A 57,113-nucleotide genomic window follows, 5' to 3' on the forward strand; every position below is an offset into this window, starting at 1 on the left:
GGCGGCGGCGGGGGGGGGTCGCACCCCCCCGGCCGCGGCCGGGGGCGCTCGGTCCTCTGGTGTGGCCCCCCCCACGCCTCCGCCTAGCGGCTCCGGCGGCTCGACCAGCGGTCAGCGGTTGAGCGTGGGCATGGGCACGTCGGCGTACCTCGTTCCGACGGGCGTGCTCTGGGTGTCGAGCTGGACACCGGGGCGGCCGTTCTCGACGACGTAGGTCGCGCGGGTGGAGATCGGTGCGCCCGGGCGCTGGACGTACGGCACCACCCGGAAGTCGCTGGAGAGCTCCTCGGGCGTGACCTTGACGCGTACGTAGCCGCGCTGGCTGTTGAAGAACTTCAAGTGGTCGTTGGCGCGCAGCAGGGTCTCGCCGCCGGTGGTCATGTCGGCGCCGTCGCCGCCGCTGGCGATGGAGGTGCCGACGAACTCGCTGCCGACGACGGCCGACTCGGGGTCGTCGTAGTCTGCCAGCAGGTTGCTGGCGTAGTTGTGGTGGCGGTCGCCGGTGATGACGACAAGGTTCTCGATTCCGCTGGTGCGAGCGCCCTCGAGGAGCCGGTTGCGGTTGGCGATGTAGCCGTCCCACGGGTCCATGTAGAGAGTCTTCTTCTCGGTCTCGTCCAGGTCGGTCTCGGCCATCGGTGCCTGGTTGGCGAGCACCTGCCAACGAGCTCGGGACTGCCGCCAGCTGCGCTGGAGCCACTTCTCCTGCTCGAGACCCATCATCGAGCGCGACGGGTCGTAGATGTCCGGCGTCAGCTCCGGGCTCGCGGGGTCGCTGCCGTCGGCGTACGCCTGGTCGTCGCGGTACTGGCGGGTGTCGAGCACATGTGCGTCGACCAGGTCGCCGTAGCGCAGGCTCCGGTAGATCTGCATGTCCGGACCCTCCGGCAGCGAGCTGGCGCGGAACGGCAGGTGCTCGTAGTAGGCCTGGAAGGCAGCCGTGCGCCGAGGCATCCACAGCTCGCCCTGGGACTGGCTCCGCTCCTCGGGGGTCTCGTCGGCCCAGTTGTTCTCGACCTCGTGGTCGTCGGGTGCGACCACGAACGCGTGGGACTGATGGGCCGCCATCAGGTCCGGGTCGGACTTGTAGAGGCCGTACTGCAGGCGGTAGCGCGCCAGGTCGAGCGTCTCCCCGCCGACGGCGGGGGAGACCGGGGTGTTGCGCCAGTTGTTCTCGGGAGTCACGCCGGACTCGTACAGGTAGTCGCCCAGATGGAAGACGACGTCGACGTCCTCGTCGGCCAGGTGCCGGTAGGCGGTGTAGAAGCCGTGGCTGTAGAGCGCGCAGGAGGCGAAGGCGAAGCTCATCCGCGAGAGCGAGGAGCCGTACGCCGGGGCGGTCCGGGTGTGCCCGGTCTGGCTGACCTCGCCGGCGGCCAGGAAGCGGTACCAGTAGTCGCGGCCGGGACGCAGGCCCCAGACCTCGGGGTGGACCGAGTGGCCGAAGTTCGGGGTGGCGGTGACGGTGCCGGACTTCACGACCTTGCGGAAGAGGGGGTCCTCGGCGACCTGCCAGCGGACCTTGACCGGCTCCTGCGGCATACCGCCGAGACCGTCGGCGGCGAGCGGCTCGGGGGCGAGGCGGGTCCAGAGGACGACGGAGTTTGGGAGCGGGTCGCCGGAGGCGACGCCCATGGTGAATGGGTAGCCGGAGAGCGACGTGGCGCCCTTGACGGATACCGCGTCGGCGGGGATCGAGCCGGTGCCGAGCAGCATGGCTGCGGATGCGGCGAAGCCGGTCGTGGCGGTGCTGGAGAGGAGGGAGCGTCGGCTCAGCGAGTCGGGCAGGAGCATCGGGGGGCCTCCGAGAAGGGTGGAAGTGCTTGCCTCCACTCACTTCATCGGGGGCGCGTGAACTGCGCCCGACCCGCTGCCGACTCTGTCGGGTCGGGTCGCCGACGTAACACGGACCGGCCGATGGCCGATCCGTGAACGGGTTCACACCAGTCGGTTCACTCCGACTTGCCGCCGCCGAACATGATCTCGTCCCAGCTCGGGACCGAGGCGCGCTTGCGGCGCGCGGACGACTTCTTGGCCGGCTTCTGCTGGGACTCGTCGGACTGCTCGGGATCGGCCGGAGCCTCGGCGGCGGGCTCGACGATCGCCGGCTCGAGCTCGGGCTCGGGCTCGGCCGGGATCGGCGCCTGCTTGCCGGTCGGGGACTCGTCGCCCAGGAAGGCCTCGAGCGGGGTGTCGACATCGCCCCGAGCCGTCTTGGCCGGCTTGGCCTCCTTGACCGGCTGGGGAGCCGGGGGAGGAGTGACCGGGGCAGGTGCCGGGGCGGGCGCGGCCGGCGCTGCCGGAGCCTGCGCTGCCGGGGCCGACGGGGTCGAGCTCTGTGCGCGGCGACGCCGCGCGGCGAGCATGTCGTCGGTGATCGGCTCCGGCTCGGGCGCGGCGGCCTCGAGCTTCTCGCCGGTCAGCCAACGGGCGTCGTCGTTGTCGAGCTCGACGAAGTTGCCGGGGGCGTCGTAGGTCAGCTCGGCGATGCCCGAGCGCTCGGGGGTCTCGTACTCACCCGTGAGCTTCCAACGCCCGTCGGGTCGCCGGTAGGAGTCCCAGTTGACCGACTCGGGGTCGACGTACATCGTCTGGAAGTGGGCGCTGACCGCCTCGCCCAGGGTGCGGGCGGTGCTGGCGGCCTCACCGGGCCGCCGGCGAACGGATGCCTGCTGGGCGCGCTGTGCCATGTGCTCGCGCTCGGCGAGGACGGGACCGGCGAAGGCCAAGATCTTCTCGACCGTGGTGCCGGCGACAGCGGCGACCTCCTCGGCACTCTCGCCCGAACGAATACGGGTCTGAATGTCACGGGGCCGCAGGCTGCTGCTCGGGGTCTTGTTCACGGTTTGCTCCGATCGGCGGGTCGACACAGCCTCGAGTGCTGCACGGAGACGGTCGTCGATGTCGGCGGTGTATTCACGGTCCTCGTCATCGACGAGAAGCATGCGTAAACCATCGTCACTGACCGAGATGAGCCGCAGAAGGACGGGACCAGCCTCATCCGGTGCCTGCTCTTCGAGCTGGCCCGGAGTCAGGGGCAATCCTTCGGCTGACATCCTCTTCTCAATTCTAGATACGGTTGTGACGACCCTACGCCACAGACCTGCATCGTATTGGGTGGCCGTGCGGCGTGGCCGTGGCATTTGGGGTTTTTGCGACGAACGAGGCGACCATTCGGTGGTGGAACAGACGCTGACCCTCCTCGTGCTCGACCTGGTCGGGTGCTTCGTCTTCGCGATCTCCGGCGGCCTGATGGCGGTCCGCAAGGAGCTCGACATCTTCGGCGTGATCGTTCTCGCCTGCGTCACCGGTCTCGGCGGCGGCTTCCTGCGTGACATGGCCATCGGCGCGACGCCGGTCGCCGCGCTCTCCGACTGGCGCTACCTCGTGGTGCCGATGGCGGCCGGTCTGCTGACCTTCTACTTCCATCCGGCGCTGGGCCGGCTCGGGCCGATGATCAACGTCTTCGACGCCCTCGGCTTGGGGCTGTTCGTCATCGCCGGGGCGGTCAAGGCACTCGACTTCGGGCTCTCCCCGCTCGCGGCCGCGATCATGGGACTGGCCACCGGTGTGGGCGGCGGGGTGATCCGCGACGTGCTCGCCGGTCAGGTGCCGACCATTCTGCGCCGCAGCGTCTTCTACGCCATCCCCGCCTTCGCCGGCGCCGCGGTCGTGGCCTTCGGCCTGTTCCTCGCGCTGCCGCAGCCGCTGGTGATGGCCACCGCCTTCGTCGTCTGCGCCGGCTGGCGGCTGTTGGCGATGTGGCGCCACTGGGAGGCGCCGCTGCCGCGAGGCTCCGCCTCGGTCTGACCCTCAGTGGTCCGAGCAGCAGGGGATCTGGTGGCGCATCTCGAACGGCACCAGACCGGTGGCGGAGCGCTGGACCAGGAGTACGCAGAGCCCCTCACGCCACACCGGCCGTGCGAACCCGGTGAGATCGAGGGCGTCCCCGGGTTCCAGCGAGATCCCGGCCAGACCCTCGACGGCGTCGACGACGCTGTCCGCCTCGACGGCGGCCACCGTCGTGACGGTCTCGATCGCGGTGCGTCCCGGGTAGCGGGCCAGTCGCCCGGCGGTGCGCGCGGCGGCCTCGTCGATAGCGGGGGAGTCGGGGGTGACGTACGCCTGGGGGAGCTGGTCGGCGAGGATCGCGGTCAGCTCCTCGACCGCCGGGCCACCGGGCCAGTTCAGGACGGCGACGAAGCGGCCGGTCGGCTCGCGCACGACATGGGTGCTGATGACGTATGCGTCCTCGGACTGCCCCGCGCCCAGGGGCCGTTTCGGAATGCGGAAGCGCCGGCCAGACGCCGCCCATCGCCCGCCCTGGCGGCGTTGCCGCCTCTCGACAGACGCCCGGTATGCCTTCGCGGCGGCGCCTTGCCAGGACGAGCGCTGGACGACGTCTGGCTCGGCGCCGCATTCCGAAACGGCCCCTAGCACCTCGTCCAGGCGGTGGACGAGGTGCTCGGCGGCGGCGAGGTCCCGGGCGTCGGCATCGACGGCCAGGGGTCGGGTGGTCATCGAGTCGGGACGACCCAGACCGGGTTGGTGTAGAACCACAGGTCGACCCACGGGTCGGCATCGCCGACGACGTCGATGGCGGGACCGGCCGGGTCGATGCTGGCGCCGAGGTAGCCCGGCTGGGACCGGTTGGCGTCGGTGCCGCGGACACGCACGTAGAACGCCTCCTCGACACGGCCGAGGTCGTAGCGAAGCTGGAAGGTGCCGGTGCGGCCCGAGGTGTCGGTCTGCTCGATCACCTTCGTGTCGGGCGCCTTCCAGATGTCGCGGTCGGAGACGTACGTCGGGTCGACCGCGCCCCGGATCACGTCGACCCGGTTGAGGATCGGCAGGAACTGCGACCAGTTCGGGACGTCCTGGGCGGCGATGGTGACGACCAGCGAGATCCGGCTGCCCCTCTTCGCCGCCAAGGTGCCGCCGAGGCTCTCCGAGCCACCGTCGGAGGAGACGACGCGTACGTCGACCGACTTCACCAGCGCGCCGTGGTCGACCCAGACACGGCCGTTGCGCAGACCCTTCATGACCGCGCCGTAGCTGCGCTCGGAGGTGCCGACGTGGGTGCGGCTGTAGTAGCCCGGCCAGAAGTCACCGGCGGTGGTGTTGAGGGAGCCGGCGTAGACCGGGTCGCCGTAGCGGCCGTTGGCGTTGAAGGAGGCCGAGTCCGACCCGTCGGGGCGGCGCGAGGTGGTGCCCCAGTTGACGTGAGAGTCGGAGTTGGCGCTGATCGACCACGGCTTGCCCTCGGCGAGCAGCGAGTCCCACAGGCCGCCGACGGTCGAGGTGAACCAGTCGAAGCCGCCCCAGGAGCGGTAGGACTCGGCGGGATAGCCGGGGAAGGAGTTCGGGCCGGCGGAGTTGCCGTAGTAGCCACGGGCGCTGCCGGGGCCGTAGCCGGCGGGCAGCCCTGCCGCCTGGTGGCCGGGCGCGCCCTCCCAGCCGATCGCGATCCGCGGGTCGGCGTCGCGCCAGGCACGCACCTCGTGGGGGCTGTCGATGCCGTTGCGGGCGGGGTGGTTGGCCAGGAAGAGCGCGTCCGCGACGCGGCGCTTGTCGACCTGCTTGCCGAGCCACTGGATGCCGGCGACGGCGAGCGCCTCGTTCTGCGGGGAGTTGCCGCTGGCGCCCTTGACGGAGCCGTCGTAGTCGTTCTCGAACTGCTTGAGCACCGCGACCTCGTTGCGCCCAGGGGCGACGAAGACGGTGCCGTGCTCGGCGGCCGGGATGTTCCACTCCAGGCCCTGGAAGATCAAGGTGTCCTTGAGCACCTTGCGCGCGGCCACGATGTCGGGATTGACCAGGTCGACGCCGAGCTTGGCGTGGGTCGCGCCACCGTGGTCGGTGATGACCAGCCAGTCCAGGCCGTACGCGGCGCCGTGCTGCGCCTGGTCGATGACCCGGTACATCGCGTCCGAGCTGTGCTGGGTATGGATGTGGTGGTCGCCGGCGAGCCAGTGCCGGATCGTGGCCCGGTTGCCGCTCCTCGCGGTGGCGGTCGTGGCGGTCTCGGCCATCGCCGGGGTCACGCCGGTCATGCCGGCCATCCCGGCCGTCACGGCGCCGGCGATGCCGGCGGCGCGGAGCAGGTTGCGCCGGGTGACCTCGGCGGGCCGCAGGTCGCTGTCGGACGCGTCCGAGGAGGCGGCGAGGGTGATCTCGTCGACCTCGTGGGAGTGAGTGTGGTCGTGGCCGTGCGCGTGGGCGTGCTGGTGCCCGTCCGGCCCGTGCGAGTGGGGGTGGTGCTCGTGTGACACGTTGAATCCTCCGCTTGGATAGGGCGTCTTCCGCGTGCCCGAGCAGCGGCGCTCAGAGCAAAGCGGCGCCGGATGGCCGCTGTACGTCCGCCGGTCGCCCTCCCGGTGAAATTTTGCCGAGGCGTCACCCCCGTCGCCCGAGGCGTCACCCCCGTCGCCCGAGAAGTCACTCAGGGGGACCGAGACGTCACGCGCCCTTGCAAGTAAGGCTAGCCTTACTCCCGTGACGACCACCGACCGCCGCAACGAAGACGCCGAGACGCTCGCCGACCTCCTCGGAGGCGCGCGGGGTGCGATCGACGCCACCGTCCCGCCGGTCGCGTTCGCGGCCGGCTGGCTGGTCAGCGGAGAGCTGTGGATCGCGACCGTGGTGGCGCTCACGGTGGCCGCGACCGTGGCGATCTGGCAGTGGCGCAAGGGTCGCAAGCCGCGCGCGGTGCTGCTGGGCGTGGCAGGGGTCGCGGTCGCGGCGATGATCGCGCTGCGTACGGGCCGGGCAGAGGATTTCTTCGTGGTCCAGCTCGCCGCCAACGCGGCCAGCGCCCTGGTGTGGGTGGTCAGCATCGCGTTCCGCTGGCCGCTGCTCGGCGTGGTCGTCGGTCTGGTCCTGCGTCAGCGCGGCGCCTGGCGTCGCGACCCCGTCCTGCTACGGGGCTATGCGCTGGCGAGCTGGGTCTGGGTCTGTCAGTACGTCATCCGGGTCGCCGTCTTCGGCCCGCTGTGGTGGTCGGGCGACGTGGTCGCCCTGGCGATCGCCCGGGTCGCGCTCAGCTGGCCCCTGGTCGCGCTGTGCCTGCTGGTGAGCTGGTTCGTCCTGCGGCGCTCGCTGCCCGAGGATCATCCCGGGCTGCGCCATCCTCAGGTGAGCGCTGCCTGAAGCAGGTCGTAGAGCCGCCGCGTGGCGCGCTGCTGGTCACCGTCACGGACCACGAGAGCGAGCCCGGCGCGCACCTCCGCGTCAATGATCGGCGTCGCAACCAGATCGGTCCCGGCTGCCATCGACTCGGCCAGCACGCAGACGCCCAGTCCGCGGGCGGTCAGCCCGAGCAGCGTCTCCGGGTTGGACCCGGACAGGTCGACCTTCGGCTCCACGCCCGCCCGCGCGCACGACTGCTCCAGCGCCGTGCGTACACCCGTGCCCGGCGGGATGCAGAGCACCGTCTCCTCGTGGAGGTCGGCGAGCCTCGGCCGGGCGCCGGCGAGGCGGTGGCCGGGCTGCGTGATCACCGCGAGCCGCTCGTCGCTGACGGACTCCGTGGCCAGGCCGTCGATGACGGGTCCCGCGTGGGAGATCAGGCCGAGGTCGAGCTCGCCGGCCAGTGTACGTCGCTGGAGGCGGTCGGAGGTGTCCTCGACGAGCTCGACGCTGACCCCGGGATGCTCCCGGTGGAAGGCGGCGACGGCGTCGAGGAAGCCGGGGATCGTGCAGCCGGCGATCATCCCGAGGCGCACCTGGCCGTGGATCAGGTCGCTCAGCTCGTCGGCGCTCTGCCGCACACCTTCGATCGCCCGGATCGCCTCACGAGCGCGGGGGAGGAGCGTCTCGCCGGCGTGGGTGAGACGTACGTTGCGGGGACCCCGGACGAGCAGATCATGACCGAGCTCGCGCTCGAGCTTGGCCAGCTGGGCGCTGATGCCCGACTGGCTGACGTGGAGGCGCTGGGCCGCGGCCGTGAACGAGCCGTGGTCGACGACGGCGACGAAGTAGCGGAGCTGTCCGATTTCCATCACCGTTGATGCTAGCAAGTAGCAGAACTATCTGTTTGAGTGTTCGCTGGCGTCGGGTCAGGCTGGGAGATGAAAGCCGAACCGACCTGAGGAGATCCGATGACCGCATCCGCTGCCGAGCTCGCCGAGGCGTACTTCACCGCGTGGCAGGAGCGCGACTTCACCCGCCTGCGCGCGCTGCTGGCCGACAACGTGAGCTTCGCCGGCCCGCTCGCCACGATCGAGGGCGCCGACGAGTGCGTCGCCGGACTCGAGGGCATGGCCCAGGTGCTCGACAAGATCGAGGTGAAGGAGCGGCTCGCCGAGGGGCCGAGCGTGATCACCTGGTTCGACCTGCACACCACTGTCGCCGAGCCCGCCCCCACCGCCAACTGGATGCGCGTCGAGGACGGGCTGATCACCGAGATCCGGGTCGCCTTCGACCCGCGCGGGATCCTCGCCGCTCGCGGCTAGATGAGCTAAGCGACCTGCTCGTCGCGTGGCTGGGTCCGGGCGGTCTCGCGGATGACCTCGGCCACCAGGTCGGGGTCATCGTTCATCGGTACGTGGCCGCAGCCCGCCAGCCACCGGTGCCTTGCGTGTGGAAGCCGCCGCGCGGCCACCTTCGCCTGGTAGGGGAGCAGGGTGAGGTCGCGCGACGCCCAGGCGATCGTGGTGGGGACATCGGTCTGCGTCGGCCCCGGGTGGCTGTAGCGGTAGGCCCCGCCGAAGAACGTCCTGATCCCCGCGCGCGAGGCGACCATGTTGGCCGTGTCGGCGGCCGCGACGGCGGGGTCGAGGCGCTCCGGGTGGGCGAAGAAGCAGCCCATCGTGACCGTACGCGCCACCCTCGACTGCAACAGCGACCCCGCCACCGGCGCCAGCGGCCGCGCGACCGCCTGGATTCCGGCGAACAGGCCCCTGACGTAGAGGTAGTCGACGCCGTTCATCCAGAACCCGGCGGGGGAGAGGGCCGTCACCGACCGCGCGTGCCCGGCATCGGCCATCTCCAGCGCGAGCAGCCCGCCGAGGCTGTTGCCGGCGACGTGCGGCCGCTCGATCCCGAGCTCCTCTCGGAGATCGTTCAGCTCGTAGGCCACCGCCTCCCGCACCGTACGCCCCGCCAGATCGAACGCCGGCGACTCACCGTGCCCCGGCAGGTCGATCGTGATCACCTCGAACTCGTCGGCCAGCCGCTCCACCACCCCGCCCCACGCCTGCCTGCGGTGCGCGATGCCATGGATCAGGAGCAGCGGCTCCCCGCTGCCGGTCCGTTCGTACGCGAGCATCCTCGCTCCTTCGGTTGCGCCTTTGTGTGTCCTGCCGATCGCCAGGAGCGTACGTCCCGGCCTGGCCCGAATGTGGGTCCGGCAAGCGGATGCGCTAATGTTTCACCCGCAACGCGTGATTGGCGCAGTGGTAGCGCACCTCGTTCACACCGAGGGGGTCACTGGTTCGAACCCAGTATCACGCACCACCTCGAAAAGGCCGTCTGACCTGCTGAGAAGCAGATCCGGCGGCCTTTCTGATTCGGTTACGCGCGCGAAGCATCGGGAGTTGCCGCGCGGTCGATCTCGGCTCGACCGCGCTCGTCGATGCGCTGGCGCGTCCTCGCGCGCCCTCTCCATCGCTTCCCTGGCCCGTGGGCGGCCGAGCGCTATCACGTGCTCTCGCCGACCCGCGGCATGACGGCGATCGAGTGGGTCTAGTGACACTCGTTTGACGATGGTATATTGGTAAGGCCATTAGTCATTCGAATAGAGGAGTTGAAGTGCCCAAGGTTGTCTACGTCGACGAATCCGGTGTCGAGCGCACTGTGGATGCTGCGCTCGGGGCCAATGTCATGGCCTCGGCTGTCCGTAACGGGGTCCCCGGGATCGTCGGGGAGTGCGGCGGCAACAACTCGTGCGCGACCTGTCATGTCTGGGTGCGCGAGGAGTTCCTTGATGTGGTCGGCGCTCCCGGCGACCTCGAGGACGACCTCCTCGACCTCGGTGTCGAGGACCGACGGCCTGGGAGCCGCCTGGGTTGCCAGATCGAGATGACGGCCGAGCTGGATGGGCTCGTGGTCGATGTTCCTCCCTCGCAGTACTAGGCCTTGCTTAATGGATTAATGGTCTGATAATTATCTTGATGTGGCAACGGCCACAAACGAAAGGACGATGTAGTGCTCAGGAAAGAGATCAACGATCTGCTGACGCAGACCGGCCCGGGGACGAAGATGGGCGACCTGTTCCGTCGCTACTGGCAGCCGGCGCTCCTTGCCGAGGAGCTGCCCGACAACGACTGTCCGCCGGTCCGGGTCAAGATCCTCTCCGAGCGGCTGATCGCCATCCGTGACAGCGAGGGCAACTACGGCCTGATGGACGAGTTCTGCGCCCACCGCGGTGTGAGCCTGTGGTTCGGGCGCAACGAGGAAGGTGGCCTGCGGTGCCCCTACCACGGCTGGAAGTACGACTACACCGGCCAGGCGATCGAGGTGCCCAGCGAGCCCGCGACCAGCAACTTCTGTGAGAACGTCAAGCTCAAGAGCTACCCGCTGGTCAAGATCGGTGACGTGCTGTGGACCTACATGGGTGACCCCGCCCACCAGCCGCCGCTGCCGGAATGGGAGGCCTACACGGTCCCTGAGAAGCAGAACTTCACATCCAAGCGTCTGCAGGAGAGCAACTGGCTCCAGGCGCTCGAGGGCGGCATCGACTCCAGCCACGTCACATTCCTGCACTCGGGCAACCTCAACACCGACCCGCTGTTCAAGGGATCGAAGGGCAACGAGTACAACGCCGGCGATCTCAAGCCGTTCTTCGAGGTCGTCGACTACGAGGGCGGCCTGCTCATCGGTGCCCGCCGCAACGCGGAGGAGGGCCACTATTACTGGCGCGTGACGCCGTGGGTGCTGCCCAACTTCACCATGGTCCCGCCGCGCGCCGATCACCCGATGCACGGCCACTTCTGGGTCCCGATCGATGATGACAACTGCTGGGCATGGAGCTTCGACTATCACCCGACCCGTGAGCTCACCGACACCGAGGTCGAGGCGATGCGCGCCGGCAAGGGTGTTCACAGCGCCAACGACGATGCCTACCGCCCGTTGGCCAACAAGGACAACGACTACCTGATGGACCGCGAGGCTCAGAAGCGGGGCGAGACGTACTCCGGCATCCACGGCATCGCCCTGCAGGACTCTTCGCTCCAGGAGTCGATGGGCCCGGTCGTCGACCGCACCAAGGAGCGCCTCGTCGCGACCGACGCCGGCATCATCAAGGCCCGTCAGAAGCTCCGCAAGGCCGCGCTGGCGCTGGCCGAGGGTGTCGAACCCGTCGGCAACCGTGCCCAGGACCAGAAGGTGCGCTCCGTGGCAGCCGTGCTGCCCAACGACCAGCCCTTCGTCGAGGGCATCGGCGAGGCGATGGTCGCCAAGCCCGGCGTCCCACAGACCACGGTCTGAGGAGGAGCCCGTGTCAACACCCACCCAGATCAGCAGCTGCGCTCGCGCGACGACCACGGAGGAGGCGCGCTTCCGTATCGACTACCCGCTCGCGGCGGCACGCAACACGCGTGTGGTCGCCCTGGACGCCGCTGCCGAGGTGATCGTCCGTGCGGCCGCGGCAGAGGACTGGAGCCAGGCCAGGTTCTACCGGGCGCACGACCCCGGACACGACCTGGTCACCATGGCGGGCGAGACGGTCCAGCTCGCCAGTGAGCTCGAGAAGAGCAACACCGTCGTGATGGTGTCGACCGCGGGCGAGAACGCGGAGGCCGCGGCCACCATCGGTGCCGCCTGCAAGGTGCGCGGCATCATGACGGCCGGCCTGGTCATCACCCCCGGACAGGTGAGCAGCGACGCGCTTCTCGTGCTGCGGCCGTATGCCCGGATCCTGCTGGTACCCGCCGACGAGGACGACCTGGTCGAGCTGTTGAGAGCGACGCGCGCATGAACACCGAGAAGGTCACCCTGCAACGGCTGCAGGAGATGAAGCAGACGGGCGAGAAGAGCGTCTGTGTCGTCGCCTGGGACTACCAGATGGCCCGGATCGCCGATCGTGCCGGCGTCGACATCGTCTCGGTCGGCGACACGGTCGGCGTCAACCTCTGGGGCCATGACAACCCGCTCGAGGTCACCATGGAGGAGATGATCGTCATCGCGAAGGCGGTCCGCCGCGGCGTGACCCGTGCCCTGGTGAGCGTGGACTTCCCCTACGGTCCGCTCCAGGAGGGCACCGACGCGGCGGTGAGAGCGGCGATCAGGCTGGTCAAGGAGACCGGTGTCGACATGGTCAAGCTCGACGGCGCTGCCGACTATCCGGAGGCGGTCGAGGCCGTCGTACGTGCCGGGATCCCGGTCTTCGCCCAGTTCGGCGTCACCCCGCAGACGGCGTTGCGATACGGCGTGGCGTACACAGGCGCGGCGACTGCCTCGGACGCGGTCTCCGAGGAGATGCAGGCCGAGATGGTCGTCGACGCCAAACGGCTCGCTCGGGCCGGCGCTTCGCTGCTGAACTTCACCAACTCCGGTCCTGTGGTCGGGCCGGCGGTCGTCTCGGCCGTGGACGTGCCGGTGCTCGGCGGTTTCGGGGGCGGCCCCTGGCTGGACGGCCGGATCCGGATGGCGACCGCGGCGATCGGCTACCACGCCAAATGGCTCGACTCCGAGCCGGACACCTACGCCAACGTCGCCAAGACCGTGTACGACTCGCTGAGCACGTACGCAGCCGACGTCCGTGCCGCCCGCCAGATCCGTGGCGGCGTGCCGGTGCCACCAGGCAATTGAGAGCCAGGAGCAGACCATGCCATATGTCCACATCGACGGCATCAGGACCAGGTACGAGACCGTCGGCGACGGCCCGCCGATCCTGATGTTCAGCCCGGGCGGGTTCGACTCGAGCCTCGACAACTGGACCCACTTCGGCCGCTACCGCGACCTCGGGTTCGTCGAGGCCTTCAAGGACCGCTACACCTGCGTCGTCTTCGACCGCCGCGAGTCGGGGCAGTCGGGCGGTCGCGTGGAGCGGCTGGACTGGCCGGTCTACGTGACCCAGGCGCTCGGCCTCCTCGACCACCTCGGGATCGAGCGGGTGCACACGATGGGTGGCTGCGTGGGTTGCTCGACCGCGGCCGCGCTCGCGGTCGCGGCTCCCGAGCGGGTACGCAGCATGGTGCTGTTCTCCCCGGCCGGGGGCCCGCGCTACCGGCAGGCCCAGCATCGCCGGTTCGTCCAGCATCTCGCCTTCGTCGCCGAGCACGGCCTGGCAGCCGTCGTCGACCTGGCGCGCTCGACGACCGCGGGCTTCAGCAAGGACCCGCGCGTTGGGCCGTGGGCTGCGCCGCTGCGCACCGACGAGGCGTTCGCGAAGGAGTACGCCTTGATCGAACCGGAGCGCTATGACGTTGTCGTGACCGGGGCAGTGCGGGGGCTCTTCGACCGCGACACCGTGCCCGGGGTCGAGGCCGAGGACCTGATGACCCTCGACGTACCGGCGCTGATCGTGCCCGGCCAGGACACCTCGCACGCACCGTCGGCGGCGCGCTACCTCGAGGAGTGCCTGCCGGTGCACGAGTACTGGGACGTTCCGGTAGCAGAGCAGACCCCGCAGACCGCGCCGGCGCGGATCCTGGCCTTCTTGGAGCAGCACAGCCTGGACCGGCATTGACCCTCGTCGTGCTGCGCCACGGTGAGAGCGAGTGGAACGCCTCGGACCGATTCGCGGGGTGGGTCGACGTCGGGCTCACCGCGACCGGGCGTGACGAGGCGCGTACGGCCGGCCGGCAGCTCCGGGCCGCGAGTCTGGTCCCGGACGTGGTCCACACCTCGCGGCTGGCGCGAGCGGTCGACACCGCCGATCTGGTGGTGGCGGGATGTGGTGGCCCGGCCTCCGCCGGGCTGCGGACCGAGCTGCTCAACGAGCGGCATTACGGCACGCTGCAGGGGATGCGCCGCGCTGACGCGGTCGCGCGCTACGGCGCCGGTCCGGTGGCCCGCTGGCGGCGCGGCATCGACGGCCGCCCACCGCGCGACGCAGAAGGCCGCGGCGAGAGCCTCGCCGACGTACGCGCCAGGCTGGAGCCGTACGTGGCCAGCACCCTGTTGCCGCAGTTGGCCGCGGGCCGCACCGTGCTCGTCGTCTCGCACGGCAACACCATCCGGATGCTGCGACGGCTGGTCGAGGGGCTGAGCGATGAGCAGGCGTGCGCACTCGAGGTGCCCACCGGTCAGCCTGTCGTCGTGCAGGCTCAACGTCCCGCGTCGTACTCCTCGATCTGAGCCAGCCGCTCGGCGTGCACGCCACCCTTGAACGGCGTGCTCAGCCACACCTCGACCAGCTCCAGGGCCTCTGCGTCGTCGAGCGCCTTGGCGGGGATGATCATGACGTTGGCGTCGTTGTTGCCGCGGGAGATCTCGGTGGCCCAGCCGGACCACGCGATGCCCGCCCGGATGCCGGGGCGCCGGTTGCAGGCGATCGACTCGCCGGAGCCGCTGCCGCCGATGATGATCCCGCCGTCGGCGCGGCTGGCCAGGATGTCGTCGCAGACCGCGCCGCACAGCGGCGGGTAGTGCACCTCGCCGGCCGCCGTGTCGACGCCATGGTCGGTCAGCCGGTGCCCTGCCGCGGACAGACGCTCGACGACGAGCGCCTTGAGTGCGACGCCGTTGTGGTCGGCAGCGACGGCCAGCCGCCGTGGAGTCATCCCTCCAGCCCGAGGGTCTCGGCGGCGAAGACGTCCTCGAGCGCGAGCGGCCTGGTCAGGATCCCCTGGGCGACAGCGTTCTCCATGAGCTTCTCCAGGGCGGCGCGGTTGGCCTCGACCCCGTACGGCAGGGGGTCGATCTGGCCGGTGATCTCGGTGAACCTCGAGAAGTTGCGATCCTGCTTCGTCTCCGCCAGGCCGTCCTGGAGCCGCGCGACGTAGCGGCGCTTGGCCTCGGTGAACGCCTCGAAGGTCGCTGTCGCCAGACCGGGGTTGGCCTCGAGGAGCTCGTCGCGGACCACCACGAGGTGGTTGACCGGGATGAAGCCAGTCTCTTTCAGCGAGTCCCAGGCGGCGTTCGCCGGAAGCAGGGGGACGACGGCGTCGTTCTCGATGCCCGCGTTGACGACCGCGTCGAGCTCGCCGGCGAGCAGCAGCTCCTCCAGGGCGCGGCCCTCCGGGGCCGCCTCGACGTTCGCCGGCGGGACGTACGTCGCCACGTGCTCGTCGCCGGAGAGGACCCAGGTCACCGAGGACAGGTCGAGGCCCGCGTCGGCGAGAGCTGCCCGCGCCCATACACCTGCGGTCACGGTGTAGCCGCGGTTCACGCCGACGCGCCGGCCGGCCAGGTCGGCGGCGGTCTTGACCGGTGAGTCCGCGAGCACCTGGGTCTTGGTGTGGTGGAAGTCGCGGACGATGAAGATCGGCAGCGCGGTGAACCTCGCGCCGTGCTCCTTGGCGGTCAGGTAGGTCGTCACGGCGAGCTCGGCGACGTCGTACTCGTCGTTGCGCACCATCTTGCGGAAGCCCTTGACGAGGACGGGCTCGTCGGCGAACGACAGTGTCCAGCCGTCCGGTTCGACCTCGTGTGAGATCAGCGCCTGGTTCGCGCCCTGGGCGCGGGTGAGGGTCTTCAGCTCCGGCATCGGCTCTCCTGACGTGAGACGGGGGAGAGGGGCAGCGGGTGACCCCTCTCACATTTGAATGATAGTGTTGGTCATACCATTCTGCCAATGCCAGTTCATAAGGGAGAGTCCATGACCGACAAGGTGCTCGCGGCAGTCCGCACCGCACCCGGCACGACCGAGATGCGCGAGTTCGACAGGCCCCGGATCGATGCCGACTCGGCCCTGCTCCGGGTCGAGGTCGCAGGCATCTGCGGCACCGACGTGAAGCTCTACTCCAGCCCGCCGACCACCCCCGCCACCAAGGGCGAGGTGATCATGGGCCACGAGAACGTCGGGGTTATCGCCGAGGCCGGCGAGAACTTCCTGCGCCGCCACGACGTCGAGATCGGCGACCGCGTCTTCCTGGAGCACTACGTCGCCTGCTTCAGCTGCGAGTGGTGCCGGATCGGCGAGTACCGCCACTGCGAGGCCACCGACTGGCGGACCAACCCCGACGCCCGGCGCTTCGGCTACACCTCCGCCGGCTTCGAGGGCACGCTGTGGGGCGGCTTCTCCGAGTACATGTACCTGCCCTGGAACTCGGTGATGCACAAGATCCCGGACACCATCACGGCTGAAGAAGCCGGGCTGGTCATGCCGCTGTCCAACGGCATCGAGTGGGCGCTGCTCACCGCCGGCGTCGGTTACAACGACACCGTCCTGATCCAGGGCCCCGGCCAGCAGGGCCTGGCCCAGCTGGTCGCTGCCAAGACCGCGGGCGCCGCCCATGTCATCGTCTCCGGTACCACCCGCGACGCGAAGCGCTTCGAGCTCGCCAAGGAGCTCGGTGCCGACGCGACGATCGACGTCCTCGCCGAGGACCCGCGCGAGAAGGTCATGGACCTGACCGGCGGTCGCGGCGTCGACTTCGTCCTCGACTGCACCTCCCGTGCCGGCACCGCCCCGGTGCTGCTGGGCGTCGACGTCCTCAAGCGCCGGGAGGGCACCCTTCTCATCCAGGGCGAGCTCGCCGCCTTCCCCGACTTCCCGGTCAAGAAGGTCACCGAGAAGTCGATCACGATCAAGTCCGCCCGCGGCCACTCCTTCAACGCCTGCGAGCTCGCGGTCGCTCAGCTCGCCTCGCACCGCTACCCTCTGGAGAAGCTGGCCACCCACCGTTACGGCATCGACCAGGTCGACCACGCCATCCGCGTGCTCGCCGGCGAGACCGACGAGGATGCGATCCACGTCTCGATGATGCCCGACATGGTCGGCCAGGCCGGCGGGTCGGTTCGCTGATGCCCGTCGTCGTCACCAACCCGCCGCGGGCGGCCAGCGAGCTCGTCGATGCCCTGGGGGCGTACGGCGTCGCCACCATCCACGAGGCACAGGGGCGCACCGGTCTGCTTGGGTCCCACCTGGCTCCGATCCAGCAGGGCGTACGCATCGCCGGCAACGCCGTCACCGCCACCGTCGCCCCCGGCGACAACACCACGATCGGCGTCGCGGTCGAGCAGTGCGGCGAGGGCGACATCCTCGTCGTCGCACCGACCGCGCCCTGCGACATGGGCTACTTCGGCGACCTGCTCGCCACCTCGCTCCGTGCGCGGGGCGTACGCGGCCTGGTGATCGAGGCGGGCGTACGCGACGTCGCCGACCTCAACGAGATGGGCTTCCCCGTCTGGTCCAAGGCGATCTCCGCCGAAGGCACCGGCAAGGGCAACCTCGGCGACGTCAACATACCCATCAGCATCGGCGGCCGCATCGTGCATCCCGGCGACGTGATCGTCGCCGACGACGACGGGGTCGTCGTCGTCCCGCGGCTGCGGGCCGCGGACGCGATCGCCGCGTCGAAGGCGCGCGAGGAGAAGGAGGCGAAGGCACGAGCCCGGTACGTCGCCGGCGAGATCGCCCTCGACGTCAACAACATGCGTCCCCTGGTCGAGAAGGCGGGCACCCGCTACGTCGACTACGAGGAATGGGTGAAGGAGCAGCAGGCATGATCATCGACGTCCACGGTCACTACACGACGACCCCGCGAGAGCACCAGGACTTCCGCGACGGGCAGCTCGTGAGACTGGCCGATCCTGCGATGCCGGTGCCGTTTCCGGCCCGCATCAGCGACGACCAGATCCGCGAGAGCATCGAGCACAACCAGCTCAAGGTCCTGCGCGAGCGCGGCGCCGACTTCATGCTCTTCTCACCAAAGGCCTCCGGCATGGAGCACCACGTCCCCGACCGCGACGTCGCGGTCCATTGGGCGCGCACCTGCAACGACCTCGTCCACCGGGTCACCGAGCTCTTCCCGGACAGCTTCGCCCCCGTCGCGCAACTGCCGCAGACCCCGGACGGCTCGCTGGGGCGTGTGGTCAAGGAGATCCAGCGCGTGGTGACCGAGCTCGGCTTCGTCGGGGTCAACCTCAACCCGGACCCGTCCGGCACCTGGGCGGGCCTCCCGATGACCGACCCATACTGGTTCCCGGTCTACGAGGCGCTCGAGGAACTGGACGTCCCCGCGATGGTCCACGTCTCGACCGCGTGCAACCCCAACTTCCACACCCTCGGCGCCCACTACCTCAACGCCGACACCAGTGTCTTCGCACAGCTGCTCCAGTCGGACCTGTTCGAGCGGTTCCCGGGCCTGCGTTTCGTGATCCCGCACGGCGGGGGAGCGGTGCCCTACCACTGGGGTCGCTACCGCGGCCTGGCGATGCGCTACGGCTGGCAGGACCCGGCCGAGCTGCTCGACAACGTCTTCTTCGACACCGCCGTCTACCACCAGCCCGGCATCGACCTGTTGACCCGGGTGATCCCCGCGGACAACATTCTGTTCGCCGCCGAGATGCTGGGCGCCGTACGTGGTGCCGACCCGGAGACCGGCTTGGAGTGGGACGACACCCTGCAGTACGTCGAAGCCTCCGGCCTGAAGCGGGAGGAGCTCACCAAGATCTATGAGGCGAATGCGCGCCGGGTCTACCCGCGCCTGGACCAGCGCCTGACCGCGATGGGGCGCTGATGGGGAACCTCCATCTCTCCTTCGCCTGCGGCGACTACGACCGCACCCGGGCCCTCGAGGATGGGTCCGTCCGCGCGGACGGCATCGACCTGACGTACCTCCGTCTGCCGGTCGAGGAAACCTTCTTCCGGATGGCACGACACCAAGAGTTCGACATCGCCGAGATGTCGCTGTCGACCTACCTGGCGACCCTGGATCGCGACCCGGTCCCCTTCGTGGCGCTGCCGGTCTTCACCTCACGACAGTTCCGCCACGGTGGGATCTTCGTCAACGCCGACGCCGGCATCGAGAAGCCGTCAGACCTGCGAGGCAAGAAGGTCGGCAACGCCGAGTTCCAGCTGACGGCGAACGTCTGGATCCGCGGAATCCTGGCCGACGAGTACGACGTCCCGCTGGACTCGGTCACCTATCTCACCGGCGGTCAGGAGGCACCCGGCCGGATCGAGAAGGGCGCGATCAGCACCCGCTTCGAGGTGACCCCGATCCCGCCCGACCGGACGCTCAACGAGATGCTCCATGCCGGTGAGATCGACGCGTTCTACGGTCCCCGGATCCCGAGCTCGTTCGGGCGCGGCGACGGCCGCGTGCGCCGGCTCTTCCCGGACATGGTGGCCGCGGAGAAGGACTACTACGCCAGCACCGGGATCTTCCCGATCATGCATGTGGTCGCGATCCGGCGCGAGGTCTACGAGCGGCACCCGTGGGTCGCCCAGTCGCTGACCAAAGCGCTCACCATCGCCAGGAACCAGGCGTACGAGCGGATCTACGACGCCTCCGCGCTGCGGTTCATGGAGCCCTGGATGATGCCTCACCTGGAGGAGGCGCGAGCGCTGCTCGGCCCGGACTACTGGTCCTACGGCCTGGAGGCGAACCGGCACGTCCTTGACGTCTTCTGCCGCTACCACCACGAGCAAGGACTTTCCTCCCGGCCTCGGACCGCCGATGAGCTGTTTGCGCCCGAGGCGACCGAGTCCTTCGTGATCTGAGACCGCCCCACCCCACCAGAAAGGCAGCGCCTTGGAAGCAACCGCCAGTCACCTGCTTGCACGTGACCTGCTCATTCAGTATGCGAAACCGGGCACGGACGAGGTCGTCACGGCCGTAGATTCCGTCGACCTCGAGATCAGTCGCGGCGACTTCGTCTGCCTCGTCGGTCCCTCTGGCTGCGGCAAGACGACGGTGCTGAACGCAGTCGCGGGCTTCGTCCCGACCAGTGGGGGAGAGCTGACCCTCGATGGGCGCGTCATCCCGGGGCCAGGCCCCGACCGGGCGATGGTCTTCCAGCAGCCCAACCTGCTGCCCTGGCGATCCGTGCTCGCGAACGTCACCTACGGGCTCGAGATTTCGAAGGCCTGGTCGAAGACGGAGGCCCGCGAGCGCGGCATGGAGCTGATCGAGCTGGTCGGCCTCACCGATGCGGCGAGCTCCTTTCCGAGCCAGCTCTCCGGCGGCATGCAGGCACGGGTCAACCTGGCCCGCGCGCTCGCCGTCGACCCGGAGATCCTGCTGCTCGATGAGCCGTTCGCGGCCATCGATGCACAGACCCGCGAGGTTCTCCAGGCCGAGCTGCTGCGGGTGTGCGCGGCCCGGGACGTCACCGCGCTGTTTGTCACCCACGACATCTCCGAGGCGGCCTTTCTCGCCGACCGGGTCGCCGTCTTCAGCCCTCGACCCGGCCGCATCGTCCAGGAGATCACGGTGCCCTGGGAGCGCCCTCGGGCGCAGGGCATCAGGCGTACGAGGGAGTTCGCCGACCTGCACGACGAGATCGCCGACGTGCTGTACGCCGCCAAGGAAGGAGCCCGATCATGAGCACGACGACCACGGTGAAATCGCCACCACAGGCGAGCACCCCGGCCGGCGGACGGCCAGCGCGCAGGCCGTGGCTGTCGCCGAAGTTCCTCGTGGGAACCGCAGCGGTACTCACCGCGCTCGTCGCCTGGCAGGTGGTCGTGCTGCTGGAGATCAAGCCACGTGGCGTACTCCCAGGGCCATTCGACGTGCTCGACGAGGGCGTCTCCATGTTCCAGCAGGCGTCCTTCTGGGCGGACATGGGGGCCAGCTTCCAAGAGCTGGTGATCGGACTCTTCTTCGCCGTGCTCGTCGGGTTGCCGCTGGGACTGCTGATCGGCTGGTATCGGCCGGTCGACTGGGCACTGTCGCCGTTCATCACGTTCCTCTACGCGACGCCGCGCATCGCCATGACACCGCTCATCATCGTCTTCTTCGGGTTCGGCATCACACCGAAGGTCATCATCGTGTTCCTGATGTCGGTCTTCCCGATCCTCATCAACACGGCGCAGGGCATGCACGCCCTCGAGCAGGGCGTCGTGCGGGTGGCCCAGTGCTTCGGCGCCAGCGACCTCCAGCTCTTCCGCACCGTCGCGCTGCCGGGCACCGTCCCCTTCATCGCGGGCGGCCTACGGCTCGCGGTTGGCCAGGCGCTCATCGGCGTCTACGTCGCCGAGCTGAGCGGTGCCCAACACGGCGTCGGGATGATGATGAACACCGCTGCCCAGCAGTACCAGTCGTCGAAGATCTTCGTCGGCCTCTTCGTATTCGCGATCACTGGCGTGGCGCTCACGGCGCTCCTGCGCCGTGTGGAGGCGCACTTCGCATCCTGGCGCCCCGCCAGCCACTGACCGTCCAACCCCACGACAAGGAGAGACAGATGAACCAAGGAACCTGGATGAAGCGGGGTGTCGTCGCAGCGGCCCTGATCGCGGTCGCCTCAGCCACACTCACCGCCTGCGGCGGCGACGAGTCGGCGGACGGCCTCACCACGATCAAGGTGAGCTACAGCGAGAAGGTGGCCGACAACCTGCCGCTGTGGGCCGCGAAGGAGCAAGGCTTTTTCGCGGCGCATGACCTCGAGGTCGAGCTCGTCAACCTGGACAGTGAGAAGGGCTTCCCGGCGTTGCTGTCCGGCCAGGTCGACATGGCCGCCATCGGTGGCACTCAGGTCGTCTCGGCCGCTGCGGCGGGAAACGACGTCAAGATCCTCGGCGCGGCCACACCTGTGCTGCCCTTCGAGCTGTATGCGGACGTGGCCACCGGTGTAGAGCTGAAGGGCAAGAAGGTCGGCTACACCTCGAAGAGCGGTTCGCAGTACGTCGGCACGGTCGAGGCGATCAAGGCTGCCGGCTTGGAACCGTCGGACGTCGACCTGGTGCCCTTGGGCAACGTGTCCAACGTCAACAACGCACTGCTGAGCGGGGCCATCGACGCGGCCGCGACGCATCCGCCGGCGAGCTTGCAGTTCAAGAACGCGGGTCTGCACCGGCTGGTGGACCTGGCCAAGGAGGACATCCCGTACATGAACGTCAGCTACGTCGCGCTGACCTCCTACAACGAGGAACACCCGGAGGTGTTGGACCAGTTCTTCGCTGCCTTGAAGCAGGGCACGGACTTCGTACAGAGCAACCAGAAGGGCGCCACTCGGATCCTCGGCGACTACCTCGGTGAGGACGATCAGGCGGCACTGGATGACGCATGGAACTACTACACCTCCGAGGTCATCCAGGAGGCTCCACTCGCTTCGCCGGAGCAGCTGGAACTATCGGTGGAGTTCCTGGATGGGTCCGTCGAGGGGGTCGAGGACGTGGACCTTGATGGCTTGATCGACCCCTCCCACGTAGAGAAGGCATTCGGGACCAGCTGACTCCCCGAACCGGCGGTCGCGTGGGCGGGCGGCATCATCCGCCGACCAGGTCGCGGTACTTGTCGTCCCAGTACTCGTACCGGTCGCCGGTCATCTCCTCCTCCGGGACGCCGATCGTTTCGACCTCGTCGATCGGTGAGGGAACTCCCTCCACGGTCGGGATCCGGTGGACGTCGGCGATGGTCTGCTGCCCCTCGCTGAGCACGTAGTCCATGAACAGCATGGCGGCCGCAGGGTGCTCGGCCGCCGACATGAGGCCGGCGCCGTTGGGACGGACCACGACGGGCTCCACGTGCTGACCGTCGAGGTTCCACGCCACCGGGGCACCGTTGTCGGCGGAGGCGCCGTCGACGGTGTGCTGGTAGATCGAGAGGGCGATGTCGAGCTTGCCGGCCGAGAGCATGTCACCCATCGTGCTGTGCCCCTTCTCGACCGAGGCGTTGGCCGCGATGCCGGCCCACATCCTGTCGACCTCCTGCTCGCTCATGCCCCGGTCGAGGTAGTAGGTGGAGACGGCGGCGTACCAGTCGATGTCGCTGAGCTCGAGCGAGATGAGGCCCTTCCACTTCGGGTCGGCGAAGTCCTTGATCTCCTTCGGCAGGTCTGTGGCCACGACCTTGTCGGTGTTCCAGCCGACGACGAACGCGTTGAAGTAGTGGGAGGTCCAGCCGTCCATCTGGCCGTCCTGCCGGACGGCATCGCGGTACTCGCTCTCGTAGTCGTAGAGGAAGCCCTGGTCGGCCATGATGTTGAGCTCGTTGGCGTTGTTGTCGACGAAGTCGACCTTGAGCTTGCCCGCGCTCCCTTCGGTGAGGAGCTTCTGCAGCACCGTCTCGGAGTTGCCGCGGGTGAGCTCGACATCGATGTCGTACTCCTTCTCGAAGCCCGCGATGATCGTCTCCATGTCGGTGTTCGAGGTGTATACGGTCAGCTGACCCTCCTCCTCGGCGAGCTCGGTCAGCTCCGCCTCGCGTTCCTGGCCGCTGAGGCTGTTGATCCTGTCGTAGACAGCCGTCGCGTCCGCGTTCGCCTCCGGCGCGCCGCCAGCGACGGGGCTGCCGCCACATCCGGTCACGAGTAGTGCGAGAGCGAACGTTCCGGCCGTTCCCGCGAGAACCTGGTGCTTCATCCTCAACTCCATTTCTTCTCGAGCTCGTCGACCGACAGCACGTCGGCGTACTTGGTGGCCATGTCGAAGAGGTTGTTGCAGTGCGCGAACCAGGATCGGTCGAAGCACGCGTCGTCGACGACGAAGGTGCTGAAGCCGTTCGAGCACGAGTCGACGGCCGTTGCCCGGACACACCCGGAGGTCGATACGCCGCAGACGATGACCGACTCGACCTTCTCGCGCACGAGGAAGACCGAGAGCGGCGTCTGGAAGAACGCACTCGCCTTGGCCTTCTCGAGCACCCAGTCGCCTGTCTCGGGAGCGATCGTGTCCGGAAAGTCGCCGAAGCCGTCCGCGAGCCTGGCGCCGCTCCTGGGCTTCTTCGTTGCTCGACCGACGAAGGCCTGGTCGTTCGCGCTCGAGCGGGTGTAGACGACGGGCATGCTCTTGCTGCGTACGAGCTCGATCAGCCGGGCGATGTGCGGCATCGCCTCCCACGCCGAGGGGCCAGCCGCGGTGGAGTACTCCTGCCGTGCCTCATCGAGGGTCAGACCCGCCGACCCCGTGAACCCGTACGTCACGTCGACGACGATCAGCGCCGACCTCTGCCCGAGCCCGAGTCGCCCGGCACCGAGCGCGCCAGCCTCATGCTCGGGCACGTTCTGCGTCCATCGCTTCATCGCCGCGCCCTCCGGTGTCGTCCGGTCGCTCACGCGCCGAGCGCTTCGACGACCTGATCGAGGGTGCGTACGTTGACCATGCGCGGGAACACCTTGCGCATGAAGAACTCGCGCTGCTCGAGGAAGCCGTTGCAGCAGTCCTCGACAACAGTGACCTGGAAGTCCATGTCGCGGGCGTCGTACGCCGTTGAGGCGATGCCGACGTGGACCGAGCCGCCGACGAGCATGATCCGCTCGATCCCGCGACTGCGGAGGGATACCTCCAGGTGCGTGCCGTGGAAGGCCGACCAGCGATGCTTGGGCACGTCGTAGTCACCGGGCTGTGGCGCCAGCTCGGCGAGCACCTGGTACTCGGGGGAGCCGCTGTCGTGGGGTGGGTTGTGCTTGATCGGGTTCGCCGGTCCCCAGGGCGTGAAGGAGGAGTCGGTGTCGGCGATCGACCGCGCGAAGTCGGCGCCGTCGATGCGGTGGTCGGCCCGGGCGTAGAAGATCGGGGTTCCGACCGAGCGGCACGCCGCGATCAGCTTGACGGTCGTCAGGTGCGATCCGGCTTCCTCGATCGCTGGGCGGTAGGCCTCGAGCATGTCGAAGACGACGAGCGCCGTGCGGGCGGGATCGTAGGAGGTGATCGGTTGGGTGGGGCGGTCCATGAAGGTGTCTCTCTCAGTGCAGTCGGGGGTTGCTGGCGAAGTCGTAGTCGGTGGCGTACGCCGAGGTGAACGACCAGGTGACCTGGTTGTCATCGGTGCCACTGAGCCGCTCGTGCAGCCAGCGGGTGATGGTCTCGAACGACGCGGTGGCCTCCTGCTCACGGAAGCGGCCCGGCATGGTGTCGTTGAGCCACCCGTGCGGCATGTCGGGGTAGAGCACGAAGTCGTAGCTGCGGCCGGCGTCCTCGATCAGGTTGCGCACAGCGCGCACGTCATCGACCGACATCGTGTGGTCCTTCTCGCCCCACAGACCCAGAACGGGCGAGGTGCCGGCCCGGATCATCTTGTCGTACGGCACCGAGCGCAGGTCGCCGAGCTCGTATTCGCGCGCCTGCGCCCCGCCGTAGAGCATGACGACGGCGTTGATGTCGTCCCGCTCGGCATCGGCTACCAGACCGTAGCTTCCGGTCCGGCACACGCCGATCACCGCGACGGGCGAGTCGTCGCTGCAGCCCTCGAGCGTGCGGGCGTACGTGATCGCCGCGTCGATGTGGCGAAGTGCCGCTGCGTCGGAGATCTCCGGGAGCCGCTCTTCCTCGCCGGTGAGCTCTACATCGGCGTAGAAGTCCGGAGCCACCGTGACCAGCCCGGCGTCGGCGAACCTGTCGGCCAGCTCGACGGTGTGCTGGACGACACCGTAGCGCTCGTGGCACTGGATGAGGATCGGCCGCGGGGCCGTCGCGGGTACAGACGGGACCGCCGCGTACCCCCAGGAGACAGGCCCCAACGGGGTGAGCTCGCGAGGATCGATCCGGTCAGAGGGGCCTCGCGCCTCCTTCGGGAGCATCGGGGGGACACCTTCGGGTTCGATGCACATGCAGTTGTCTTCCCTCTCAGTGGTTGACGAGGCTGTCGTACTTGTCGGCCAGCTCCTCGCGGTGCTCGACGAGCTCGGCGACGTCCTGCTCGAGAATGTCCGCCCCGGCGATCGGGTCGTCCGCGCTGGGGACCGGGGGGAGCGAGCCGAGCTCGCGGTCGACCTCGAAGCCCGCTTCGTTGAGCTGGAAGTCGAGGTACAAGGTGGCGGAAGCCGGGTTCTCGGCGCCCTTCATGAGCGCGCCGGCGTCGTAGCGAACGACGACTGGGCCGATCCGTGGTGTGGCGTCACCGTAGGAGATCGGGGCGCCATCCTCCTTCGCACGGTCGACGGTCTGGGAGTAGAGCGAGAGTGCGATGTCGAATTTGCCAGCGATCAGGAACTCGCCCTGAGCCGTGTGGCCCTTGGTCACCTCGGAGTTGGCTACCAGACCTTGGAACAGGTCGTCGACCTCGGCCTCCGACATGCCCTCGTCCAGGTAGTGGTCGGCCAAAGTGGCATACCAGTCGTAGTCGCCCAGCTCCATGCTCATCCGGTCCTTCCAGATGGGGTCGGTGAGGTCGGCGTAGTCGGCGGGAACCTCGTCTTCCGACACCTTCTTGGTGTTCCAGCCGGCCACGAACGCCAGTCGACGGATGCCGGTCCAGTCCTCGCCCTTGCCGCGCACCGAGACCGCATCGCGATACTCGGACTCGTACGGCGTCAGGATGCCGCTGTCGTTGAGCGACTCCAGATCCGGTGCCGGGAGCACGATGACGTCGTTGTTGAGCTTGTTGCCGGACGTCTCCTGGACGACTCGCTGTAGGACCGACTCGGAGTTGCCGTTGTAGACAGCCACCTCCAGGCCGTACTCCTTCATGAACGCATCAGCCATCGCCTGCTTGTCGTTGAAGGCCGAGTAGACCATGAGCTCGTCCTCCTTCTTGGCGGCCGCGAGGAGGGCGTCCTCCCGTGCTTGACCGGTGAGCCCGGTCCACGGGTGGTTCGCTGAGCTGTCGGATTCATCCATGGATGCGACTGGGGAAGAGCCGCGGGCTCCCGCTCCCCACGTCATGGTCGCCAGCATCGCGACCGCCACACATTGGGACCTGCGTCTGCGCCGAGCTTCGTTCACTTGCCTCACCGCCGTTCCCGGGGTCGAACTAGGCGGCCCCGTCATGAGTCGTCGGCACGCCGTCGTGCGATTGAGACGTGACGCTACTGAATAATCGACGTTGTTGACAAGGGTCGGGCTAATAAATAACCATTCGCGTATCTCTCCAGGACGCGCAGGGCTGCCTGGTGTCGCGTGGCGTGCGACGACAGGTGCGAGCAGACGGTGGCGGGGCGTACCTCAGAAACCGGCGAGCAGAGGCAGCGCGACCTCCGCGACCGCGCTCGCGCCGCTTGCGCGGAAGGCCAGCACGAGCTCAAGGGGGTCAGCTTCGTCGAGCTCGTGGAATACGACGCCTTCCATTGGGAAGGCGCGCACGCCGCCGGGTACCAGCGCGACGCCCAGGCCTGCGGCGACGAGACCGAGGAGGACCGAGGTGCCGGCTCCGGCGTGCTCGCGGCGCGGGGTGAACCCGGCCTCACGGCACATCCGAGTCGCGGTCTCGTTGAGGGCTGAGTAGTGACTGCTGTAGGTCACCCATGGCTCGTTGCGCAGGTCTGCGACCGAGATGGTTGACCGGTCGGCGAGCCTGTGGTCGGCCGGCATGGCCAGGAGCAGCGGCTCGGTGGTGAACGGGATGGTCTCGATGTCGTCGCCGACCACGGGCGGACGCAGGATGCCGATGTCCAGGCTGCCGGCGCGGATGCCATCGCACTGGTCTGGGGTGAGCATGTCGGCGTGGACGGCGAGTTCGACCTCAGGCAGGCGCTGCCGCAGCGTACGCGCGATCTGGGGAAGGTAGGCAAAGGCCGCCGTCCCGGTCAGTCCGAGGCGGAGCAATCCCTTCTGGCCGGCGGAGAAGCGGCGCACGCTGTCGGTCGCCTCGTCCAGGCGGCTCAGCATCTGCTGCGCCTCGGACTGCAGGAATTCTCCCGCCGGCGTGAGCAGCACCTGGCGCGTGGTTCGGTTGAGCAGAGTGACGCCGAGCTCGGTCTCGAGCTGCCGGATCGTCTGCGAGAGTGCGGACTGGGATACCTGCAGGCGCTCGGCCGCCTTACCGTAATGGAGGGTATCGGCCAGGGCGGCGAAGTAGCGGAGCTGTCGTACGTCGATCGCTGGTCCCCTCGGCTCGGCGCCGGCTGGGCGCCGGCGCGACGTCAGCGTCACTGTAGCCGGACCCCTCGTGTGCCCATCTGCATTGGAGGGTCGGTGCTGGAATCGCGGAGTCTATGGTGGTCCGGCCGGGTGGCCACCGGACGAGCGGTTGCAGGTGAACAGAGAAGGAAGGTTGGTGTCAGTCGATGGATCTACGCCATCTCCGCTATTTCGCTGCCGTCGCGGAGACCTGCCACTTCGGTCGCGCGGCCGAGCGCCTCCAGGTCGCCCAGCCTGCACTCTCGCTGAAGGTGCGCCAGCTGGAGGCTGAGCTCGGGGTCACGCTCTTCGAGCGGACGACCCGGCAGGTGTCCTTGACCACGGCGGGCGAGTTCCTCAAGTCCGAGACGGACCAGATGTTCGGGCGCCTCGATGAGACGATCGCCGGCGTACGCCGGTTGTCGGCGGGGCAGGCCGGCCTGCTCAGGATCGGGATGAACGGCACCGCTGCCTTCTCACACCTGCCGCACATCGCCCGCGTCGTGAAGCAGGCACTGCCGGACGTCGCGCTCGGGATCCATGCCGACATGCTGACCCCTGCTCAGTGTGAAGGGCTGCGTGACGGCACCCTCGAGGTCGGCATCCTGCGACCGCCCGTGCTCGGCCGGGACCTCGCCACGGCGCCCTTCGTCTCGGAGTCGCTGGTGCTCGCCCTTCCCACGAAGCATCGGTTGGTGGGGAAGGCACGGATCTCGGTGAGCGATCTGCGTGATGAGTCGTGGGTCTGCTACAGCAGCCCGCACTCTGCGCTCAATGCGCGAGTCACGCGCCTGTGTGCCGGGGCCGGCTACACGCCGCGGCGTGAGCACGAGGCGGCGGGTGGATCGGTTCTCCTGGCGCTGGTCGCGGCAGGTCTCGGGGTGGCGATCGTGCCCGAGGGGGTGCGCTCGCATCCGCTGCAGGGCGTGGTGTTTCGGGACCTACCCGAGGCCGGGACCTTGGACTTGGTGCTGGGGTATCGAGCCGGGTCGGACAATCCGCTCGTCGGGGTCGTCGTCTCTCTGCTGACAGGATCCTGAGCCTGCCGCCGGACGATTCAGAACGATCCGTTCTGGATCGGCACGAATTGTGTGCACACTCCGTGGATCCGGTTGACGGGTGTGACGAACCTCATATGGACTAACCAAACAACGTTAGTCCATTGGTGGAGGTTGCCCGTGCCGAGATATCGCCTGACCGTCGATACCGGAGGAACGTTCTCCGACTTCGTGCTTCTCGAGGAGGACACCGGGAAGCACCGGATCCTCAAGGTCCCGTCCACTCCGGACGACCCCGGCAGGGCGGTGCTCGACGGGCTCGACGTCCTCGAAGCCGAGGGCATCGCCGCGAGCGACATCGTCTTCTTCTCCCACGGGACGACCGTGGCGACAAACGCCCTGCTCGAGGAGAAAGGCGCCGCCGTCGGCCTGGTCGTGACCGAGGGCTTCACGGGCATCTACGAGACGATGGAGCAGAGCCGGCCGTATGGCCCGGCGGTCTTCGACCTCGGCTACCAGAAGCCTTCGTTGCTGGCCCCCGGGCGACGTACGGGCGAGGCTGCCGAACGCATCGCAGCCGACGGGAGCGTACGCGAGCCTCTCGACGAGGACTCCGTCAAGGAGCTCATCAAGCGCTTCGAGAAGGAGGGCGTCGAGGCGGTCGCGGTCTGCCTGCTCTTCGCCTTCATGAACGACGCTCACGAGCGCCGGATCAAGGAGATGCTGGTCGAGGCGCACCCGAAGTGGTGGGTCTCGACCTCCTGTGAGCTCCTGCCACAGATCAGGGAGTACTTCCGGCTCAGCACCGTCGTCATCAACGCGTACGTCTCCCCGATCCTCGGACGCTACGTGAAGAAGCTCGAAGGCGAGCTCGACGAGCGCAAGGTGGCGCCGGAGGCGCGCTTCACGATGCAGTCCAACGGCGGCTCGGCTCCCTTCGCCAGCACCGCGGGCCGCGCGGTCGGGACCATCCTGTCCGGCCCGGCCGGTGGGGTGACCGCGGGCAGTGCGTTGAGTCGCGACACGGGTTCGCTGAACATCATCACGTTCGACATGGGCGGCACGAGCACCGACGTCGCCCTGATCCAGAACGGCGAGCCGGTGATCACCGACCGTTCCAAGATCGACGGTCGTGACATCGCGATCCCGATGCTCGACATCACTACCGTCGCCGCCGGTGGCGGCACGATCTCTCGTGTCGACGCCTACGGCGCCCTCCACGTCGGACCGGCCTCCGCGGGCGCGGTCCCAGGCCCGGCCTGCTATCTGCGCGGCGGCACGCAACCGACGACCACCGACTGCAACGTCGTCCTCGGCTACCTCGACTCCGGCTCCCTCCTCGGCGGTGCGATGAGGATCGACAGGTCACTCGCTGAGGAGGCCGTACGGACCGGGCTCGCCGACCCGCTCGGCATGGACCTGCTCGAAGCAGCCGAGGGCCACGTGAAGATCATCGACGTCCAGATGGGCGAGGCGGTCAAGTCGATCTCGACCGAGCGTGGCTTCGACCTGCGCGAGTTCGCGCTGGTCCCGTTCGGCGGTGCCGGCCCGTTGCACGCCTGTCGCATCGCGAAGGACCTCGGCCTGGCCAAGGTCGTGATCCCGACGTACCCGGGTGCGTTCTCGGCGTTGGGCCTGCTCATGTCCGACGTCAAGCACGACTATCTGCGCAGCCGTCTGTCCGACATCGCCACCGTCGACCCGGCTTCGATGGCGGAGCTCTTCGGGGACTTGCGGGCCCAGGGTGAGCAGCAGCTGCGTGCCGAGGGCTTCGACCTCGACCAGATGGCGTTCCGCTACTACGCCGATCTGCGCTACGCCGGTCAGGGCTATGAGAACCCGGTCCCGCTCACCGGCCTCCCGCAGACCCCGGAGGACGTCGCCGCGATCCGCGCCGCCTTCGACGTGATCCACGAGCAATGCCACGGGCACAGCGCGCCCGGCCAGCCGGTCGAGGTCGTCAACTACCGCGTCGAGGCGTACGGCCGGGTCCCCTCGGTCGAGCTGGCCGCGGTGGAGGAGGCGACCGGACCGGTCACCGACGCCGTGGTCGGGACGCGCGAGGCGTACTTCTCCGAGGTCGCAGACACGCCGTTCCCGGTGAACGTCTACCAGCGCGAGAAGCTCCGCGCCGGCCACTCGTTCGAGGGCCCGGCCCTGATCGACCAGTACGACTCGACGACCGTCGTGTGCCCCGGGCAGCGCGTCACCGTCGACACGCTCGGCAACCTCATCGTGGAGAACAGCTGATGACCGCCCACGTGACCGATGACAGCACCGTTGACGCGATCACCGTCGAGGTGATCAGCCAGAGCCTGGGCGGGATCGTCCAGGAGATGCAGAACGCGCTCTTCTGCACCGGCTACTCGACCATCGTGCGTGAGTCGCGCGACGCGAGCTGCGCGATCCTCGACTCCGAGGGGCGGGTGCTCTCACAGTTCACCGTGCTGCCGCTGCACCTCGGTGCCTTCCCTGCCTGCGTCGACGCGCTGCTCGAGCGCTACCCGGCGAAGACCCTGAAGGCGGGCGACGCCTTCGTCGTCAACCACCCCTACTACGGCGGCAGCCCGCACGCGCCCGACATGGCGCTGATCTCGCCGATCGTTCTCGACGGGAAGCTGTTCGGCTTCAGTGCCAGCATCGCGCACAAGAGCGACATCGGCGGCATGGTCCCGGGCAGCAGCTCGGGGCAGGCCCGGGAGATCTTCCACGAGGGCATCATGCTGCCGCCGGTGAAGTTCATGGCCGAGGGCACCGTGGTGCTCGAGGTCGAGACCATCCTGGCCGCCAACAGCCGGACGCCGGAGCTGGTTCTCGGCGACCTCAGCGGGCAGGTGGGAGCGACCGCGCTGGGTGCCTCCCGTGTGGCCGACCTGTGCGCGAAGCACGGCGCCGACGTCGTCGCCGCAGCCGGCAAGCGGCTCTACCTGCTGACCGAGCAGCGCGTCCGCGCGGCGGTCAAGGAGTGGCCCGACGGGGTCTACACGGGCAGCGCCAAGGTGCACAGCGACGGCCTGGAGGGCGGTGAGCCGATCGTCGTACGCGTCTCGGTGCGGATCGACGGTGGCCAGGCGAGCTTCGACTGGACGGCCTCCGACGACCAGGTCGCCGGGCCGTACAACATCCGGCCGCCGCTGGTGCGCGCGGTCTGCAGCTACGCGATCAAGTGCCTGGTCGACCCGGACCTGCCCTCCAACGAGGGGCTGACCCTCGCCGTGGAGAGCCTGACTCGTCCGGGATCCTGCCTCGAGCCGTACATCCCGGCACCGGTCAACACCTACATGCCGATCGCGAACGTCGCCGCCGAGGCGGTCTTCGATGCGCTCGCCGAGATCCTGCCGATGGCCCGGATCGCGGAGAGCAGCCGCGGGATCAGCGGCACGCTGGCGCACTTCGATAGGAGCGGGGGATTCCCGCGGGTGCAGTACGAGCTGCCCGCGGGCGCGATCGGCGCCCGCGCCGACGGGGACGGCGTCTCCGCCTCCAAGGCACACGTCGCCAACGGCACCATCACCCCGATCGAGATCATCGAGTCGGAGTTCCCCGTCGAACTGGTCCGCTTCGAGCTGGTCCCCGACTCCGGCGGCCCCGGTCGCCACCGGGGTGGCCTGGCGTACGTCCGTGAGTACCGCATGCTCGGCGAGGGCCAGTTCAGCAGCCGGGTCGGCCAGATGCTCTCGTCGCCGGACGGACGCCAGGGCGGCCGCCCGGGCTCGGCCGGTGCGACCGTCGTCAACCCCGGTACGCCGCAGGAGCACGTGATCCTGTCCGAGGACGGCACCTTCCGGCTGCACGCCGGTGACGTGCTGCGCCGCGAGATGACCGGCGCCGGCGGCTATGGCAACCCGCTGACCCGCCCGGTCGAGCAGGTCGTCGCCGACGTCCTCGACGGCTACGTGACAGTCGACGGCGCCCGCCGCGACTACGGCGTCGCGCTGGTCGCGGACGACGCCGGCTACCGCGTCGACGAGACCGAGACCTCGCGGCTCCGCGCCGCGGTCTCCGCCTGACCAGCCGACAACTCCCACAACCAGGAGAGCTCATGAGATTCGAGAACAAGGTCGCCCTCGTCACCGGAGCGGGCCGCAACGTCGGCGCCGCGGTGGCCAAGCGGTTCGCCGACGAGGGCGCCAGGATCGCGGTCGTCGACCTCGACGTCGAGCGCGGTCAGCGCACGGTCGCCGAGATCGAGGAGACCCACCCGGGCGCCGCGCAGTTCTTCAAGTGCGACGTTTCCGAGAGCGCCGATGTCCAGGCCCTGGTCGCAGGCGTCGTCGAGCATCTCGGTGGCATCGACATCTTGGTCAACAACGTCGCGATCACCGACCGCGGCGCCACCGTGCTGGACCTCGAGGAAGAGGTCTGGCACCAGGTCCTGAAGGTGACGCTCGACAGCGTCTTCCTCTGCAGCAAGTACGTCGGACAGCACATGGTCGCGACGCAGCGGCAGGGCGCGATCATCAACATCGGCTCGACCTCCGGCTTCCACGGCAGACCCAACGCGCTGGTCTACGGCGTGGCCAAGTCCGGAGTGCTCAACATGTCGCGCTCGATGGCCAACCAGCTCGGCAAGCACGGGATCCGGGTCAACACCGTCATCCCCAACAAGGTCGGCTCGCCCGTCGGCGAGGAAGTCGAGCCCGAGGGCCGCAAGCGCGAGAACCTGCTCGGCCGCGGCGGGCAGCCCGAGGACATCGCGGCCGCGGTCGCGTTCATGGCCTCCGACGACGCCGGCTTCGTCACGGCCGCCGACCTGCTGGTCGACGGCGGCTTCTTCCACGGCATCCGCTGACACATCACATCCAGGCACGAGGAGAGGAACAGAACAAATGACGCAGAGTGTGGGAGTCATCGGTCTGGGCGCGATGGGTCGCCCGATGGCCGAGTACCTGGTGGACGCGGGGGTGCCGACCTCGGTGCTCGACGTGGACGCCGACGTGCGCCAGCAGGTCGTCGAACGTGGCGCGAAGCCTGCCCGGACGCTGACGGAGATCGCCGACAACGACGTGATCCTGGTCGTCGTCCCCTCCGACGAGGACGTACGCACCGTCTGCCTCGGTGAGGACGGGCTGCTGTCCGCGCCCAGGGACGGCTCGGCCATCGTGATCAGCGCCTCGGTCACCCCCGAGACCTGCGAGGACATCGCCAAGGCCGGTGCTCCGCACGGCGTCTCCGTCCTCGACGCGGCCCTGACCGGCGGCGTACGCGGGGCAGAGAGCGGCGAGATCAACCTGCTCGTCGGCGGCGACGAGGCCGTGCTCGACCGGATCCGTCCGGCGCTCGAGCCGTGGACCAAGGCTGTCCATCACCTCGGTCCGCTCGGGTCCGGCCAGGTGGGCAAGACGGTCAACAACTTGTGCCACTGGATCCAGATCTCCGGGGTGCACGAGGCGGTGCTGCTGGGCCGACGGCTGGGGGTGGCGCCGTCCAAGCTGCGGGAGGCGCTGCTGGACAGCCCGGCCGCCAGCCGGACGCTCGCCGAGATCGACCAGATGCGCTTCACCTGGTGGAAGAAGGACATCGACAACGCCCGCAAGATGGCCGAGCCGCTCGGCTACCGGATGCCGCTGACCGACCTCGCGTACGACCTGATGCCCGGCATCACGCCCGACCGGATCAACACCCTGCTGATCCAGGACCTCGACCCCGATGCGGAGAGAGAGTAGCCATGAAGACCTACCAGGGACTGGCCGCGGTTGCGGTCGCCGTATCGCTCTTGCTCACCGGCTGTGGCGGGGGAGTGAACCGCGCCGCCTCCGTCGGCAACGAGGAGAACATCGACCAGGCAGCCGACGTCTACGAGACGTTCAACAACCTCGAGGGCGAGGAGCGCATGGAGGAGCTGGTCAAGGCCGCCGAGGCCGAGGGCAAGCTCTCCGTCTACTCGACCCTCACCCCCGAGGCAGCGCCGGTCGTCGAGAAAGCGTTCGAGGCCGCGTACGACATCGAGGTCGAGATGCCCCGGATGTCGTCCGAGGACGTCATCACCAAGGTCGACACCGAGCAGGCGGGCGGCAACGACAACGGCGCCGACCTGCTCGAGCTGAACGGCTTCGAGCTGACCGCCCTGGCCGCCGAGGGTCACTTCGGTGAGTTCACCGGTCCTGAGCGCGACCTCGTGGTCGACGAGGGGCAGAAGGACGGGTGGACGGCCGACCGGCTCAACCGGTTCGTCGTCGCACGCAACACCGAGAAGCTGCCCGATGCGGACTGGCCGAAGCGGATCGAGGACTTCGCCGACCCCAAGTACCAGGGGAAGCTGTCCATGGAGATCAACGAGGTCGACTGGTTCATGGCGCTGCGCGACTACTACATGAACGAGAAGGGGATGAGCGAGCAGGAGGTCACCGACCTCTTCAAGGCCATCGCCGCCAACTCCGCCATGGTCGACGGTCACGCCGCGCAGATGAGCCAGCTCGCCGCCAGCAAGTACGCGGTCGCGATGTCGACCTACGACTACCAGACCGCCGGGGTGGCCAAGACCGGTGCGCCACTGTCGTACGAGCCTGTGGTCCAGCCGGTCGTGCAGCGGCCAAACGGGGTGGCTCTGATGAACAGTGCGCCCCACCCCGCGGCCGCCTACCTCTTCTACGTATGGATCCTGACCGATGGTCAGCAGGTGCTGCGTGAGGCGGGGCTGACCTCGGCGCTGAAGAGGGACGCCAACGCGGGCCTCGACCAGGGCACCGAGATCGTCTCGGTCGACGTCGAGCAGCTCAAGGACGAGTTCGACACCTATCAGGACATGTACGCCGAGGTGACCGGCCAGAAGTAGCCACCGCGAGACGGGTGGGTGCCGGAAGACGGCACCCACCCGGTACTCGGGCGGGCCGAAGCATCCGACGGAGCCATTCGACAATGACGGAGAACGGTGTGACCAAGATTCCCTCCCGCAAGATGCTCATCGACGGCGAACTCGTGAACGCGTCGAACGGCGCGACGCTTCCTGCCGAGAACCCGGCGACCGAGCAGGTCATCGGCGACCTGCCTGATGCAACCGCCGAGGACGTGGACAGGGCTGTTGCGGCGGCGCGGCGAGCAGCGCCTGAGTGGAGCGGGACGCCATGGACGCAGCGCGGCCGATTGCTGCGCGACTACGCCGATCTGCTCGACGAGCACCGCGACGAGCTGGCCGAGCTGGACGCGCTCGATTCCGGCCTCCCGGTCGCCAGCATGCGCGCGGACGTGACGAGTGCTGCCGACGAGATCCGATACTTCGCCGGCTTGGCTGGTGAGACGAAGGGACAGACGATCCCCAGCGGACCCGACCAGCTCACCTACACCGAGTTCGTCCCGTACCCGGTGGTGGCGCGGATCGTGCCGTTCAACCATCCCATCAAGTTCATCTCCGGCAAGGTCGCCGCGGCCCTGGCGGCGGGCGCGCCCGTGGTCGCCAAGCCGGGAGAGCAGTCGTCGCTGTCCGCGCTTCGACTCGCCGAGGTGGTCAAAGACCTCTTCCCCGTAGGCGTGCTCAACATCATCACCGGCTCCGGTGCCACGGCAGGCGCGGCGCTGTCCGGCCATCCGGACGTACCCCGAGTGGCCTTCACCGGCTCGGTGCCGACGGGCGCGCGGATCATGGCGGCAGGTGCGCCCACGATCAAGCACGTCAGTCTCGAGCTCGGCGGGAAGAACCCGATGATCGTCTTCCCGGATGCTGACGCCGAGCGGGCTGCGGTCGCATCCGTGGCAGCGATGAACTTCGCGCGGTCGATGGGGCAGTCGTGTGGCTCGTCGTCGCGCGTGTTCGTGCACCGAGACGTCAAGGACAGGTTCGTCAACGCCTTGGTCAAGCGGCTCTCCGAGCTGAAGGTCGGTGACCCCATGCGCGACGACACCGACATGGGCCCGATCGCCTTCCGCGCGCACTACGAGAAGGTCTGCTCGTACGTCGAGGCCGGCATCGAGGAGGGCGCCACGCTCGCCTACGGCGGCAAGCGGCCCGCCGGCCTGGACACCGGGTTCTTCATCGACCCCACCGCGTTCACCGACGTCACGATGGACATGCGGATCGCCAAGGAGGAGATCTTCGGCCCGGTCGTCTCCGTCCTGGACTGGGACGACTACGACGAGATGATCGCTCAGGTCAACGATGTCGAGTTCGGTCTGACCGGCAACGTCTGGACCAACGACATCTCGCAGGCCATTCGTACTGCCCGGCACATCGACTCGGGCTACATCTCGGTCAACGGCACCGGCAAGCGTCCGACCGGCTCCCCGTTCGGGGGTTTCAAAAGCAGCGGTCTCGGCAAGGAGAGCTCGCTCGACGAGCTGCTGAGCTACGGCCGGAACAAGTCCGTGACCGTCATCCTCTGACCCCATCCAGGGCTGAGATCACGACAGGTACTTTTTCGCTCGTCGCTCAGGCGATCGCCTTCAGGTGATCCTTGAGAGGGATGTCGGGGTTCGCGGCAGCGGCAGGGGATACGTTGCCGCCGCGTTCGAGGATCTTGCGGACGGCCATGTAGTCACGCGGGGCGTTGATGGAGTCTGTCGAGATGAGCTGACCGTCGTGGTAGTAGAGCGCGGAGAAGGACTCGCTGTCGGGCTCGCCGCGCACCACCACGTCGTCGTAGCCGCTGTTCAGCCCCGCGACCTGCAGCTTCAGATCGGCCTGGTCGGACCAGAACCACGGGATGCCGGCGGCCGGCGGGACGACGCCGAGGAGCGTGGAGGCGGCGACCTTCGCCTGGGCGACCGCGTTCTGCACCGATTCGAGGCGGAGCGAGCCGTGGTCGGGGTGGGTGGTGACGGTGCAGTCGCCGGCGGCGACGACGGCGGGGTGGGACGTACGCGCGTCGGTGCTGACCACGATGCCACCGTCGACCGCCAGGCCCATCTGCTCGGCGAGTTCGGTACGTGGCTGCAGACCGACCCCTACGAGGACCAGATCGGCGGGAAGCGTCTGCCCGGCGGCGAGCTCTACCCCGGTCACGTGGCCGTCGGAGCCGACGATCTGCTCGATCCTGGTGCCGAGCAGGACCTCGGTGCCGCGGCGGCGGTGCGCCTCGAGGTAGAACTCGGAGACCACGGGGGCGACAGCGCGGGCGAGCAGCCGGTCGGCGATGTCGACGACGGTGACCCTTTTGCCCGCTGCTCGGGCGCCGGCGGCGGCCTCGAGACCGATGAAGCCGCCGCCGATCACGACGACGTTTTCTGCGGAGTCCATGCGGCTCCGTAGGTCGCCCGCGTCGTCGAGGTGGCGCAGGTAGCAGACGCCGTCCAGGTCGCTACCGGGCACTGCGATCCGGCGGGCTCGCCCGCCGACGGTGAGTGCCAGCCGCTCGAACTCGAGCGGTCGTCCGGCCGCGGTGATCGCGATGCCGGGGCTTCCGTCGGTGGGAAGGGTCACCTCGGTGACCTTCTCGCCGAGGACCAAATCGATCGCATTGTCGCGATACCACTGCTCGCCGCGGAAGGTGAGCCCCTCCAGCCCGACCTTCCCGGCCAGGTAGGCCTTGGAGAGCGGTGGGCGCTGGTAGGGCAAGTGGGTCTCGCAGCCGACCAGTGTGATGGGGCCCTCGTCACCCAGCTCGCGCAGCGTGGTGGCGACCTGCAGGCCGGCCTGACTGGCTCCGATGATCAGCGTCCTGCTCATTCTTCGCTCCTATTGGTCAATTGGTTAGACCATAACATCGAATGGGGAATGGAAGGTAGGGGTCAACCGTCAGAACGCCGCTCAGGCCAGGTCGTAGACGAACCCGGCCAACTGCTGGAGGTTGCGGCACTCCGCCATCTCGACGATGTCGCCGTAGACCATCGCAGCCGAGTCCCCGGCACCCCAGTTGCGCACCGGCTCGGGATTGAGCCAGATGGTGCGCTTCGCGGCTGCTGCCAGCTCCCGCAGAGCCTCGTCGCCGAGAGAGGCGTAGTTGGCGCGAGCATCGCCCAAGATCAGGAGTGTCGTACGTGGTCCCACCGCCTCGCCGTGCTCGGCGGCGAACCGCTCGAAGACCCGGCCATAGTGCGTACGTCCCGCCAGTGCCGCCTCGCGGGTGCTGCCGGCCAGCCCGGCGATGACCTCGTCCGGGCCGGCGTCGGGGCGCAGGTCGTCGGTGACCTCATGCACGTCATCGACGAACGTGAATGCCCGCATGCCCTGGAACGCCTCCCGCAGGGCGTACACGAACATCAGCGTGAAGTGCGCGAAGTGTGCCACCGAGCCGCTGACGTCGCACAGCACGACCAGGTCGGTGCGGTGTGGGCGCTTGGGCCGGTGGTGTGTGGTCAACGGCACGCCGCCGGTCGCCATCGATGCCCGGATCGTCCGGCGGAAGTCGACCGGACCGCCACCACGGCTGCGCCGTTCCTTGGCCAACCGGGTCGCCAGCCGCCGCGCCAGCTGATAGACCTCGCGTCGCATCGCCACCAGGTCGGCGTGGCGAGCGTCGGAGAACGCCAGCTTGTCGATGGTCGGCCGCACCTGCTCCGCAGCCCCGCGGTCCGGCCCCTTCCGCTCAGCGGTGCGTCGTTCGATGTCGGCGAGCACGGCCGAGATGAACTCGGTCAGTCGCCCCTGGGCAAACGTGTCGGCCTGCTCGCGCTCGACGCCGTCGCGCATCAGCCCCTCGACCAACTGGTTGACGAGTTGCTGCACGTCGAGGCGCTGCAGGGTCTCGTACGCCGACCATGGCGATGCGCCGTTCGTGCGCCCCGCATCGGTGCCGAAGCGGCCGACCGACTCCGCCGCCAGCTGACGCAGCAGCTGGTCGTCCAGGTCGGACTCGCGCAGGGCGCGCCGGACCCGGCGACGCATCGTGTCGAGCACATCGAGGTTGTCGCCGACCGGCTCGTGGGCGGCTGGTTCCGACGCCCGGCCGCCGCCGTCGCCGACCATCGCCGGGAAGTAGAGGTCGAAGAGCGCATCGAAGGTGGAGCGCTGGGAGTGCTTCTTGACCAGTGTGGCGGCGTACGTGTCGCGGACCATCGCCCGGTTGCTCCAAGGAACCCTGGCCAGTGCGGTCACGGAGTCCAGGTCCTCGGAGAGGGAGACCGGCAGTCCCGCCGTACGCAGCGCGCGGACGAACTCCAGATGCCGTTCCAGGAGGCCTGAGCCGACCGCGGAGCCGCTCATCAGGATGCCCCGACGAGCTCCGCAGGCGCACGCTTCTGGGCGAGCGCGCCGGCGAGGGAGGTGGGGGAGGTGAACCAGAGCATGGACCGCATCCTTGAATCGACGGGTGGACAGTGGCGCGGATCACGCCTAGATTAATGGTCAGTCCATTATGCATCGCAGTGCAGATCAGGTCGATCGCGATCTGACGCCTGCCATGGCACTGACGGCAGGAGGAAATGCATGGCCAAGAAGCTGCGTACTTTCGTTCGCGGGCTTGATTCCGCGACCTACGGGCTCAACGAGTTCCGGCAGAAGCAGCTCTCGTACGACCGCGTTCGCAACGACGAGTACGTCGTCGACGACGCGAAGGTCGGCCACTCCGGCGACAGCGCACAGTCCAAGACCTGGTGGCGGATCGGCCCCGGTGACGAGGAGTTCCTCACCCAGACGATCCACGTCCACTTCGTCGAGCTGCCCCCGCGGTCCTCGAACCACGGCCACGGCCACCAGAACGAGGCCGCCTTCTACATCCTCGAGGGCAAGGGCTACGAGATCCACGACGACCAGCGCTACGACTGGAAGAAGGACGACCTCGTCTACGTCCACACCGACTCGGTGCACAAGCACTTCAACCCGTACGACGAGAAGGCTGTCGCCCTGGTCGTGAAGGCCAAGAGCACCTGGATGTTCATGGGCCTCATCCAGCAGGGACGCAGCGGCCCCATCGACCGTCCGGACGAGTTCGGCCCGCGCGAGGAGTGGAGCCACGTCTGGACCCCGGGCGTCAAGGACCGCAAGAAGGTCATCGGCCTCGAGGACACCATCTGGGAGATCACTCCTCTCGGCAACCAGCGGATCATCGCGTCGCCGGAGAAGACCGACGGTCGCATCCACAGCACCGACTCCTACGAGCTGAAGATCGAGCCGGGGAGCAGGTCGGGCCGCTACTGGAAGATGGCCGACGAGGTCTTCTACGCCCTCGAGGGCGACGGCCACTTCCTGATGTGGGAGGTCGAGGCCGAGATCGCGGAGAAGTACTACGCCCGCGTCGCGCTCGAGCCGAAGCGCTACGACTTCACCAAGGGCGACACGATCTACGTGCCGCAGAACCACCAGGTGCAGATCTTCGCCAACGACGGCTCCACGGTGCGCCTGTTCCAGTCGCAGAACCGGCTCTTCCGCACGCTCGGCTACGACAACATCCACTACGTCGAGAACGCTCCGGCGTACGACGCGCTCCAGGTTCCCGAGTCGGCAGCGACGGTCGACGCCTGACGGCAGCCCGGCACGGTACAGATCCAACGGCCAACAGGAGGCAACCAATGGCGAAGAAGAAGGTGCGTACCTTCGTTCGCGGGCTCGACTCGGCGACGTACGGACTCAACGAGTTCCGTCAGGAACAGCTCGCGAACCCGCGAGTGCGTGACAACACGATCGTCGTCGACGACGGCAGCGTCGGCCACTCGGCCAACACCAAGACCTCGCACACGGCGTGGCGGGTCGGGCCCGGCGACGAGCAGTTCCTGACCCAGACGATCCAGGTCCACTTCACGGGTGTGGACGGGCACGGGCAGAACGGTGGCCACGGCCACCAGAACGAGGCTGCCTTCTACATCCTGGAGGGGGCGGGCTATGAGATCCACGACGGCATCCGCTACGACTGGAAGAAGGACGACCTCGTCTACGTCCACACGGACTCCGTGCACCAGCACTTCAACCCGTACGACGAGAACGCCCTTGCGCTGGTGGTGAAGGCGAAGAGCACCTGGATGTTCATGGGTCTGATCCAGCAGGGCAAGAGTGGACCGATCGACCGGCCCGAGGAGTTCGGTCCCCGCGAGGAGTGGAGCCGGATCTGGACTCCCGGTGTGTTGGACCGCAAGAAGGTCATCAGCGTCGAGGACACCACCTGGGAGATGACGCAGCTTGGAAACCAGCGGATCATCGCGTCGCCGGTGAAGACCGACGGTCGCATCCACAGCACTGACTCCTACGAACTGAAGATCGAGCCGGGGAGCAGGTCGGGCCGCTACTGGAAGATGGCCGACGAGGTCTTCTACGCCCTCGATGGCGACGGGCACTTCCTGATGTGGGAGGTCGAGGCCGAGATCGCCGAGAAGTACTACGCGCGGACGGCGTTGGAGCCGAAGCGGTTCGACTTCACCAAGGGCGACACGATCTATGTGCCGCAGAACCACGTGGTGCAGATCTTCGCGAGCGATGGCTCCACGGTGCGCCTGTTCCAGGCGCAGAACCGGCTCTTCCGCACGCTCGGCTACGACAACATCCACTTCTTCGAGGATGCGCCCGAGTACACCGGTGCCGGCGAGCTCGCCAAGAGCCCGGTCTGACCCGGAACCCGGTGCCGATCCACCGGAGACTCCGGCGCTCCCCGTCGCGCGACACCCTCGCAGCCGCGGGCGGCGCCGCGCTGTTCTCGTGCGCTCTCGGACTCGCCTCCGTGGCACTGCCGCTGCTGGCGATCGACGCCGGCTACAACGCGGTCGAGGTAGGTGTGCTCACCGCCATCTCGGCGATCGCCCAGATGACAGCCCGGCTCGGCCTGGGCGTGGTCATGCGGGTTCTCCCGGACTGGACCCTCGTTGCCGCTGCGACTCTCATCCTGGGGGTCTCGAACGGGATGGTCGCGGTCGACGCGGCTGTGGTTCCGTTCGTCATCGCTCAGCTGCTTCAGGGCGTGGCCCGTGCCTGCTTCTGGACCGGCAGCCAGACCCACGCCGTACGTCGCGAAGGCTCCTCGGTGAAGTCCCTGGCGGCGGTCAACTTCGTCTCCAACACGGGGCTGCTCGTCGGTCCGCTGATCGCCGGTCTCCTCTCGGCCCGAAGCCCGGCGTACGCCTTGGGGTGGGGCGCGGTCATGGCCGCGGTCGCATTCGTGCCGACCCTCTTCATGGACCGGCTGCGCCCGTTCAAGCGGGTCAAGGACCGCAGCGAAGAGCGCCTGTGGCGACGCCCCGGCGTGTCTGCGGGCTGCTGGGCAGGCGTCACCGCCGGCGCCTGGCGCGGCCTGCTCGGATCCTACGTTCCGGTCGTGCTGACCCATGCCGGACACTCGTCCACCGTCGTCGGCGCGCTGGTCGCGGTCGCCAACGCGAGCTCGGTGGGTGGCTCGGCCGTCGCCGGGCGTACGTCGCGTGCCGCTCTGGCCCGCGCGTTCGCCATCGGCGCGGTAGTGACGGGCGTGAGCCTGGGCGTCGTCGGGTTCCTCGCCGGCAACGCCTGGCTGGTCGGTCTCGCGCTCGGCATCTCCGGACTCTCGTCGGGGACGCTGCAGACACTCGGGCCGGCGATCGCCAGCGACTCGGTCCACCCCGAGGAGCGCGGTGAGGCGATCGCGGTCACCGGCACCTTCCGTGCCGCGGCGCTCTTCGTGGCGCCGTTCGGGGTCGCGGGGCTGGTGCTCGTGATGCCACTGTCGGCCGCCATCGCGGCCGCGGGGGTCCTGGTGATGGCGCCGGCGCTGAGCGCCGGCAGGTTGCGCGGGGCACTCGCCCGCATCGAAGCCGAGGAGAAGGTCGTCAGTGACTGAGTCGACGGAGCCCATCGAGCCGGAGGGACGCCGGCGCTGGCCGTGGGCGCTCCGTTCGCTGGGGCACCGGAACTACCGGATCTTCATCACAGGTCACTCGGTCAGCACGATCGGCACCTGGATGCAGCGGGTCGCCCAGGACTGGCTGGTCCTCGACCTCACCGGGGATGCCGTCGACGTGGGGATCGCGGCAGCATTGCAGTTCCTGCCCGTGCTGCTCTTCGGGCTGTGGGGCGGCGCATTCGTCGACCGCTGGGACCGACGCCGGGTCATCATCTGCACCCAGGCCGCCAGCCTGGTGCTCGCGGCGGTCCTCGCGGGCGTGGTGCTCTCGGGCACCGTGGAGCTGTGGATGGTCTTCGGGCTCTCGCTCTCGCTCGGCTTCGTGACCGTCTTCGACAACCCCGCCCGGCATGCTTTCGTCGCTGAGGTGACCCGGCCGCAGGACTACGTCAACGCCCAGGCGCTCGCCTCGACCGTGCACAACCTGGGCCGGCTGGTCGGTCCCGCGGTCGCCGGCACGCTGATCGCCGTCGCGGGTTCGGGATGGGCCTTCGCCATCAACGCGGCCTCCTTCGTACCCGTCATCTGGGGGCTCCTCCTCATCGATACCAGCTCCGCGTCAGTGGAGCCGGGGGAGCGGAAGCACGGCCGCGTACGCGAGGGGCTCATGTACGTCTTCTCCCGTGCGGAGCTGCGCGCCTGCATGATCCTTGTCGCCGCGATCGCGCTGTTCGGCCAGAACTTCCGGGCTGTGCTGCCGGTGCTCGCCAAGGAGACGTTCCACGGTGACTCGCAGACCTATGGGTGGCTGACCTCGGCACTCGGGGTCGGAGCGGTCATCGGCGCGCTCGGCACCGCCGCCACCGAGCGGGTCAGCAGCTGGCGGCTGCTGCTGGCCGGCGTCGCCTTCGGCGGGGCCAACGCGCTGGTAGCGCTCGCCCCGTGGCTGTGGGTGGCGATGGCCGCGGTCATGTTGATGGGGATCGCGAACCTGGCGTTCAACACCCTCTCCAAGACCCTGCTGCAGCTCGGGACGGAGCCGAGCATGCACGGGCGGGTGATGGCCCTGCACGGCTTCGTCTTCTTGGGTACGACGCCGCTGGGCATGCCGCTGATCGGCTGGGTGTGTGACCAGTGGGGAGCGCGCGCGGGAATGGCAGTCGCATCGGTGACCGCTCTCGGTGCGGCAGCGCTGGTCGCACCGACACTGCGACGGCTACAGGCCGGAACGGCGGCGACGCCCCGGGATCCGAAGGTCCTCGATCAGGCCTGAGCGTCCTCGGCAGTGCGTTCGGCGGTGCGCTCGAGGTGGGGCCCCATCACCGCGACTGCGGCATCGACGTCACGCGCCTTGATCGCCTCGACGAGGGCGCGATGCTCCTCGGTGCCCTTGTGTCCCATGGTGGGCGCGGCCATCTGTGCCTGACGCAGCGACATCAGCATCGGGCCGTGGAAGCTGTGCACCAGCATCTCGATCGCGGGGTTGTGGGTGCAGCTGGCGACACGGACGTGGAAAGCGGCCGACAGCCCCATGGTGTATTCACCCGCGGCGAGTGCGGCTTCGGCCTCCTCGATGATCGCCAGGAGGTCGGTGATGTCCTCGTCGGTCGCACGCGTCACGACCAGCGGCAGAATGCCCAGCTCGACGATCTTGCGAGCCTCGGTGACGCCGGACGCGGTCAGCGGGGCGAGGGAGAGCAGGTCCGCCAGGCCGGCGCCGAGTCGTTCAGTGGACGGCGTGGTGACGAACGCGCCGCCTCGTGCGCCGACGCGGATCTCGACCAGGCCGCTGGCCTCGAGCACGCGGAGTGCCTCGCGAACAGTGACTCGGCTGACCCCGAATCGCTGGCACAGGTCGCGCTCGCTGGGCAGACGGTCTCCCGGGGTGAGGCGGCCGTCGCGGATGAGCAGCTTGATCTGGTCGACGATCACTTGCGAGACCCGGTCGACACTGACTTTGGCGAACATCTCGACGCCGGCTGCGCCGGAACTCGAGGTTGTCAAGGCGGATCCCTCCTGGGGCTCGTCGCGGATTTTCCGAGACGCGATTGGGCCAATGGACTGTGGGTTAACCGTACACCTCTCGCGGGCGTCTGTGGGGACTTCGGCCCGGCTTGCCGACCTGGGACATGCGCCCGTCTCCCATGCTTCCGGGCAGCGAAAGAACCAGTTGCTCAAACAACCAGAGAAGCCGACGATGGCTGGGTTAAGAGTCCGTGACGCCCTTCACACCGCCGCTGTGTTGTGTTACATATAGTGCTAATGGTCTGACCATCATCCCGTAAGAGGGTCGGGCGACGAGTCAAGGAGCACCCCAATTGAGACCCAGACTGGCCTGTGTCACCGCAGTAGCTGCAGCGACCCTGATGTTTGCCACGGCTTGCGGTGGATCCCCCGTCAGTGGGGGACAGAAGTCCGGCGAACCCACAGAGGCGGAAGCCGTGTTCAAGGAGATGGCCGCACTCGACGGTCAAGAGCGTCGGGACAAGCTGGTCGAGGCCGCCGAGGACGAAGGTGAGCTCACCATCTACACCTCGATGACCGATGACATCGCGCTCCTGCTCGAGAAGAAGTTCGAGGCGGACTTCGATGTCGCGGTCGACCTGACCCGCGCCGAGTCCACCACCGTGCTCACCAAGGTGCTCAAGGAGTACAGCTCCAACTACGCCGGTGCGGACATCGTCGAAACCAACGCGCTGGAGCTGTTCGCCCTCAACGGCGAAGGCGCACTCGCTGAATACTCCGGAGAGCGCCGGGACATGGTGGGCGAGCAGGGGCAGTTCGAGAACTGGACCGCCACCCGCTACAACATCTTCGCGCCGAGCTGGAACACCACCGCAGTCAGTGCCGAGGAGGCCCCCAAGAGCTGGGAGGACCTGGCCGACCCGAAGTGGAACGGCCGGCTGGCGATGGAACTGTCGGACTACGACTGGTACCTGACTCTCTACGGCTACTGGCAGGAGCAGGGCAAGTCGGACGAGGAGATCGACAAGCTCTTCGCCGACATGGTCGACGGTGCCGAGGTCCAGAAGGGCCACACCACCATGTCCGACCTGCATGTCTCGGGGAAGTTCGATGTTGCGGCGACGAACTACACGTACATCGTGCAGCAGAAGATCAACTCGGGTGCCCCGCTGGCCTACGAGCCGATCGCGGAGCCGGCGATCGCGCGACCGAACGGTTTCGGCCTGGTCCGTAACGCCTCGCACCCCGCGGCCGCGATGCTCTTCGCCGACTGGATGCTCGAGGAGGGGCAACAGGTCCTCGTCGACCTCGGCCTCACCCCGGCGATCGTGCCCGAGGGCGCCAAGGATCCGATGGAAGGCGTCGAGGTGATCCCGGTGGACACCGACAAGATGGTCAACGAGAACGAGAAGTGGACGAAGGCGTACGACGACCTGCTCCGCGGGGCGGGAGGTGCTGGCAGATGACGACCACGGCTCCCGCCGAAGAGAGGGCACCGGCACCAGCGAGGAAGTCGCCGGTCGATCCGGGTACGGACAGCGGCACGCCCTCGCTGCTGAGACGGATCCTGACGCCGAAGACACTGATCCTGCTGCTGGTCGCCGCGGTCATCTTCTGGTTCGGTGTGGTTCCGCTCTGGTATCTGCTGCAGGTCACCTTCCTCGACCCTGAGACCGGACAGTTCACCCTCGGTGCGTTCAGCGAGGCCTACGGCGACTCGAAGGTGTTCTCGCTCGTCGGGACGTCCTTGTGGTTCGCGTTCGGCTCCGCAATCCTCTCGCTGGTCGTCGGGACCGGACTGGCGTACCTGATCGTGCGAACCGATGTGCCGTTCAAGGCACTGTTCTTCGCCTCCTCGATCATCCCGCTGGTCATCCCGGGGATTCTCTACACGGTCTCCTGGATCCTGCTCGCCGACACGGACATCGGCCTCCTCAATCGCTATCTGGAGAAGCTGCCGCTCATCGGTGAAGGTTTCTTCAACATCGAGAGCGTGTGGGGGATGATCTGGGTCGAGGGCCTGCACCTGTCGCCCATCGTCTTCCTGCTCATGGTCGCCGCTTTCCGGGCGATGGACCCATCGCTCGAAGAGTCCGCGCAGATGTCGGGCGCCTCTCGGATCACGGTCATCCGCAGGATCACCCTCCCCCTGATCCTGCCGGCGATCGTCGGCGCGATGCTGATCATGACGGTCCGCAGCCTGGAGAGCTTCGAGGTCCCGGCGCTGCTGGGCGTCCCCGCCAACATCTACGTGTTCACCAGCCAGATCTACTTCGAGCTGCGCGGATGGCCGATCGGCTACGACACGGCCGGTGCGCTCGCCGTCGGGCTGTTGGCGCTGGCGCTGATCGGGGTCACCTTCTCCAACCTGATCGGTCGAGGCTCCAAGAGCTTCCAGACCGTGACAGGGAAGGCCTTCAGGCCGCGGCCGATCGAGCTCGGCAAGTACCGTCCCATCGCCGGTGCCGTCGTCATCGGGTACTTCTTGATCGCCGTGGTGCTGCCGCTCGCGGTCCTGGTGTACTGCTCTTTCCAGCCGTACTACCAGCTGCCGTCGATGGACGCCTTCCGAAGCTTCACGCTCGACAACTTCCGCGACGTGATCGAGAACCCGACCGTGCTGCGCGCCTTGAAGAACTCGCTGATCCTCGGTGTCGGATCGGCGACTGTGGTGATGGCCTTCATGGCGGTCGCGTCCTGGATCACCGTGCGGACCCGGATCCCTGGCCGTCAGCTGATCGACGGGTTCACCTTCGTGCCGCTGACCATTCCGGGCCTGATCATGGGTGTGGCCCTGCTGGTCACCTATCTCAACTTCCCGATCGGGGTGTACGGCACGCTGTGGCTGCTGGGGATCGCCTACTTCACCCGCTACATGCCGTACGGAATGCGGTACGCCGTCACCTCTCAGCACCAGATCGGTGCTGAGCTCGAGGAGTCGGCGTACATGAGCGGCGCCACCTGGTGGCAGACGTTCCGCCGGGTGCTGCTCCCGCTGCTGATGCCAGGCCTCCTCTCGGGCTGGATCTACATCCTGGTCGTCTCCTTCCGCGAGCTCTCCAGCTCGATCCTGCTCTACACCTCCGGCAGCGAGGTGCTGGGCATCGTGATCTGGGAGGAATGGGAGAACGGCTCCATGGCTGTCGTCTCGGCGATCGGTGTGCTCATGGTGCTCACGCTGGTCCTTCTCGTATCCATCGCTTACAAGCTCGGGGCCAAGGTCGGCCTCCAGCAGGACTGACCTGCCCGGTTCTGAGAGGAAACACTCATGTTGGAAATCACTAGTCTCGTCAAGAGCTTCCCCGGCGAGAAGACCAAGGGAAAGACGGCCTCGAACAACGTCTTCGCCGTCAATGACGTCAGCTTCGAGGTACGTCAGGGTGAGATGTTCACCCTGCTCGGCCCCTCGGGCTGCGGCAAGACCACGACGCTGCGCTCCATCGCGGGTCTGGAGAAGCCGGACAGCGGCAGGATCGCGGTAGGCGGCAAGACCTTCTTCGCCGCAGGCGGCGGTGCCAAGTCGGTCAACGTGCCGGCCAACCAGCGCGGTCTCGGGATGGTCTTCCAGTCGTATGCGATCTGGCCGCACATGACCGTCTTCGACAACGTGGCGTTCCCGCTCCAGGTCATGCCACGCACCAAGCGACCCAGCAAGAAGGAGATCGAGAACCGGGTCAACCGGGTGCTCGAGACGCTCGAGCTGCGGCAGTACGCCGAGCGTCAGGCCACGAAGCTGTCCGGTGGTCAGCAGCAGCGCCTCGCGCTGGGGCGCGGCATCATCATCGAGCCCGAGCTGCTGTTGCTCGACGAGCCGCTGTCCAACCTGGACGCGAAGCTGCGTGAGTCGCTTCGCTTCGAGCTCAAGCGGCTCCAGCGCGAGCTCGGCATCACCTCGATCTACGTCACTCACGACCAGGTGGAGGCGCTCTCCCTGTCCAGCAACATCGCGGTCATGAAGGCCGGCGAGGTGATGCAGCTGGGCAAGCCGCGCGAGATCTACGAGAACCCGAACAGCCAATTCGTCGCCGAGTTCATCGGCACGTCGAACTTCATCGAGGCCACCGTCTCCAACCGCACCGGCGAGGCGTACACGGTCGAGACGAACGAGGGCACTCTCACCCTGTCGAGCGGTGCCCAGGTGCCCACCGGCACCCGGGTCGTGGCTTCGATCCGGCCGGAGGCGGTCGGGATCTCGACCGAGCGCCCGATGGCGACCGAGAACCTCTGGCAGGGCAAGGTCGCCACCCGCGCCTTCCTGGGCGACGCGGTGGACCACGTCGTCGGAGTCGGCAAGACCGAGATCCGCGCCCGTACCGTGCCGTCGGTGTCGGTCCCGCCGGGCACCGACGTCTACCTCCACCTGGAGGCGGACAAGATCTCGCTCGTCCCGGCCGACTGAGATCCCCGCCTTGGCACTCCCTGAGGTTCTTCGGCACCGCGCCTTCGGCCTCTACTGGGCTGGAGTCATCCTGTCGGAGATCGGCACCCGCGGGACCATCGCGGCCGTCCTGTACCACGTCTATCAATTGACGGGTTCGTACGCGCAGACCGGTCTCGTCGGGGCCGCCCAGGCGGTCGCTCTGCTGGTGCTCTCGCCGCTCGGTGGCGTCTACGCCGACCGCCTGGACCGGCGCAAGCTGCTCCAGGCGGCGCAGGCGGTCGCCATGCTGGTCGCGCTGGGACTGACAGTCCTGACTGCGACCGGTGCGGTGAACATCTGGCTCATCTATGTCGCGGTCATCCTGATCACGGCGGCGGCGACCTTCGACTCACCGGCCCGGCAGGCTCTGATCCCGGCGATGGTGCCGCGCGAGCAGCTGCCCCAGGCGTTCGCTCTGCTCAACCCGTCTCGCGAGCTGGCCATCCTGATCGGCCCGGGGCTGGGTGGGGTGCTCATCGCGGTGGGCGGACCGGAGCTGATGTACGGCTTCGATGCGCTGTCCTACCTCGCGATGGTCGTGGCGCTGGCGTTCATCGAGGTGCCTCATCTGCCGGGCTCGCCCAAGGACGAGTCGATATGGGCGCAGATGAAGGACGGCGTGGTCTACATCAGGGGCCGCTCCATCATCTGGATGCTGATGTCGCTGGACCTCTCGGCGACGCTGTTCAGTGCCTACCGGGTGCTGCTGCCGGCGGTCGCCACCGAGATCCTGCACGTGGGGCCGAGCGGCTACGGCATCCTCGCGGCGGCTCCGTCCGCGGGAGCCTTGCTGGCGTCGTACACGATCTTCAAGCTCGTCTCCAGGAGCAACCGGCTCGGCCGGATCCTGCTGGCGGCGACGGTCATGTACGGGGGAGCGGCCATCCTGCTCGCGCACGCTGGGGTGTTCTGGGTCGCGCTGCCGGCCTGCCTGCTGCTCGGCGCCTTCGACGCCGTCACCACCACCATCCGGCACGCGGCGGTGCAGTTGGAGACGCCAGACGAGGTGCGGGGCCGCGTCACCTCGATCTACCAGATGGCCTCGCGCGGGGGCCCGGCGCTCGGTGACGCCTTGATGGGCAAGGTCGCCGCGTCGCTCGGTCCTGTCACAGCGCTCACCGCCGGCGGGATCCTGACGGCGCTGTACGCCGTGACCTTCCTGCCTCGGGCGAACGTCGTCCGCGAATACGCGGGGGCGAAGGCCCCCGCCCACCAACAAGCTTGATCAAATCCGAAACCGTGAAAGAGGAATGACAGTGGCCAAGAAGGACGCGATCGTCTCCGACGATCTGGCGAAGAAGTTCAAGACCGAGAAGGACAGCCCGTACGTCCGCTGGGTCGCCGACGAGGGCCTCGACATCATCGCGGCCCATTATGTGGAGGACCTCAAGACAGTCGAGCTCAAGCCGTGGGCCCGCCGCGGTGGCCGGGGTGTGTTCATCAACCACGAGGCATCCCGGACCTCCAACGACTGCTACGTCGCCGAGATCCCCGCAGCTGGTGTGCTCGAGCCGCAGCGCCAGCTCTTCGAGGAGATGATCCTGGTGCTGTCGGGCCACGGCTCGACCTCGGTCTGGAACGACGCCGGGAAGAAAGTGACCTTCGAGTGGGGCCCCGGCTCGATCTTCGCGATCCCGCTCAACACGGTGCACCAGCACTTCAACGGCTCCGGCACCGAGGTGGCACGCTTCGTCTCCTCGACGAACGCCCCGCCGATCATCAACATGTACGACGACCCCGACTTCGTCTTCAACACCTCCTACGACTTCCCCTCCCGGTTCAACGGTGAGCCGGACTACTTCGACAACAAGGACGAGCAGGACGGGCTGCTGCTGAAGACCAACTTCGTGTGGGACTCGGTCAGCCTCCCGCTGATCGCCGCAAAGGAGCGCGGTGCCGGCGGCGGCCACATCCGCTTCACGATGGCGCGCGGGTCGATGAACAGCCACATCTCGCAGTTCCCGACCGCGACGTACAAGAAGGGTCACCGTCACGGCCCGGGCGCGCACGTCATCATCCTCTCGGGTGAGGGCTACTCGCTGATGTGGCCCGAGGGCGAGGAGCCGAAGCGTTATGAGTGGAAGGCCGGCTCGATGATCGTGCCGCCGAACATGTGGTACCACCAGCACTTCAACACCGGCTCCGAGCCGGCCCGCTACCTCGCGTTCAAGCACGAGGTCGTCTCCATCCGCAACGCCCAGGGCGTCCCGAAGGCCTGGATCAGCCAGCGCATCGGTGGCGACCAGATCGACTACGCCGACGAGTCGCCGCTCGTGCGCGACACCTTCTCCAAGGCTCTGGCCGAGAACGGCCTGACCCCGCAGATGGACGCGGCGTACGAGGCCGAGCTCCCCGACCTGCCCCCCAAGGCTGGGGAGTAGGTCCCAGTTCGCCCCGAGGGGCGCGAGGGCAACGAAGCCCTTGCGCCCCGTGGGCACCAACATCCACGTCTAGGAAGTCTCCTCTTGAGCCACGACCACCACCACGAGCGCCCCACGCTGAGCCCGAACGGGCTGGACGAGGCCGGGATCTTCCGCGGCGACCACGACCGCGACCACGATCATGACCACGACCGCGACCATGATCACGGGCACGATCACTCCCACGGTGAGCTCGACGCGAGGGATCTGGCGGCAGCCTTCGCCGACAACCCGATCTGGCTGCGGGACAACGTGGAGATGCTCAGCGTAGGCGTGGACATCGGGTCCGCCGGAACCCAGGTGGCCTTCTCCCGGCTGGTGCTGCGCCGCAAGGGCGAGGACCTGACCAGCCGCTACATCGTGGTGGAGCGGGACACGCTCTACCAGTCGGAGCTCTACCTCACGCCGTACGCCGCGGACCTCACCATCGACGCCGCTGAGCTCGGTGACCTGCTCGACATGGCGTACGGGCAGGCGGGGCTGAGCCCCGACGATATCGACACCGGCGTGGTGATCCTGACTGGCGAGGCGCTGAGGCGGGAGAACTCCGAGGCCATCGGCACGGTCGTGGCGGAACGGGCCGGAGACCTGGTCTGTGCCACGGCCGGACACCACATGGAGGCGATGCTGGCGGCGTACGGCTCGGGTGCGGTCCAAACCTCGCACGACCGCGGTGGTCGGCTGCTCAACGTCGACATCGGTGGCGGTACGACCAAGCTGAGCCTCGTCGAGGACGGCAAGGTGCTCACCACGGCCGCGCTGCACGTGGGTGGGCGGCTGCTCGCCCACAACGCCGGCCGGATCACGCGCCTGGAGCCGGCCGGCCAGCGCCACGGCACCGCCGCCGGTGTCACGCTCACGCTCGGCGGTCATGTCGACGACGCCGGCCTGAGCGCGGTGGCCGAGAAGATGGCCGATGCGGTGCTCGCGCTGCTCGGCGGCGCCGGCGACCCCGAGCTGTGGCTCACCGAGCCACTCCCGGTCGACATGAGCACCGTGGACGGACTGGTCTTCTCCGGTGGAGTGGGGGAGTACGTCTACGGCGCCGAGACCCGCGACTTCGGCGACCTGGGCCGACGGCTGGGCACGGCGCTGCGGCAGCGGGTCGACGCCGCCGGCCTGTCCCTGCTGCCCGCGGCCGAGCGGATCCGGGCGACCGTGCTCGGTGCCTCGGAGTACACCGTCCAGCTCAGCGGCATCACCACCCACCGCGACGATGCCGAGGCCCTCCTGCCGCAGCGCAACCTCCAGGTCGTCGCTCCCACCTACGCGCTCGACGAGGACCCGATGGGTCCAGTGGACGCGACCGCGATCGCCGAGGCGATCCGTGAGCATCTGGCCGCCTTCGGGGTCGAGCCCTGCGACGACATCGCCCTGGCCCTGACCTGGAGCGGCGCGCCGGCCTACCCGCGGCTGCGCTCTCTGGCCGAAGGGGTGCGCGGGGGTCTGGCGGCCCGTATCGAGCACGGGTGCGCGACGTACCTCGTCCTCGATGCCGATATCGGTCTCACCCTCGGCCGGATCCTGCGCGACGAGCTCGGTGTCGACGGTGGTCTGCTCGTCCTCGACGGGTTGCAGCTGCGCGACTTCGACTACGTCGACCTCGGTCGCGTACGTCAGCCCTCGGGCACCGTCCCGGTCACCATCAAGTCGCTGGTCTTCGGCGACAGGATGATCGACTGAGCCGGGACAGCGACTGCGCGCAAACGCCTTGACGGCGATGTGAGCAAGCACACGTCGCCGTCAGTGAATTGGTTAGACCATTTCGTGGTTATGGTTTTCGAGTGCCTGAGATCCAGGTATCGAAGCGGAGGAAAACCATGAACCAGCTCTACACCCAGGACGCTGTCAGCCCTCTCATGATCCAGCCGGGCGAGGTCCGGGTACGCCGCTACCGCGAGCTCGATCTGCGGGCCTCGCTCGCCGCGTTCGCCGGCAGGGTCCGCATGACTGTGCAGATCCCGGTTCAGCGAGCGACTCGCTGACCGCTGCCGCTCCGCCGCCGAGGCGTAGAGCAGCACGCAGAACACCAGAAGGCCCCGGATCCCCGGGGCCTTCTCGTATTTGCTGTCGAGCTGATCAGACTGAGCCGGGACCGTCAGAAGGCCACGTCTCGGCCCAGCGCCGCCGTGGCCGGGAAGACCAGCGACTTGATCACGACCGGTACGGCACCGGAGACCGCCAGCAGCCCGCCGATGTCGATGAAGTCGAAGGCCTGGAGCGTGAGCCCGTCGATGGAGACCACCGGGATGGGCAGGCTCAGCTCCTCGTTGACATGAATGCCGACCAAGCCGCCGACATCGCCGTCGCCGACCAGCACCAGCGGCAGGCCGTTGCTGGTGTACTCGGCCATGCCCGCGGCCACGCCACGGCAGAACGCATCGAGGCGGCCGAAGGTGGCTGAGCCCTGCCAGCGGTAGCAGAGGGCGACCGGCTGGTCCTTCGGCATCGAGTCGAACGCCTGCAAGGCATCCTTCACCGCCACCGTGATCTCGTCCGCGTCGAGCTCCTCGCGCTCCAGTGGCAGCTGCGGCATGAGCACAGGTACGTTGCGCAGCGGCAGCAGCGAGGTCGGCTCCACGAAGATCGTGGTCCCACTCACCTGCACCGTGTATTGCGAGGCGCCGACGACGGTGGCGCGGATGCCCTGCTCGGCGACCTGCAGCTCGGGGCCCCAGCCGGAGACCCGCTCGCGAATCGCCGCCGCCAGGCGCGGTCCGAGGTCGCCGTGGTCGCGCTGGTCGCGTCCGTAGACGTACTCTGCCACGCCGCCGGAGAACGAGATCGCATCCGGGGCCGGACCCGCAGGCAGCGGCTCCAGTCGAAGCAGGTCGGCGGTCGCCTTCGCCGGAGAGCCCGTCTGCATCGCGGCGAAGAGGTGGTCCGCCATCAGCTCGACGAGCCGGGAGAGCCCGTCGCCGTCGGGCACCGCGCCCATCTCCAGCTCGAGTGCGGCCTTGGCCGCGAGCCAGCGGGCGGCCTCCTCGATGCGAGTGACGCGGCCCTCCGAGTCGAAGGCGAGGATGCGGGCGCCGACGTCGATCGCGGTCACCGCCTGCACCTCACCATCCGCGCAGACGGCGATCTTGGACGTGCCGCCGCCGATGTCTATGTTCATCGTGCGGTTGCCGTTGGCCTCCGATCTGGACACCGCTCCCGACCCGAAGGCCGACAGCTGCGTCTCCAGTGCGTCGCCGGCGCTGACGGAGACGAACCTGCCTGCGATCTGAGAGAACACGTCGGCGATGATGCGCGAGTTGGTGCGGCGTACGGCCACGCCGGTCATGATCAGTGCGCCGGTGTCGATCTCGTCCGGCGAGACACCAGCCTCGGCGTACTGCCGGTCGAAGAACTCCCTCAGCGCATCGCCGTCGAGAGTGTCGCCGGCCGTGTCGCCGGTGCTGTAGGGCGCGAGAAGGACGTCCGACTCATGCGTCACCTCGCGTGAGGTGACCAGATAGCGGTTGTCCCGCCGCTGCAGCACGATCCGTGACAGCACCATGTGGGTGGTCGAGGAGCCGATGTCGACACCGACGCTGACGAGCCGGATCTCATCGTCCTCCAGCACCAGGCTGCGCCCGCCGCTGGTGAAGATCCGGCCGCCGGAGTGGCCGATCGGCGTCAGCTCCGAGGGCTCACTGAAGGCCATCGGCCATCTGCCGCTTGCTCGGGTCCCAGTCGATGCCTTCGGGATGCTCGTACCAGCTCGGGTCCATCCTGAGCTCGACGCCGTTCTTCTCGAGCGTCGCCTCGTACTCCGTGCGGACGTGTGGGTCCTCCTGCCAGTACGCGATGGCGGTGCCACCCTCGTGCAGATCGCGGGCCGTGTAGTCGGTGTGCTTGGCGCCGGGGGCGCCGGGGTCGCGGCCCGGGTTGTGCGGGCCGAACCAGGCGCTGAGCCGGAACGGCTCCTTCGACGCGCTGAAGTGCTGGTGGTACCAGCGCTGGCCACCTGGCGCGGCGGTGATGAAGCCGAACCGCTCGTAGTCGAGACGCTGGACCTGGTCGCCGTTGCCGTCGGCCCACGGCGTCGGGCCGAGGTGCTCGGGCCAGGTGTAGGTGTAGCCATGGCCCTTCAGGCAGATCAGGATCGCGGCGGAGGTGTGCGCGTGCGCCTTCGAGTAGCGACCGTTCTCGTGCTGGCCGATCCAGTAGTAGAACTGGTTGTCGGTCATGTAGGGCTCGACGCGGCGGTAGCCGGGGGAGCGGCGGTTGTCCAGCGGCAGGTCGCAGTCGATGACGTCGGGGATGAAGTTCGTACGCCGCATCGCAAGACCGCGCACCGGGTCGGGCTCGATCTCCTCGCGGTACTTGAAGAAGTCGTCTGCCCCGCTGAAGCGCTCGCGGAAGACGAACGGGTTGTTGAACACCGCCTCCACGTTGTTGAGCTGGTTCAGCACGTTGGGCGCGGTGTTGCCGGCCATCAGGATGGCGGGCTTCGAGGTGGCGTTGACGATCCGGAACCAGGCGTTCATCGGGATCGAGAACATCGAGCCCCGCTGCCACTCGAAGACGTGCCTGTTGACGTCCCCTTCCTGCCAGACCTCACAGGTGCCGCGGCCCTCGACGGCGAGGTAGATCTCCTCGAACATGTGCTTCTCGGGGTTCAGCGCGCCACCGGCCGGGACCTCGACGACGAAGTGGCCCCACTTGGTCTCGGTGCCGTACGTCTGGATGTAGCTGCCGCGCCCGCCCTTGCGGTCCCAGTCCTCGCGCGGGAGGTCCGTCACCGTCCGCACGCCCAGCCCGCGGAAGACCGGGATCCCCTCGGACTCCATGAACGTGTCGTACGGCATGGGCTGCTTGTGGAAGTCGCCGAAGCCGGCCCTGCGGTGCTCGGTCGGCTCCTGCCACACCGTCTCGGTCGTTGTCTCGGTCGACACGCTCACTCCTCTTCCGGTGGCTCTGTATATGTGATAGGCATCACTG

Annotated in this window: 52 protein-coding genes, 1 tRNA gene and 1 pseudogene; 35 read left to right on the plus strand and 19 right to left on the minus strand. The window is 68.2% G+C overall.

Annotated elements, in window-relative coordinates; translation table 11 throughout:
• Nucleotides 1-111: 111 nt before the first annotated feature.
• Complete coding sequence (locus ACFWQC_RS13145) at nt 112-1,794, minus strand: alkaline phosphatase D family protein (RefSeq protein ID WP_378678154.1); 1,683 nt, start codon at nt 1,792-1,794, stop codon at nt 112-114.
• 158 nt (nt 1,795-1,952) lie between these two features.
• Nucleotides 1,953-3,278 (minus strand): septation protein SepH, encoded by a 1,326-nt coding sequence (gene sepH, locus ACFWQC_RS13150; RefSeq protein ID WP_378678157.1) that lies wholly within the window; start codon nt 3,276-3,278, stop codon nt 1,953-1,955.
• Here sepH and ACFWQC_RS13155 point away from each other — a divergent pair.
• Nucleotides 3,181-3,810, plus strand: a complete 630-nt coding sequence (locus ACFWQC_RS13155) for a trimeric intracellular cation channel family protein (protein WP_378678160.1) — start codon at nt 3,181-3,183, stop codon at nt 3,808-3,810. The genes sepH and ACFWQC_RS13155 overlap by 98 nt on opposite strands.
• 3 nt (nt 3,811-3,813) lie before the next feature.
• Here the strand turns inward: ACFWQC_RS13155 and ACFWQC_RS13160 are convergent, their stop codons facing one another.
• Nucleotides 3,814-4,521 (minus strand): hypothetical protein, encoded by a 708-nt coding sequence (locus ACFWQC_RS13160; RefSeq protein ID WP_378678163.1) that lies wholly within the window; start codon nt 4,519-4,521, stop codon nt 3,814-3,816.
• A complete protein-coding gene (locus tag ACFWQC_RS13165) occupies nt 4,518-6,272 on the minus strand; it encodes a histidinol-phosphatase (protein WP_378678166.1) in 1,755 nt (584 codons plus the stop codon). Before ACFWQC_RS13165 ends, ACFWQC_RS13160 begins: the two co-directional genes overlap by 4 nt.
• A gap of 223 nt (nt 6,273-6,495) precedes the next feature.
• Here ACFWQC_RS13165 and ACFWQC_RS13170 point away from each other — a divergent pair, with 223 nt between their 5' ends.
• Nucleotides 6,496-7,149 carry a DUF3159 domain-containing protein gene (locus ACFWQC_RS13170; protein ID WP_378678169.1) on the plus strand — a complete coding sequence of 218 codons (654 nt, stop codon included), beginning with the start codon at nt 6,496-6,498 and terminating at the stop codon, nt 7,147-7,149.
• Here the strand turns inward: ACFWQC_RS13170 and ACFWQC_RS13175 are convergent.
• Nucleotides 7,131-8,000, minus strand: coding sequence for a LysR family transcriptional regulator (locus ACFWQC_RS13175; protein WP_378678172.1), 870 nt, complete (start codon nt 7,998-8,000; stop codon nt 7,131-7,133). The two genes, ACFWQC_RS13170 and ACFWQC_RS13175, sit on opposite strands and share 19 nt — an antisense overlap.
• 99 nt (nt 8,001-8,099) lie before the next feature.
• On the opposite strand from ACFWQC_RS13175, the gene ACFWQC_RS13180 reads away from it, so the two are divergent.
• Nucleotides 8,100-8,453 carry a nuclear transport factor 2 family protein gene (locus tag ACFWQC_RS13180; protein ID WP_378678175.1) on the plus strand — a complete coding sequence of 118 codons (354 nt, stop codon included), beginning with the start codon at nt 8,100-8,102 and terminating at the stop codon, nt 8,451-8,453.
• A 5-nt stretch (nt 8,454-8,458) separates the two neighbouring features.
• On the opposite strand, the gene ACFWQC_RS13185 is transcribed toward ACFWQC_RS13180, so the two are convergent.
• Nucleotides 8,459-9,268: an alpha/beta fold hydrolase gene (locus ACFWQC_RS13185; protein ID WP_378678178.1), complete on the minus strand. Its 810-nt coding sequence runs from the start codon at nt 9,266-9,268 to the stop codon at nt 8,459-8,461.
• A gap of 113 nt (nt 9,269-9,381) precedes the next feature.
• On the opposite strand from ACFWQC_RS13185, the gene ACFWQC_RS13190 reads away from it, so the two are divergent.
• The 7 genes from ACFWQC_RS13190 (at nt 9,382) to ACFWQC_RS13220 (ending at nt 14,241) form a co-directional block, all read left to right on the plus strand.
• A tRNA-Val gene (locus ACFWQC_RS13190) sits at nt 9,382-9,456 on the plus strand.
• A 294-nt stretch (nt 9,457-9,750) separates the two neighbouring features.
• Nucleotides 9,751-10,074, plus strand: a complete 324-nt coding sequence (locus ACFWQC_RS13195) for a 2Fe-2S iron-sulfur cluster-binding protein (protein ID WP_378678181.1) — start codon at nt 9,751-9,753, stop codon at nt 10,072-10,074.
• Between the two features lie 72 nt (nt 10,075-10,146).
• Nucleotides 10,147-11,427 carry a Rieske 2Fe-2S domain-containing protein gene (locus tag ACFWQC_RS13200; protein ID WP_378678184.1) on the plus strand — a complete coding sequence of 427 codons (1,281 nt, stop codon included), beginning with the start codon at nt 10,147-10,149 and terminating at the stop codon, nt 11,425-11,427.
• 10 nt (nt 11,428-11,437) lie between these two features.
• Nucleotides 11,438-11,917, plus strand: coding sequence for a hypothetical protein (locus ACFWQC_RS13205; RefSeq protein ID WP_378678187.1), 480 nt, complete (start codon nt 11,438-11,440; stop codon nt 11,915-11,917).
• Nucleotides 11,914-12,750, plus strand: a complete 837-nt coding sequence (locus ACFWQC_RS13210; RefSeq protein WP_378678190.1) for a 3-methyl-2-oxobutanoate hydroxymethyltransferase — start codon at nt 11,914-11,916, stop codon at nt 12,748-12,750. Before ACFWQC_RS13205 ends, ACFWQC_RS13210 begins: the two co-directional genes overlap by 4 nt.
• A 16-nt stretch (nt 12,751-12,766) precedes the next feature.
• Complete coding sequence (locus ACFWQC_RS13215) at nt 12,767-13,630, plus strand: alpha/beta fold hydrolase (RefSeq protein WP_378678193.1); 864 nt, start codon at nt 12,767-12,769, stop codon at nt 13,628-13,630.
• Nucleotides 13,627-14,241 (plus strand): 2,3-bisphosphoglycerate-dependent phosphoglycerate mutase, encoded by a 615-nt coding sequence (locus tag ACFWQC_RS13220; protein WP_378678196.1) that lies wholly within the window; start codon nt 13,627-13,629, stop codon nt 14,239-14,241. The genes ACFWQC_RS13215 and ACFWQC_RS13220 overlap by 4 nt, the downstream gene beginning before the upstream one ends.
• Here ACFWQC_RS13220 and ACFWQC_RS13225 read toward each other — a convergent pair.
• Entirely contained in the window at nt 14,211-14,666 is a 456-nt protein-coding gene (locus ACFWQC_RS13225) for an RpiB/LacA/LacB family sugar-phosphate isomerase (RefSeq protein WP_378678198.1), read from the minus strand. The genes ACFWQC_RS13220 and ACFWQC_RS13225 overlap by 31 nt on opposite strands.
• Nucleotides 14,663-15,592, minus strand: a complete 930-nt coding sequence (locus tag ACFWQC_RS13230) for an ABC transporter substrate-binding protein (protein ID WP_378678201.1) — start codon at nt 15,590-15,592, stop codon at nt 14,663-14,665. Before ACFWQC_RS13230 ends, ACFWQC_RS13225 begins: the two co-directional genes overlap by 4 nt.
• Before the next feature lie 111 nt (nt 15,593-15,703).
• Here ACFWQC_RS13230 and ACFWQC_RS13235 point away from each other — a divergent pair, with 111 nt between their 5' ends.
• The 7 genes from ACFWQC_RS13235 to ACFWQC_RS13265 are packed head-to-tail and all read left to right on the plus strand — an operon-like array spanning nt 15,704 to nt 22,230.
• Nucleotides 15,704-16,852 carry a zinc-binding dehydrogenase gene (locus tag ACFWQC_RS13235; RefSeq protein ID WP_378678204.1) on the plus strand — a complete coding sequence of 383 codons (1,149 nt, stop codon included), beginning with the start codon at nt 15,704-15,706 and terminating at the stop codon, nt 16,850-16,852.
• Entirely contained in the window at nt 16,852-17,556 is a 705-nt protein-coding gene (locus ACFWQC_RS13240; protein WP_378678207.1) for a 4-carboxy-4-hydroxy-2-oxoadipate aldolase/oxaloacetate decarboxylase, read from the plus strand. The genes ACFWQC_RS13235 and ACFWQC_RS13240 overlap by 1 nt, the downstream gene beginning before the upstream one ends.
• The gene (locus tag ACFWQC_RS13245) at nt 17,553-18,569 is read left to right on the plus strand and encodes an amidohydrolase family protein (protein WP_378678210.1); all 1,017 of its coding nucleotides are present in this window, start codon (nt 17,553-17,555) and stop codon (nt 18,567-18,569) included. Before ACFWQC_RS13240 ends, ACFWQC_RS13245 begins: the two co-directional genes overlap by 4 nt.
• Entirely contained in the window at nt 18,569-19,555 is a 987-nt protein-coding gene (locus ACFWQC_RS13250; protein ID WP_378678213.1) for an ABC transporter substrate-binding protein, read from the plus strand. Before ACFWQC_RS13245 ends, ACFWQC_RS13250 begins: the two co-directional genes overlap by 1 nt.
• 31 nt (nt 19,556-19,586) lie before the next feature.
• Complete coding sequence (locus ACFWQC_RS13255; protein WP_378678216.1) at nt 19,587-20,381, plus strand: ABC transporter ATP-binding protein; 795 nt, start codon at nt 19,587-19,589, stop codon at nt 20,379-20,381.
• Nucleotides 20,378-21,211, plus strand: a complete 834-nt coding sequence (locus tag ACFWQC_RS13260; protein WP_378678219.1) for an ABC transporter permease — start codon at nt 20,378-20,380, stop codon at nt 21,209-21,211. Before ACFWQC_RS13255 ends, ACFWQC_RS13260 begins: the two co-directional genes overlap by 4 nt.
• 29 nt (nt 21,212-21,240) lie before the next feature.
• Nucleotides 21,241-22,230 (plus strand): ABC transporter substrate-binding protein, encoded by a 990-nt coding sequence (locus ACFWQC_RS13265; RefSeq protein WP_378678222.1) that lies wholly within the window; start codon nt 21,241-21,243, stop codon nt 22,228-22,230.
• Between the two features lie 34 nt (nt 22,231-22,264).
• On the opposite strand, the gene ACFWQC_RS13270 is transcribed toward ACFWQC_RS13265, so the two are convergent.
• The 6 genes from ACFWQC_RS13270 to ACFWQC_RS13295 all read right to left on the minus strand — a co-directional run bounded on the left by ACFWQC_RS13270 (nt 22,265) and on the right by ACFWQC_RS13295 (nt 27,805).
• Nucleotides 22,265-23,359 (minus strand): ABC transporter substrate-binding protein, encoded by a 1,095-nt coding sequence (locus tag ACFWQC_RS13270; protein WP_378678225.1) that lies wholly within the window; start codon nt 23,357-23,359, stop codon nt 22,265-22,267.
• A 2-nt stretch (nt 23,360-23,361) separates the two neighbouring features.
• A complete protein-coding gene (locus ACFWQC_RS13275) occupies nt 23,362-24,051 on the minus strand; it encodes an isochorismatase family protein (protein ID WP_378678228.1) in 690 nt (229 codons plus the stop codon).
• A complete protein-coding gene (locus ACFWQC_RS13280; protein WP_378678231.1) occupies nt 24,048-24,668 on the minus strand; it encodes a cysteine hydrolase family protein in 621 nt (206 codons plus the stop codon). Before ACFWQC_RS13280 ends, ACFWQC_RS13275 begins: the two co-directional genes overlap by 4 nt.
• A 13-nt stretch (nt 24,669-24,681) precedes the next feature.
• The gene (locus ACFWQC_RS13285) at nt 24,682-25,515 is read right to left on the minus strand and encodes a dienelactone hydrolase family protein (RefSeq protein WP_378678234.1); all 834 of its coding nucleotides are present in this window, start codon (nt 25,513-25,515) and stop codon (nt 24,682-24,684) included.
• Between the two features lie 46 nt (nt 25,516-25,561).
• Nucleotides 25,562-26,554 (minus strand): ABC transporter substrate-binding protein, encoded by a 993-nt coding sequence (locus tag ACFWQC_RS13290; RefSeq protein WP_378678237.1) that lies wholly within the window; start codon nt 26,552-26,554, stop codon nt 25,562-25,564.
• 324 nt (nt 26,555-26,878) lie between these two features.
• Nucleotides 26,879-27,805: a LysR family transcriptional regulator gene (locus ACFWQC_RS13295; RefSeq protein WP_378678240.1), complete on the minus strand. Its 927-nt coding sequence runs from the start codon at nt 27,803-27,805 to the stop codon at nt 26,879-26,881.
• A gap of 134 nt (nt 27,806-27,939) precedes the next feature.
• Between ACFWQC_RS13295 and ACFWQC_RS13300 the strand changes: the two genes are divergently transcribed.
• The 7 genes and pseudogenes from ACFWQC_RS13300 to ACFWQC_RS13330 all read left to right on the plus strand — a co-directional run bounded on the left by ACFWQC_RS13300 (nt 27,940) and on the right by ACFWQC_RS13330 (nt 37,086).
• Nucleotides 27,940-28,812 carry a LysR substrate-binding domain-containing protein gene (locus ACFWQC_RS13300; protein WP_378678243.1) on the plus strand — a complete coding sequence of 291 codons (873 nt, stop codon included), beginning with the start codon at nt 27,940-27,942 and terminating at the stop codon, nt 28,810-28,812.
• A 138-nt stretch (nt 28,813-28,950) separates the two neighbouring features.
• Nucleotides 28,951-31,020, plus strand: coding sequence for a hydantoinase/oxoprolinase family protein (locus ACFWQC_RS13305; protein ID WP_378678246.1), 2,070 nt, complete (start codon nt 28,951-28,953; stop codon nt 31,018-31,020).
• Nucleotides 31,020-32,780, plus strand: coding sequence for a hydantoinase B/oxoprolinase family protein (locus tag ACFWQC_RS13310; RefSeq protein ID WP_378678249.1), 1,761 nt, complete (start codon nt 31,020-31,022; stop codon nt 32,778-32,780). Before ACFWQC_RS13305 ends, ACFWQC_RS13310 begins: the two co-directional genes overlap by 1 nt.
• 32 nt (nt 32,781-32,812) lie before the next feature.
• A complete protein-coding gene (locus ACFWQC_RS13315; protein ID WP_378678252.1) occupies nt 32,813-33,562 on the plus strand; it encodes an SDR family NAD(P)-dependent oxidoreductase in 750 nt (249 codons plus the stop codon).
• Between the two features lie 19 nt (nt 33,563-33,581).
• A pseudogene (locus tag ACFWQC_RS13320) lies at nt 33,582-34,436 on the plus strand (NAD(P)-dependent oxidoreductase); the annotation flags it as partial.
• A 2-nt stretch (nt 34,437-34,438) separates the two neighbouring features.
• The gene (locus ACFWQC_RS13325) at nt 34,439-35,545 is read left to right on the plus strand and encodes an extracellular solute-binding protein (RefSeq protein WP_378678255.1); all 1,107 of its coding nucleotides are present in this window, start codon (nt 34,439-34,441) and stop codon (nt 35,543-35,545) included.
• Between the two features lie 98 nt (nt 35,546-35,643).
• Nucleotides 35,644-37,086: an aldehyde dehydrogenase family protein gene (locus tag ACFWQC_RS13330; protein WP_378678258.1), complete on the plus strand. Its 1,443-nt coding sequence runs from the start codon at nt 35,644-35,646 to the stop codon at nt 37,084-37,086.
• Nucleotides 37,087-37,132: 46 nt separating this feature from the next.
• Here ACFWQC_RS13330 and ACFWQC_RS13335 read toward each other — a convergent pair whose 3' ends face one another.
• Together ACFWQC_RS13335 and ACFWQC_RS13340 are read right to left on the minus strand one after the other, a co-directional pair.
• Nucleotides 37,133-38,368 (minus strand): NAD(P)/FAD-dependent oxidoreductase, encoded by a 1,236-nt coding sequence (locus ACFWQC_RS13335; RefSeq protein ID WP_378678261.1) that lies wholly within the window; start codon nt 38,366-38,368, stop codon nt 37,133-37,135.
• 81 nt (nt 38,369-38,449) lie between these two features.
• Nucleotides 38,450-39,844, minus strand: coding sequence for a VWA domain-containing protein (locus ACFWQC_RS13340; protein ID WP_378678264.1), 1,395 nt, complete (start codon nt 39,842-39,844; stop codon nt 38,450-38,452).
• 222 nt (nt 39,845-40,066) lie between these two features.
• Here ACFWQC_RS13340 and ACFWQC_RS13345 point away from each other — a divergent pair, with 222 nt between their 5' ends.
• Genes ACFWQC_RS13345 through ACFWQC_RS13360 form a run of 4 tightly spaced genes read left to right on the plus strand, consistent with a single transcriptional unit; the run spans nt 40,067 to nt 44,652 of the window.
• Nucleotides 40,067-41,101 carry a cupin domain-containing protein gene (locus ACFWQC_RS13345; protein WP_378678267.1) on the plus strand — a complete coding sequence of 345 codons (1,035 nt, stop codon included), beginning with the start codon at nt 40,067-40,069 and terminating at the stop codon, nt 41,099-41,101.
• 47 nt (nt 41,102-41,148) lie between these two features.
• Entirely contained in the window at nt 41,149-42,177 is a 1,029-nt protein-coding gene (locus tag ACFWQC_RS13350) for a cupin domain-containing protein (RefSeq protein ID WP_378678270.1), read from the plus strand.
• A gap of 11 nt (nt 42,178-42,188) precedes the next feature.
• Nucleotides 42,189-43,376 (plus strand): MFS transporter, encoded by a 1,188-nt coding sequence (locus tag ACFWQC_RS13355; RefSeq protein WP_378678273.1) that lies wholly within the window; start codon nt 42,189-42,191, stop codon nt 43,374-43,376.
• A complete protein-coding gene (locus tag ACFWQC_RS13360; RefSeq protein ID WP_378678276.1) occupies nt 43,369-44,652 on the plus strand; it encodes an MFS transporter in 1,284 nt (427 codons plus the stop codon). The genes ACFWQC_RS13355 and ACFWQC_RS13360 overlap by 8 nt, the downstream gene beginning before the upstream one ends.
• Here ACFWQC_RS13360 and ACFWQC_RS13365 read toward each other — a convergent pair.
• Nucleotides 44,643-45,383, minus strand: a complete 741-nt coding sequence (locus tag ACFWQC_RS13365) for a FadR/GntR family transcriptional regulator (protein ID WP_378678279.1) — start codon at nt 45,381-45,383, stop codon at nt 44,643-44,645. The two genes, ACFWQC_RS13360 and ACFWQC_RS13365, sit on opposite strands and share 10 nt — an antisense overlap.
• 437 nt (nt 45,384-45,820) lie before the next feature.
• Between ACFWQC_RS13365 and ACFWQC_RS13370 the strand changes: the two genes are divergently transcribed.
• From ACFWQC_RS13370 to ACFWQC_RS13400, 7 genes are all read left to right on the plus strand, one after another.
• Nucleotides 45,821-46,810, plus strand: a complete 990-nt coding sequence (locus tag ACFWQC_RS13370; protein WP_378678282.1) for an ABC transporter substrate-binding protein — start codon at nt 45,821-45,823, stop codon at nt 46,808-46,810.
• On the plus strand, nt 46,807-48,585 hold the full coding sequence (locus ACFWQC_RS13375; RefSeq protein WP_378678285.1) for an ABC transporter permease: 1,779 nt from the start codon (nt 46,807-46,809) through the stop codon (nt 48,583-48,585). The genes ACFWQC_RS13370 and ACFWQC_RS13375 overlap by 4 nt, the downstream gene beginning before the upstream one ends.
• Nucleotides 48,586-48,612: 27 nt before the next feature.
• The gene (locus ACFWQC_RS13380) at nt 48,613-49,743 is read left to right on the plus strand and encodes an ABC transporter ATP-binding protein (RefSeq protein WP_378678288.1); all 1,131 of its coding nucleotides are present in this window, start codon (nt 48,613-48,615) and stop codon (nt 49,741-49,743) included.
• Nucleotides 49,744-49,753: 10 nt separating this feature from the next.
• Nucleotides 49,754-50,989: an MFS transporter gene (locus tag ACFWQC_RS13385; RefSeq protein ID WP_378678291.1), complete on the plus strand. Its 1,236-nt coding sequence runs from the start codon at nt 49,754-49,756 to the stop codon at nt 50,987-50,989.
• Nucleotides 50,990-51,020: 31 nt separating this feature from the next.
• On the plus strand, nt 51,021-52,145 hold the full coding sequence (locus ACFWQC_RS13390) for a hypothetical protein (protein ID WP_378678294.1): 1,125 nt from the start codon (nt 51,021-51,023) through the stop codon (nt 52,143-52,145).
• Between the two features lie 84 nt (nt 52,146-52,229).
• On the plus strand, nt 52,230-53,867 hold the full coding sequence (locus ACFWQC_RS13395; RefSeq protein ID WP_378678297.1) for an ethanolamine ammonia-lyase reactivating factor EutA: 1,638 nt from the start codon (nt 52,230-52,232) through the stop codon (nt 53,865-53,867).
• Nucleotides 53,868-54,004: 137 nt separating this feature from the next.
• Nucleotides 54,005-54,169: a hypothetical protein gene (locus tag ACFWQC_RS13400; RefSeq protein WP_378678300.1), complete on the plus strand. Its 165-nt coding sequence runs from the start codon at nt 54,005-54,007 to the stop codon at nt 54,167-54,169.
• Nucleotides 54,170-54,282: 113 nt separating this feature from the next.
• Here ACFWQC_RS13400 and ACFWQC_RS13405 read toward each other — a convergent pair whose 3' ends face one another.
• On the minus strand, nt 54,283-55,833 hold the full coding sequence (locus tag ACFWQC_RS13405; RefSeq protein ID WP_378678303.1) for an ethanolamine ammonia-lyase reactivating factor EutA: 1,551 nt from the start codon (nt 55,831-55,833) through the stop codon (nt 54,283-54,285).
• On the minus strand, nt 55,820-57,067 hold the full coding sequence (locus tag ACFWQC_RS13410) for a hypothetical protein (protein WP_378678306.1): 1,248 nt from the start codon (nt 57,065-57,067) through the stop codon (nt 55,820-55,822). Before ACFWQC_RS13410 ends, ACFWQC_RS13405 begins: the two co-directional genes overlap by 14 nt.
• Nucleotides 57,068-57,113: the final 46 nt, after the last annotated feature.

The sequence above is a fragment of the Nocardioides sp. NPDC058538 genome (genome assembly GCF_042719275.1).
Classification (GTDB): domain Bacteria; phylum Actinomycetota; class Actinomycetes; order Propionibacteriales; family Nocardioidaceae; genus Nocardioides.

Coding starts and splice junctions, on each gene's coding strand:
- ACFWQC_RS13240 (WP_378678207.1), top strand. CDS start 16,852: ATGCCCGTCGTCGTCACCAACCCGCCGCGGGCGGCCAGCGAGCTCGTC.
- ACFWQC_RS13185 (WP_378678178.1), bottom strand. CDS start 9,268: ATGCTCGCGTACGAACGGACCGGCAGCGGGGAGCCGCTGCTCCTGATC.
- ACFWQC_RS13145 (WP_378678154.1), bottom strand. CDS start 1,794: ATGCTCCTGCCCGACTCGCTGAGCCGACGCTCCCTCCTCTCCAGCACC.
- ACFWQC_RS13215 (WP_378678193.1), top strand. CDS start 12,767: ATGCCATATGTCCACATCGACGGCATCAGGACCAGGTACGAGACCGTC.
- ACFWQC_RS13310 (WP_378678249.1), top strand. CDS start 31,020: ATGACCGCCCACGTGACCGATGACAGCACCGTTGACGCGATCACCGTC.
- ACFWQC_RS13160 (WP_378678163.1), bottom strand. CDS start 4,521: ATGACCACCCGACCCCTGGCCGTCGATGCCGACGCCCGGGACCTCGCC.
- ACFWQC_RS13345 (WP_378678267.1), top strand. CDS start 40,067: ATGGCCAAGAAGCTGCGTACTTTCGTTCGCGGGCTTGATTCCGCGACC.
- ACFWQC_RS13285 (WP_378678234.1), bottom strand. CDS start 25,515: ATGCTCCCGAAGGAGGCGCGAGGCCCCTCTGACCGGATCGATCCTCGC.
- ACFWQC_RS13380 (WP_378678288.1), top strand. CDS start 48,613: ATGTTGGAAATCACTAGTCTCGTCAAGAGCTTCCCCGGCGAGAAGACC.
- ACFWQC_RS13225 (WP_378678198.1), bottom strand. CDS start 14,666: ATGACTCCACGGCGGCTGGCCGTCGCTGCCGACCACAACGGCGTCGCA.
- ACFWQC_RS13260 (WP_378678219.1), top strand. CDS start 20,378: ATGAGCACGACGACCACGGTGAAATCGCCACCACAGGCGAGCACCCCG.
- ACFWQC_RS13405 (WP_378678303.1), bottom strand. CDS start 55,833: ATGGCCTTCAGTGAGCCCTCGGAGCTGACGCCGATCGGCCACTCCGGC.
- ACFWQC_RS13340 (WP_378678264.1), bottom strand. CDS start 39,844: ATGAGCGGCTCCGCGGTCGGCTCAGGCCTCCTGGAACGGCATCTGGAG.
- ACFWQC_RS13265 (WP_378678222.1), top strand. CDS start 21,241: ATGAACCAAGGAACCTGGATGAAGCGGGGTGTCGTCGCAGCGGCCCTG.
- ACFWQC_RS13250 (WP_378678213.1), top strand. CDS start 18,569: ATGGGGAACCTCCATCTCTCCTTCGCCTGCGGCGACTACGACCGCACC.
- ACFWQC_RS13230 (WP_378678201.1), bottom strand. CDS start 15,592: ATGCCGGAGCTGAAGACCCTCACCCGCGCCCAGGGCGCGAACCAGGCG.
- ACFWQC_RS13315 (WP_378678252.1), top strand. CDS start 32,813: ATGAGATTCGAGAACAAGGTCGCCCTCGTCACCGGAGCGGGCCGCAAC.
- ACFWQC_RS13180 (WP_378678175.1), top strand. CDS start 8,100: ATGACCGCATCCGCTGCCGAGCTCGCCGAGGCGTACTTCACCGCGTGG.
- ACFWQC_RS13300 (WP_378678243.1), top strand. CDS start 27,940: ATGGATCTACGCCATCTCCGCTATTTCGCTGCCGTCGCGGAGACCTGC.
- ACFWQC_RS13290 (WP_378678237.1), bottom strand. CDS start 26,554: ATGGATGAATCCGACAGCTCAGCGAACCACCCGTGGACCGGGCTCACC.
- ACFWQC_RS13245 (WP_378678210.1), top strand. CDS start 17,553: ATGATCATCGACGTCCACGGTCACTACACGACGACCCCGCGAGAGCAC.
- ACFWQC_RS13210 (WP_378678190.1), top strand. CDS start 11,914: ATGAACACCGAGAAGGTCACCCTGCAACGGCTGCAGGAGATGAAGCAG.
- sepH (WP_378678157.1), bottom strand. CDS start 3,278: ATGTCGAGCTCCTTGCGGACCGCCATCAGGCCGCCGGAGATCGCGAAG.
- ACFWQC_RS13375 (WP_378678285.1), top strand. CDS start 46,807: ATGACGACCACGGCTCCCGCCGAAGAGAGGGCACCGGCACCAGCGAGG.
- ACFWQC_RS13175 (WP_378678172.1), bottom strand. CDS start 8,000: ATGGAAATCGGACAGCTCCGCTACTTCGTCGCCGTCGTCGACCACGGC.
- ACFWQC_RS13335 (WP_378678261.1), bottom strand. CDS start 38,368: ATGAGCAGGACGCTGATCATCGGAGCCAGTCAGGCCGGCCTGCAGGTC.
- ACFWQC_RS13270 (WP_378678225.1), bottom strand. CDS start 23,359: ATGAAGCACCAGGTTCTCGCGGGAACGGCCGGAACGTTCGCTCTCGCA.
- ACFWQC_RS13400 (WP_378678300.1), top strand. CDS start 54,005: ATGAACCAGCTCTACACCCAGGACGCTGTCAGCCCTCTCATGATCCAG.
- ACFWQC_RS13280 (WP_378678231.1), bottom strand. CDS start 24,668: ATGGACCGCCCCACCCAACCGATCACCTCCTACGATCCCGCCCGCACG.
- ACFWQC_RS13350 (WP_378678270.1), top strand. CDS start 41,149: ATGGCGAAGAAGAAGGTGCGTACCTTCGTTCGCGGGCTCGACTCGGCG.
- ACFWQC_RS13235 (WP_378678204.1), top strand. CDS start 15,704: ATGACCGACAAGGTGCTCGCGGCAGTCCGCACCGCACCCGGCACGACC.
- ACFWQC_RS13325 (WP_378678255.1), top strand. CDS start 34,439: ATGAAGACCTACCAGGGACTGGCCGCGGTTGCGGTCGCCGTATCGCTC.